Below are 56,650 nucleotides of genomic sequence, written 5' to 3'. Positions count from 1 at the left end.
CCCGGTTACGGCCCTTGGCCTTGGAGCGGTACATGGCGGCGTCGGCGTTGCGGATCAGGTTGGCGACATCGGTGCCGTCTTGTGGGTACAGGCTGATGCCGATGCTGGCACTGGTGAAGAACTCGTGCTCGCCGGCCTGGAACGGTGCGTGGAAGCCGGCCAGCAGCTTGTTGGCGATGGCACTGGCATCGCTGGGCTTGTGCAGGCCGGGCAAGAGGATTATGAACTCGTCACCACCCAGGCGGGCCACGGTGTCGACATCACGCACCTGCTCCTTGAGGCGCTGGGCGATGCCTTTGAGCAACAGGTCGCCCACCGGGTGGCCGAGACTGTCGTTGATGTGCTTGAAGCGGTCGAGGTCGAGGAACAGCACCGCGCCCTGGCGGTTGGAGACCTGGGCGCAACTGAGCGCGGCCTGCAGGCGGCTTTCGAACAGCGCCCGATTGGGCAGGCCGGTCAGCGGGTCGTGGTGCGCCTGGTAGTCGAGCTTGGCCTGGGCATGCTTGAGGCTGGAGATATCGGCGAACACGGCGACGAAGTGGGTGATCTCGCGTTCGTGGTTGCGCACGGCGCTGATGGTCAGCCAGCCGGGGTAGAGTTCGCCGTTCTTGCGTTTGTTGTAGATCTCGCCCTGCCAGTGGCCTTCGGCGGTCAACTGGTGCCACATGGCGACGTAGAAGGCGCTGTCGTGCTGGCCGGAGGCGAGCAGGCGCGGAGTCTGGCCGAGGGCTTCGATTTCGCTGTAGCCGGTGATTTCACTGAACGCGCGGTTGACCGCGCTGATGCGCTGGTCGGTGTCGGTGATCAGCACGCCCTCGGCGGTGTTCTCGAACACCGTGGCGGCCAGTTGCAGTTTCTCCTGCATCAGGTGGCGTTCGGTGATGTCGCGGGCGATGGTCAGCATGCAGTCGACGCCGCCGATCGGCAGTGGCCGGGCGGACAGTTCACACAGGCGGATCTGCCCGTCGCTGCGGCGGATATGGCAGCTGAAATCGCGCACGAAACCGTCACGCTGCAGCTGATCGACCAGGCGTTGGCGCTCGTTGAGGTCGACCCAGATACCCAGGTCCAGCGAGGTCTGGTCGAGCGTTGGGCTGATGTCGTAGCCGGTGAGGCGGCAGAAGCCTTCGTTGACCTCCAGCAGCAGGCCATCGCTCTGGCGTGACAGCAACAGGCCATCGGGTGAGGCATGGAAGGCCTTGGCGAACTTCTCCTCGGAGGTCTGCAGTTGCTGCTGGGTTTCCTTCAACTGGCTGATATCGCGGATCGCCACCACCAGCGCCGGCATACCGTCGAGGTCGAAGGTCTCGGCCGAGGTCAGCCCGGTGAACAACTCGCCGTTGCTGCGGCGGAAGGTCATTTCCAGGTTGCGGATGCCGCCGCGATGCAGGCGCTCGAGCAGGGCCGGGCCGGTACCGACCACGCCCCACAGGCCGAGCTCGGTGGCGGTGCGGCCGATCACTTGCGCAGGATTCAGGCCGATCAGTTCCTCGAAGGCTTCGTTGACCTCCAGCAGGCAGCCGTCGCTGTGCCGGGCGATGATCAAAATGTCCGGGCACTGCTGGAACACCGAGGCGAACTTCTGCTCCGACAGGCGCAGGGCATCTTCGGTGTGCTTGGTTTCGCTGATGTCGATCATCAACCCGCGCATCAGCGACTTGTGGCCGTGTTCGATCATGCTGACGATGTTGCGCACCCATAGCGTATGGCCGTCGGCGCGGATCACCCGATAGTCGAGACTGTGGTCGCGCCCGGCGGCAGTTTCGCTGTCGCAGTAGGCCTGCGCCCACAGGGCATCTTCCGGGTGCAGGATGCTGCGCCAGAAGCCCGGCTTGAGCCATTCTGCCGTCGGGTAGCCGAGCAGGTCCTCAGCGTGCGGCGACACATAGCTGTAGCTGAAGTCGTTGGCATCGGCCTCCCAGGCCACCGCTGACAGGCTCTCGATCAGGCCGCGGTAGTGGTACTCGCTGCTGCGCAGCTCCTGTTCCAGGGCGATGCGTCGGGAAATCTCCGAACTCAGCCGGCGGTTGATGCGGATCACCACTGCCAGGATGGCCATCAGCACCAGTACGGCCGGCAGGCCGTAGAGCAGCACGTCATGCCAGAAAGTCCGCTGGTCGACGACGTTGCCCACCCAGCGCTGCTGAATATGGCTGACTTCGCTGCTGCTCATGTCGGCCATGACCTTGTCGAGGATGCCGACGAGCATCTTCTGTTCCCGTGGCACGGCCATGGCCAACTGGTAGCGGTACGGCGTTTCACCGCTTACATACAAGCCGTCGAGCTTGAGCTGGCGCAGGCTCCAGATACTCGAAGCAAGGTCGCCGACCACGGCGTCCACCTCGTCGGTAGCCAGGGCCTGCAAGGCGGAGCTGACATTGGGCATGGCCACCAGGTTGAGGTCCGGGTGGTGGGTGCGCAGCAGCTCATGAGGTGCGTAGTTCTCGACCACGGCGATCTTCAGGCCGTAGAGGTCCTTGAGGTTGCGCGGTTGCGCGCCGCCGGAGTGGGCGAGGATGACGATCGGAAAATCCAGGTAAGGGCGGGTGAAGGCCAGGTAGCCTTGCCGTTCCGGGGTGGACATGATGCCGGGCAGCAGGTCGAGCCGGTTGCTGCGTGCCTGCGCGAGGACTTCGGTCCAGCTGCTGGGCTCGATCGGCTTGAGGGTGATCCCCAGGCGTTCCTGGATCAAGGCGATGTAATCGGCGGCCAATCCCTGGTAGCGACCTTCCTGGTCGCGGAATTCGAACGGCGGCCATGAAGCATCGACGCCCAGGCGCAGCTGCGGGTGGGCGCTGAGCCAGGCTTGTTCCTCGTCGGTCAGGGTCAGGGCGCCGGCCGTTGTGTTCCAGGCGAGCAGGATCAGCAACAGGAAGGCCGGCATCAGGGGCATAGCGGCCTCTCGATCAGGGGGTCTGATTCGAGTGTAGACGGGCTTCCCGCCCGCTGGGTAGACAGGGGCCACGACCTTCTGTCACATAAGAAAAACCCCGGCCTGGGCCGGGGTTCGTCTTTACTCGTCGAGGAAGGAGCGCAAGTGCTCGCTTCGCGTCGGGTGGCGCAGCTTGCGCAGCGCCTTGGCTTCGATCTGACGGATCCGCTCGCGGGTCACGTCGAACTGCTTGCCGACTTCTTCGAGGGTGTGGTCGGTGTTCATGTCGATGCCAAAACGCATGCGCAGCACCTTGGCTTCGCGTGCGGTCAGGCCCGAGAGCACGTCACGGGTCGCTTCCTTGAGGCTTTCGACCGTGGCCACGTCGATCGGGGACTGCATGGTGGAGTCCTCGATGAAGTCGCCCAGGTGCGAATCTTCGTCGTCACCGATCGGGGTTTCCATGGAGATCGGCTCTTTGGCGATCTTCAGTACCTTGCGGATCTTGTCCTCAGGCATTTCCATGCGCTCGCCCAGCTCTTCCGGGGTCGGTTCGCGGCCCATTTCCTGCAGCATCTGGCGGGAAATACGGTTGAGCTTGTTGATCGTCTCGATCATGTGCACCGGGATACGGATGGTGCGCGCTTGGTCGGCGATCGAGCGGGTGATCGCCTGGCGGATCCACCAGGTGGCGTAGGTCGAGAACTTGTAGCCGCGACGGTATTCGAACTTGTCCACCGCCTTCATCAGGCCGATGTTGCCTTCCTGGATCAGGTCGAGGAATTGCAGGCCGCGGTTGGTGTACTTCTTGGCGATCGAGATCACCAGACGCAGGTTGGCCTCGACCATTTCCTTCTTGGCGCGGCGAGCCTTGGCTTCACCGATGGACATGCGGCGGTTGACGTCCTTGATCTCGGCAACAGTCAGGCCGGTCTCGGTCTCGAGGTCGATCAGTTTTTGCTGGCAAGCGACGATGGCGGCGTTTTTCTCACCCAGGGCGGCGGCCCATTTGGTGTTGCGCTTGGCCAGGTCACCGGACCAGGTCTGGTCGGTCTCGTTGCTTGGGAACAGGCGCAGGAAGTCGGCACGCGGCATGCGCGCGTCACGCACGCACAGTTGCATGATGGCGCGTTCTTGCTGGCGCAGGCGATCCAGGGCACCGCGTACGCGCTCGACCAGAACGTCGAACTGCTTCGGCACCAGCTTGATCGGCATGAACAGGTCGGCCAGCGCCTGCATGGCGCTGATGCTGTCTTTATGGCCTCGACCGTGCTTCTTCAGCACTTTGAGGGTATCGACCAGCTGATCCTTGACTGCACCGAAACGCTGGGCGGCAACGACCGGATCCGGACCGCTTTCGGCCTCTTCTTCGTCGTCGCCATCGGCGTTCTCTTCGTCTTCGTCTTCGCTTTCTTCCTTCGCGGCAGCGGCCTTGGCACCTGGGATCGGTACTTCTTCGGTCGGTGCGGCGATGTTGTCGTCAGGGTCGATGTAACCGCTGAGGACGTCGGACAGACGGCCACCTTCGGAGGTGACACGGTCGTATTCGCCGAGGATGTAGTCGACAGTACCCGGGAAGTGAGAGATGGCGCCCATGACTTCACGGATGCCTTCCTCGATACGCTTGGCGATTTCGATCTCGCCTTCGCGGGTCAGCAGCTCGACGGTACCCATTTCGCGCATGTACATGCGCACCGGGTCGGTCGTGCGGCCGATATCGGTCTCGACAGCCGCCAATGCGGCGGCGGCCTCTTCGGCTGCGGCCTCGTCAGTGTCGGCTTCCGCCAACAACAGGGCATCCGCATCCGGAGCACTCTCGAATACGTTGATCCCCATGTCGTTGATCATGCGGATGATGTCTTCCACCTGCTCCGGATCTGAAATATCCTCTGGCAGGTGGTCGTTGACCTCCGCGTAAGTCAGGTAGCCCTGCTCACGACCGCGGGTGATCAACTCTTTGATACGAGATTGCTGTTGCGCTTTTCCGGACATAACACCCTATCCACTGAAGGTCTTGGCGGGCAAAAAACAAGCCGAGGATTATACCCGAGCATGGACCTCACGCGCCAGATGAGGTCGGGTTTTGTGCGGGAACATTACGGCTCAGCAAGGTAAGCAGCTGAGATTTTTCCTCTGTGCTCAGTTCACTTAGACGTGCTTTCCTGAGCAGATGTTCCAGGCTGCGCTCGCGCTGGCGAGCGGACAAACTAGTTATAGTGTCGAAAAACTGTTGTTCAAGGTTGTCGGCATCGATCAACCATTCCTTTTCTGCCAGGGCGCGCAGCAGGCGACCCTGTTCGGTCCCGTGCCAGCGTGCGATCAGCTGCATTGAGCTTAGCTTAGGATTCTTCTGCGCGGCCTCGATCAGGGCCACCAGCAGCTGGCTGTACAGTTGCTCTTCGTCGGCGAAGTGGCTGGCATCCTCGACCTTGCCGGCCAGTAGTGGGTGATGCAGCAGGGTGCGAAGGGCCGAGAGCGTCGGTGGTTCCACTGGCGCGGGTACCCGTGGCGGCGCTTCGCCGCGCTGGCTATCGCGCTGCCACGGCTTGCCACCTTTCTTGTCCCAGGGTTTGCCGTCCCACTGCTTCTTGCCGCCACCTTTGTTCGGCGTCCAGGGGCGTTGCTCCTGTTGTGGCGCGGCATAGTCGGGCTGGTAGTGCATGTCGCCATGGTCGGGCGCATAGCTTGCCATGGCGTCGTAGTCGTAGCCGGGGTCGTAATCCGGCGCGCTGGGTGCTGGCGCGCTCTGGGCCAGTTGCTCCATCTGCTGCGGGTCGAGGCCGGTGATGTCTCTCAGGCGGTTGCGCATCAGTTGGCGCAGGTTGGCGCCCGGGACCTTTTCGATCAGCGGTGCGGCCAGCGTCACCATGTGCGCCTTGCCTTCCAGCGAGCGCGGGTCGGCCTCGTTGCTCAACTGCTCGAAGAAATAGTCGGCCAGTGGCTGGGCGTGCTGGTTGATGCGGGCCTGGAAGGCATCGGTGCCTTCGGCACGCACCAGGCTGTCCGGGTCTTCGCCTTCGGGCAGGAACAGAAAGCGTGCGCGGCGACCGTCCTGCAGGCTCGACAGGGTCGCCTCCAGGGCGCGCCAGGCGGCCTTGCGGCCGGCCTGGTCGCCGTCGAAGCAGAACAGCACGCTCGGTACCACGCGGAACAGGCGCTTGAGGTGGTCCTCGCTAGTGGACGTGCCGAGGGTGGCCACTGCATTGCGCAGGCCTTGCTGGGCGAGGGCGATCACGTCCATGTAGCCCTCGACGACGATGATCTCGTCGAGGTTGCGGTTGTGCTTGCGCGCCTCGTACAGGCCGTACAGCTCCTGGCCCTTGTGGAACACTGGAGTTTCCGGGGAGTTCAGGTACTTGGGCTTGTCGTCGCCCAGTACCCGGCCGCCGAAGGCGATGACCCGGCCGCGGCTGTCGCGGATCGGGAACATCACCCGGTCGCGGAAGCGGTCATAGCGCTTGCCGCTTTCGGCGTTCTCGATCAAGAGGCCTGCGTCGATCATCACTTTCTGTTGCAGCGAGTCGGCACCCAGGTGCTTGAGCAGGTTGTCCCAGCCCGGCGGGGCGAAGCCCAGGCCGAAGTCGCGGGCGATCTCGCCGGACAGGCCGCGCCCCTTGAGGTACTCCACCGCCGCCTTGCGGGTGGCGTGGCTGCGCAGGGCCTGGCGATAGAACTCGCTGGCCGCCTCCAGCAAAGGGTACAGCGGCGAGTCGGTCGGCTGGCGTGGCTTCTGCCCGCGGCGGCCTTCCTCGCGAGGGACTTCCATGCCGGCCGCGCGGGCCAGTTCCTCGACTGCTTGGGGGAAGTCCAGGTTGTCGTGGTCCATGACAAAGCCGAGGGCGTTACCCCCTGCGCCGCAACCGAAGCAATAGTAGAACTGCTTGTCGGGGCTGACGGTGAAGGAGGGGCTCTTCTCCTTGTGGAACGGGCAGCAGGCGGAAAGATTCTTGCCGGTCTTTTTCAGCTGGATGCGCGAACTCACCACATCGACGATGTCGGTGCGGTTGAGAAGGTCATCGATAAAGCTCTGGGGAATCAGCCCGGCCATGGCAGCCTCGTCATCTGGCAACTGGCAAGTCTAAACGCTTGTGCGCGGGTTTGGCGTGGGGTGTCGCAGGAAGAGGTGTGTGCTCGTCGGTAGCCGGTGAAGGCTCGTCAGAAAAGACGTGCACGCCTGGCCAAAGACCAGTTCTGACGCGTTGAGGCAGGTTGCCCATGGCTTTTGCCGGGGCGCCCCAGGCGCATGGCCAAGGGTTTCAAGCAACCGCTACCATAAGCCCGGCACGAGGCCGGGCATGGCAGAAGCTTTGCGTAGAACGCCTGTACTTAGTACAGACGAACGGCGCGGCGCTGTTCGCGCTGAACTTTCTTCGCGTGACGCTTTACAGCGGCAGCGGCTTTGCGCTTACGCTCGGCGGTCGGCTTCTCGTAAAACTCGCGGCTACGAACTTCAGCCAGTACACCGGCTTTTTCGCAGGAGCGCTTGAAACGACGCAGAGCTACGTCGAAGGGTTCGTTCTCTTTAACTTTGACGGCTGGCATCCAGGGCTACCTTAATTCATTACCGGGGTAGACGTGCTCCTGGCAAAACATAAGGTGTGCTGGAGAACGTCGGTTTTCAAGGGTTGCGGATGTTAACCCTTAGCTGGCCGGAATGCAAAGCCTCTGATCGAAAACCGCTGGTCGGCACCGGACACGGGGACTATCATGCGCGCCTTCGAATTCAGCCTCAACAAGGCACGGACCCATGCTAGTACTGGGATTGGAAACATCCTGCGACGAAACTGGCGTCGCATTATACGACAGTGAGCGCGGCCTGCTGGCCGACGCGCTGTTCAGCCAGATCGACCTGCACCGCGTCTATGGCGGCGTGGTGCCCGAGCTCGCCTCGCGCGACCACGTCAAACGCATGCTACCGCTGATCCGCCAGGTGCTGCAGGAAGCCGACTGCGTCGCCACCGAGATCGACGCCATTGCCTACACCGCGGGCCCCGGCCTGGTCGGTGCGCTGTTGGTGGGCGCCTCCTGCGCCCAGGCACTGGCGTTCGCCTGGGATATTCCGGCGATCGGCGTGCACCATATGGAGGGCCATCTGCTGGCGCCGATGCTCGAAGAGCAGCCGCCGCAGTTTCCGTTCGTCGCTTTGTTGGTTTCAGGTGGCCATACCCAACTGGTGCGGGTCGATGGCATCGGCCAGTACGAATTGCTGGGCGAAAGCCTGGACGACGCGGCCGGCGAGGCGTTCGACAAGACCGCCAAGCTGATCGGTCTGAATTATCCGGGTGGCCCCGAGATCGCCCGCCTGGCCGAACAAGGCACGCCCGGGCGCTTCGTGTTCCCGCGGCCGATGTGCGACCGCCCCGGCCTGCAGTTCAGCTTCAGTGGCCTCAAGACCTTTGCCCTGAATACCTGGCAGCAATGCCGCGATGCCGGGGACGACAACGAGCAAACCCGTTGCGACGTGTCGCTGGCGTTCCAGCAGGCGGTGGTGGAGACTCTGACCATCAAATGCAAGCGCGCCCTCAAGCAGACGGGCCTGAAGCGCCTGGTCATCGCCGGCGGCGTGAGTGCCAACAAGGCTTTGCGCGTTTCGCTGGAAGAGATGCTGGCCAGCATCAAGGGCAACGTCTACTACGCCCGCCCACGCTTCTGCACCGACAACGGTGCGATGATCGCCTATGCCGGTTGCCAGCGCCTGTTGGCCGGGCAGCAGCAGGACCTGGCGATCAGCGTGCAGGCGCGCTGGCCAATGGAGCAGTTGCCGGCAGTATGAGATGAGCCGGGCTTGTGCGAACGCATCAGAAGTGGCGTTCGCGCCCGGCGAACAGGTCACGCAGGTTGCGGCGGTGGCGCCAGACGATCAGCACCGTCAGCACGGTCATCGGCAGCAGCGCTTCAGGCTCGCGCCAGGCCAGCAAGGGCAGCGTCAGCGGTGTGGCAATCAACGCCGCGAGCGAACTGGTGCGGGTCAGGTAGAAGGTCAGCAGCCAGGCGCCGATGGCCAGCAGGGCGGCTGGAAAGTACAGCGCCATGAGCATGCCGGCGGCGGTAGCCACGCCTTTGCCGCCCTTGAAGCGGAAGTACACCGGGAACAGGTGGCCGAGCACCGCGCAGATACCTACCCAGGCCTGCTCTTGCTGGTCGAGCCCGGCCAGACGTGCCAACAGCACGGGCAACATGCCCTTGCACAGGTCGCCGAGCAGCGTCAGGATCGCCAGTTTGCGGCCCGCCAGGCGTAGCATGTTGGTGGCGCCGGCATTGCCGGAACCGCTGGAGCGCGGGTCGGGGCTGCCACTGAGGCGGCTCAGGACAATGGCGAAGGACAGTGAGCCGAGCAGGTAGGCAAGCAGCGCCAGTGACCAAAACATGCTAACTATTCCGGGCGAGGACGCCCTGATTCTAACGGCGCCCGTCGCCCTTGTCGTGCTGTGGAGAGAAGTGCTTGGACAGAGTGTTCATCGAAGGCCTGGAAGTCGATACCGTGATCGGCGCCTATGACTGGGAGCGGGATATTCGCCAGTGCCTGCGCCTGGACCTGAGCTTCGCCTGGGACAACCGCCCGGCGGCCGCCGGTGACGACCTGTCGCTGGCACTGGACTATGCCAGTGTCTCGGCACGTATCCAGGCGTTCGCCGAACAGGCCCGTTTCGAGCTGGTCGAGACCTTCGCCGAGCGCTTGGTCGCGGTGTTGATGGCGGAATTCAACATTCCCTGGGTGCGCCTGAAACTCACCAAGCCGGGCGCGGTACCGGCGGCCCGTGGGGGTGTTGGCGTGGAGATCGAGCGCGGATGTCTCTGAGCACCGTATACCTTGGGCTGGGCAGCAACATCGAGCGTGAGCGGCACTTGTGCGCCGGGCTCGATGCCCTCGCGGGCATCCTCGAAGACATGCAGTGTTCCGCGGTGTTCGAGAGCCAGGCCGTGGGGATCAAGAGTGGCCCGTTCTACAACCTGGTGGTGCGCGGGCGCACCGAACTGCCGTTGCTGGAACTCGACCGCCGGCTCAAGTTCATCGAGGCCGACAATGGCCGCTACGCGCCGGACCGCAAGGGGCTGCCGCTGGATATCGACGTACTGATGTTCGATGACCTGTGCGGGACCTTCGATGGCCTGGTGCTGCCGCGCGCGGAGATCCTGAAGAACGCCTTCGTGCTCTTGCCGCTGTCGCTGCTGGCTGCGGAACTGGTGCATCCGGGCGAGGGCAAGTCCATGGGGCAGTTATGGCGGGAAGCGCGCATCGAGCAGGTACTGGCGCCGGTACCGTTCGAATGGCGCGGGTTGCAGTTGACCCCCGCGTAGCCTGCGCCGGCCTCTTCGCGGATCTACCTGCGAAGAGGCCGGGCAGATCAAGCCGCCTTGTAGGCTTCGAGCGCTTTCAGTCGCTCATCTTTGAGCGCCTCGCCCAGGCCCTGGCCGGAAAGCCCGGCTTCCAGCAACGGCTTCACATCCACGGCACGCGCCGCTTCAGCCGCCCCGCGCAAGTACTCGCCTTGTGGATAACCTGAACCCAGCGCCGCCATCTCGCAGGCGGCGATGAAGTCCTCGAAGCGCTGCGGCCGTCGGTACACATCGAACCTCTGCAGCATCTCCAGCAGGCTTGCAGGTTCCAGCTGCGCAGCCTGGTCCGCCCGCTCGGCAAACTCCCCCACCAGCATCGCCAGTTCCTGGCATTCACGCGGCGCCTTGAAGCGCTGGTTCAGCGCCTTCAACGCGGCAGGCTGCAGCCCGCGTAGCAGGCACGCCCAGCGCACCGCCAGCGGCTGCTGGTGCCTTGCCGCCTGGTGCAGCGCTGCCAGCGTAGTGGCGCCCTCAAGCTCGGGCATCAGCTCGCTCAAACCGCCGCAGCTGCGCAGCACCTCAATGAACACCTGCGGCTCGCTTTCCATCAATGCACGCTCGATCTCCTTCCAGCTGCGCTCGGCGGTCAACGCCTGCAGTTCTCCCGATTCGGCGATCTGGCGCATCAGCGCCAAAGTCTCATCGGCCACACGAAAGCCCAGCGGTGCGTAGCGAGCGGCAAAGCGGGCAACGCGCAGGACACGCAGGGGATCTTCGGCGAATGCCGGGGAAACATGGCGCAGGAGGCGTTGCTCCAGATCAGCCTTGCCATCGTAGGGATCGTGCAGGTTGCCGTGCTCGTCCTCGGCCATGGCGTTGATCGTCAGGTCGCGACGAACCAGATCCTCCTCGAGGGTGACTTCGGGGCTCGCGTGGAAGGTGAAACCGCCATAGCCGCGCCCGCTCTTGCGTTCGGTGCGGGCCAGCGCATATTCCTCGCCCGTCCTGGGATGAAGGAATACCGGGAAATCGGCACCGACCGGGCGAAAGCCCTCGGCCTGCATCTGTTCGACCGTGGCGCCGACCACCAGCCAGTCGATGTCGCTGACCGGGCGGCCGAGCAGGCGGTCGCGCACTGCGCCGCCAACCTTGTAGATCTGCATGTGGAACCTCCATTACTGGCGACAGGATACCTTGTCGGCAGCAATGGAGGTGATGGCGGCTAGAGGTGGTGCACCACGGCCAGGTCCATGCGCCCGTAGTCGCCGGCCTCGCTGTGCTCGCCACGCGGCGGCATGTGGTGGGTCTTCATCACCTGGTCGCCCTGAACGGTTTCCAGGTGGATATCGAAGCCCCACAGCCGATGCAGGTGCTTGAGTACCTCTTCGGTGGAATCACCCAGGGGTTTGCGGTTGTGCTGCTGGTGGCGCAGGGTCAGCGAGCGGTCGCCGCGGCGATCGATGCTCCAGATCTGCACGTTGGGTTCGCGGTTGCCCAGGTTGTACTGGGCGGCCAGTTGCTCGCGGATGGTGCGGTAGCCGGCCTCGTCATGGATCGCCGGGACCAGCAGGTCGTCACGCTGGTCATCGTCGAGGATGCTGAACAGCTTGAGGTCGCGCATCACCTTGGGCGACAGGTACTGCAGGATGAAGCTTTCGTCCTTGAAGCTGCTCATGGCGAACTTGATCGTCGAAAGCCAGTCACTCCCGGCGATATCCGGGAACCAGCGGCGATCTTCCTCGGTGGGGTGCTCGCACATGCGACGGATGTCGGTGTACATCGCAAAGCCAAGGGCATAGGGGTTGATGCCACTGTAGTAGGGGCTGTCGAAGCCAGGCTGGAACACCACGCTGGTGTGCGACTGGAGAAACTCCATCATGAAGCCCTCGGTAATCAGGCCCTCGTCGTAGAGGTCGTTCATCAGCGTGTAGTGCCAGAAGGTCGCCCAACCTTCGTTCATCACCTGGGTCTGGCGTTGTGGATAGAAGTACTGGGCGATCTTGCGCACGATGCGCACCACCTCGCGCTGCCAGGGTTCGAGCAGTGGCGCGTGTTTCTCGATGAAATAGAGAATGTTCTCCTGGGGCTCGGCCGGGAAACGCGCATCGTCCTTGTCGCCGCCTTTTTCGGCGCCTTTGGGAATGGTCCGCCAGAGGTCGTTGATCTGCCGTTGCAGATGCTCTTCACGCTCCTTCTGCCGGCGGCGTTCTTCTTCGGCGGAGATGGGGTAGGGGCGTTTGTAGCGGTCCACGCCATAGTTCATCAGCGCATGACAGGAGTCGATCAAGTCCTCGACGGCGTCGATGCCATGGCGCTCCTCGCACTGCGCAATGTACTGCTTGGCGAACACCAGGTAGTCGATGATCGAACTGGCGTCGGTCCAGGTGCGGAACAGGTAGTTGCCCTTGAAGAAACTGTTGTGGCCATAACAGGCGTGGGCGATCACCAGCGCCTGCATGCACATGGTGTTTTCTTCCATCAGGTAGGCGATGCACGGGTCGGAATTGATCACGATCTCGTACGCCAGGCCCATCTGGCCCCGGCTGTAGGATTTCTCGGTGCTGAGGAACTGTTTGCCATAGGACCAATGGTGATAGCCCAGCGGCATACCCACCGAGGCGTAGGCGTCCATCATCTGTTCGGCGGTGATGACTTCGATCTGGTTGGGGTAGGTATCCAGGGCGTAGCGGGCGGCCAGGCGATTGATCTCGCGGTCGTACGTCTGGATCAGCTCGAACGTCCATTCGGAGCCGGTGGAAATGGGTTGGCGTCTCTGCTCTCTGGCGGTCATGTGGCTAACCTGCGCTGGAAGAGTTCACGGAAGACCGGGTAGATATCGCCGGCCGATACCAACTGCTGCTGGGCGAAGGTGTCGGGAAACGCTTCGCCAATGCGCTCGTACTCGTACCACAGCGCCTGATGTTCGCGTGGGGTGATCTCGACGTAAGTGTAGTACTGCACATGCGGCATGATCTGGTTGGCGAGGATGTCGCGGCAGATCGGTGAATCGTCGTTCCAGTTGTCGCCGTCCGAGGCCTGGGCGGCATAAATGTTCCAGTCGCTGGCCGGGTAGCGCTCGGCCATGACTTCCTGCATCAGCTTGAGCGCGCTGGAGACGATGGTGCCGCCGGTCTCGCGGGAGTAGAAGAACTCTTCCTCGTCCACTTCGCGGGCGCTTGTGTGGTGGCGGATGAATACCACCTCGATGCGGTCGTAGTTACGCTTGAGGAACAGGTACAGCAGGATGAAGAAGCGCTTGGCGATGTCCTTGGTAGCCTGGGTCATCGAGCCTGAGACATCCATCAGGCAGAACATCACCGCCTTGGAACTGGGGTTGGGCTGCTTGATCAGCAGGTTGTACTTGAGGTCGAAGGTGTCGAGGAAGGGCAGGCGATTGATGCGCGCCTTGAGGCGCTCGATCTCGGCCTCGGTATCCTGGATGTCGGTGAAGTTGTCGGGCTCTTCGACCTTGAGCCGGTCCAGTTCCTTTTGCGCCTCGCGCAGCAGCGCGCGGCTGCTGCCGGTCAGGGCGATACGACGGGCGTGGGCCGAACGCAGGGTGCGGACGATGTTGATGCGCGACGGGTTGCCCTCGTTGGCAATGCCTGCGCGCACGGTCTTGAAGGTGTCGGCGCCGGTGAGGTGGCGTTTGACCAGGTTGGGCAGCTCCAGGTCTTCGAACATGAATTCGAGGAACTCTTCCTGGGTGATCTGGAACACGAAATCGTCCATGCCCTCGCCGGAGTTGCCAGCCTTGCCGCGCCCGCCGCCACCGCCGCCACCTTGTGGCCGGGCGATGTGTTCGCCGGCGGTGAACTCCTTGTTACCCGGGTGAACGATGGTCTGCTTGCCACCGCGACCGTGGTGTAGCACCGGCTCGTCGATGTCGCGCCCGGGGATGCTGATCTGTTCACCGTGTTCCATGTCCATGATGGAGCGGCGGCTCACGGCCTCTTCGACAGCTTTCTTGATGTGCTCACGGTAACGCCGCAAGAAGCGCTGGCGGTTGACCGTGCTCTTGTTCTTGCCGTTCAGGCGTCGGTCGATAACGTAGCTCATGGGCCCTCCGGTAGCTGGGTACAGCTGCAAGCTTCAAGCTACGAGCTGCAAGCAAAAGCAGTCGCTGCCGCCACGGGCCAGCGGTGTGCCGGGGCACACCGCCAGGCGCCCGGGGCGTGCCGCTTTTACTGCGATTTCCTGACCCGCAGGTACCATTCCGACAGCAGGCGCACCTGTTTGTCGGTGTAGCCACGCTCCACCATCCGGGTGACGAAATCGTTGTGCTTCTGCTGGTCTTCCTTGCTGGCCTTGGCGTTGAAGCTGATGACCGGCAGCAGGTCTTCGGTGTTGGAGAACATTTTCTTCTCGATCACCACCCGCAGCTTCTCGTAGCTGAGCCAGCTGGGGTTCTTGCCATTGTTGTTGGCACGGGCGCGCAGCACGAAGTTGACGATCTCGTTGCGGAAGTCCTTCGGATTGCTGATGCCGGCCGGCTTCTCGATCTTCTCCAGCTCCTCGTTGAGGGCGATGCGGTTGAGGATCTCGCCGGTCTCCGGATCGCGGTACTCCTGGTCCTGGATCCAGAAGTCGGCATACAGCACGTAGCGGTCGAAGATGTTCTGCCCGTACTCGCTGTAGGACTCCAGGTAAGCGGTCTGGATTTCCTTGCCGATGAACTCGATGTAGCGCGGCGCCAGGTACTCCTTGAGGTAGCGCAGGTAGCGCTCGCGCACTTCGGCAGGGAACTGCTCCTGCTCAATTTGCTGTTCCAGCACGTACAGCAGGTGCACCGGGTTGGCGGCAATCTCATGCGGATCGAAGTTGAATACCTTGGACAGAATCTTGAAGGCGAAGCGGGTCGACAGGCCGTTCATGCCCTCGTCGACGCCCGCGGAGTCGCGGTACTCCTGGATCGACTTGGCCTTGGGGTCGGTGTCCTTGAGGTTCTCGCCGTCGTAGACGCGCATCTTCGAGTAGATGTTGGAGTTCTCCGGCTCCTTGAGGCGTGAAAGCACGGTGAACTGGGCGAGCATCTTCAGTGTATCGGGGGCGCAATGAGCCTTGGCCAGCGAGCTGTTGATCAGCAGCTTGTCGTAGATCTTGATCTCGTCGCTGACGCGCAGGCAATACGGCACCTTGACGATATAGATACGGTCGATGAACGCTTCGTTGTTCTTGTTGTTGCGGAAGGTGTGCCATTCCGATTCGTTGGAGTGCGCCAGCAGGATACCGGTATAGGGGATCGCCCCCAGGCCTTCGGTACTGTTGTAGTTGCCTTCCTGGGTAGCGGTGAGCAGCGGGTGCAGCACCTTGATCGGCGCCTTGAACATCTCGACGAATTCCATCAGGCCCTGGTTAGCCCGGCACAGCGCGCCCGAGTAGCTGTAGGCATCGGCGTCGTTCTGCGGAAACTCCTCGAGCTTGCGGATATCCACCTTGCCGACCAGGGCCGAGATATCCTGGTTGTTCTCGTCACCTGGTTCGGTCTTGGCGATGGCGATCTGGTTGAGGATCGACGGGTAGAGCTTGACCACCCGGAACTTGCTGATGTCGCCGCCGAACTCCTGCAGGCGCTTGGTGGCCCAGGGCGACATGATGGTATTGAGATAGCGGCGCGAAATGCCGAATTCTTCCTCGAGGATCGCACCGTCCTCGGTGGCGTTGAACAGCCCGAGTGGCGACTCGAAGACCGGCGAGCCCTTGATGGCGTAGAACGGCACCTTTTCCATCAATTGCTTGAGTTTTTCGGCCAGCGACGACTTGCCGCCGCCCACCGGGCCCAGCAGGTAGAGGATCTGCTTCTTCTCTTCCAGGCCCTGGGCGGCGTGGCGGAAGTAGGAGACGATCTGGTCGATGCACTCTTCCATACCATGGAAATCGGCAAAGGCCGGATAGCGGCGGATCACCTTGTTGGAGAAGATCCGCGACAGCCGGGAGTTGCTTGAGGTGTCGATCAGCTCTGGTTCACCGATGGCCAGCAACAGCCGCTCGGCCGCCGAGGCATAGGCGCTGCGATCCTCTTTGCACAGCTCGAGGTACTCCTGCAGCGAAAGTTCTTCCTGGCGGGTGGACTCGAAACGTTGTTGGAAGTGGCTAAAAATGCTCATGACGTCACCTCGCTCGATACGTGGAGACGACGCCGGATCAGTCAGCCGATGCTGGCATGCAACCGGTTTTGCCGGTTGCTGTATACCCCCCAGAACACCCTGTAACGCTACCGATGACCCGCACGCCGGTGTACCGGCTCTCCCCTTTTTTGGATGGCCTGGGCTTAAGGATAGTTGGTTATACGAGAGGTCAAGGGCGGGGAGCGGAGAAGACGCCTACGACCGTTCGTCAGGTCGGGCGCTAGCCCGCGCCAAGCGCGGGCTGCAGGAAAAATGAAAAAATTATTCGGCGCTGCCCTGGGCGGTTTCCGCCGGGTAGGTGTTACGCCACAGTTCGAAGCCACCATCGATGCTGTAGACGTCGGAGAAGCCCTGGCCGACCAGGTAGGCGGCGGCACTCTGGCTGGAATTGCCGTGGTAGCAGACTACCAGTGTAGGCGCGTCCAGGTCGGCGGCGCGGATGAAGTCGGCGACTGAATGATTATCCAGATGAATGGCGCCGGCAATGTGGCCGGCGGCGAATACCTGTGCTTCGCGGATATCTACCACGACCGCACCTTTGGCGAGCAGCTCTTGGGCTTGTTCGGGGGTAATACGCTTGAATTCGCTCATGGGTGCGGTTCCTTCAGGGCTGATCGTTGAGTGATGCCGGCGGGCGAGGGGTGCCCTCGCGGGTGCAGTCGCAGCGGTGGAATTCGCCGCTGTCGACATTGTACAGGGTCATCGCGCCCCCCCAGACACAGCCGGTATCCAGGGCAATCACGCCGGGGACGTCGACCCGGCCTTCGAGGGCGGCCCAGTGACCGAAGATGATCTTCACATGGCGCGAGCGGCGGTCCGGGTGATCGAACCATGGCTTATAGCCTTTGGGCGCGCTGTCGGCGCCTTCCTTGCTCTTGAGGTCGAGCTTGCCGGTGGCCGTGCAGAAACGCATGCGGGTGAAGTAGTTGGTGATCACTCGCAGGCGTTCGACGCCGGTCAGATCCTTGCTCCACTTGTTCGGTTCGTTGCCGTACATCCCGTCCAGATACAGCTTCAGGCGACTGTCGTCGCGCAGCACCTCTTCGACTTCTGCGGCCAGCTCCAGCGCTCTGCCCAGGGTCCACTGTGGTGGGATACCGGCATGGGCCATGGCGATGCCGCGGGCTTCGTCGTAGTGCAGCAGTTTCTGCTGGCGGAGCCAGTCGAACAGCTGGTCGGCGTCCGGGGCTTCGATGACTTCGCGCAGGGTGTCGCTCTTCTTCAGGCGCTCGACGTTGTGCCAGGCGGCCAGCAGGTGTAGGTCATGGTTACCCAGCACACAGACCAGCGCATGGCGGATCGAGTAGAGATAACGCAAGGTCTCGAGGGACTCGGGGCCGCGGTTGACCAGGTCGCCTACCAGCCACAGGCGATCGACGGCCGGGTCGAAGCGCACGCGTTCGAGCAGGCACGTGAGTGGTTGCAGGCAGCCTTGCAGGTCCCCGACGGCGTAGGTGGCCATCAGTGCAGCGCCCCGGGCACGGCGAGGCGGAACGGGGCAATCGGGGCGTCGAAGCGTTTGCCGTCTTCGGCGAACATCTGATAGCTGCCCTGCATGGTGCCGACGCGGGTGCTGATCACGGCGCCGCTGCTGTAGGTGTGGCTCTGGCCTGGTTCGATCAGCGGCTGTTGGCCGATCACACCGGCACCGCGCACTTCCTCGACTTCGCCGTCACCGTTGGTGATCAGCCAGTGGCGGGACATCAGCTTGGCCTTGACCGTACCGTTGTTGTGCACGGTGATGGTGTAGGCGAAGGCGAAACGGCTGTTATCGGGGTCGGATTGTTCTTTGAGGTAGCGGGTCACGACGCTGACGTCGATCTGGTAGCGGGGGTCGGACATGCAAGGGCCTTGGGCGAACTGACGCAATAACGCAGTCTAGGCCATTGGCGGGGGTAGAGGCCAGTTATCCCTGATCGCGGGGCAAGCCCGCTCCCACGATGGAAGCGGGCGCTTGCTCAGCTCTGTTGTTCGGCCAGCTTGTCGGCCAGGCGCACGAAGGCGGCTAGGTCGAGCTGCTCGGGTCGCAGGCTGCCATCCACGCCAGCAGCCTCGATGGCCTGGCTGTCGAGGACGCCTTTGAGCGTGTTGCGCAGGGTCTTGCGGCGCTGGTTGAAGGCTTCGCGTACCACGTGCTCCAGCAGCTTGGGGTTCTTGGCCGGGTAGGGCAGCACTTCGTGCGGCACCAGGCGCACGATCGCCGAGTCCACCTTTGGTGGCGGGTTGAAGGCACCCGGACCGACGTTGAACAGGTGCTCCACGCGGCAGTGGTACTGCACCATGATCGACAGGCGGCCCCAGTCGCCGCCGCCAGGGCCTGCGGCCATGCGTTCGACCACTTCCTTCTGCAGCATGAAATGCATGTCGCGGATCAGGTTGGCATGGGCCAGGAGGTGGAAGATCAGTGGGGTGGAGATGTTGTAGGGCAGGTTGCCGACCACCTTGAGGCTGCGCTCGGGCACACCCAGCTGATTGAAGTCGAACTTCAGGGCATCACCCTGGTGCAGGCGGAAATTGTCGCGCCCGGCGAACTTGTGTTGCAGGATCGGCACCAGGTCCTTGTCCAGCTCGACCACGTCCAGCTGCGCGCCGCTGCCCAGCAGGCCTTCGGTCAGGGCGCCCTGGCCTGGGCCGATCTCCAGCAGGTGTTCGCCGGCCTTGGCGTTGATCGCCCGCAGGATGCGGTCGATGATTCCGGCGTCATGCAGGAAGTTCTGGCCGAAGCGCTTGCGCGCCCGGTGTTGGTATTGCTCGGTCATGGTCGGTTCTCGGCCATCTGGTAGGCGGTTTGCAGGGCGACGCGCAGGCTGCCGGTGTCGATCCGGCCGGTACCGGCCAGGTCCAGGGCGGTGCCGTGGTCGACCGATGTGCGGATGATCGGCAGGCCCAGCGTCACGTTGACCGCAGCGCCGAAGCCCTTGTACTTGAGCACGGGCAGGCCTTGGTCGTGGTACATCGCCAGCACCGCGTCGCAGTGCTCCAGATATTTGGGGGTAAACAGGGTATCGGCCGGCAGCGGGCCGCGCAGGTCCATGCCTTCGGCACGCAGGCGCTGCAGCGCCGGCTCGATGATGTCGATTTCTTCGCGGCCCAGGTGGCCGCCTTCTCCGGCATGCGGGTTGAGCCCGCAGACCAGGATGCGTGGGTTGGCAATGCCGAACTTGTCGCGCATGTCCGCATGCAGGATGCGGGTGACGCGCTCCAGGCGCTCGCTGGTGATGGCCTCGGCGATATCGCGCAGGGGCAGGTGGGTGGTCACCAGTGCCACGCGCAGCCCGTGGGTGGCCAGCATCATCACCACTTGCGTGGTGTGGGTGAGGTCGGCAAGGAACTCGGTATGCCCGGAGAAGGCGATACCGCTTTCGTTGATCACACCCTTGTGCACCGGCGCGGTGATCATCCCGGCGAAGTGCCCGTCCAGGCAGCCTTGCCCGGCACGGGTCAGGGTTTCCAGGACGAATGCGGCGTTGGCTTTGTCCAGCTGCCCGGCTGTCACCGGGCGGGCCAGGGGGGTATCCCAGACATACAGGCTGCCGGCGGGAGCCGCTTGCTCCGGCCAGGCGGTCGGCACAACCGTGATCAGCTTGACGGCCAGGCCCAGCTGCGTGGCCCGCTCGGCGAGCAGGTCACGGCTGGTGATGGCGATCAGAGGGTGGGGCTGGACATCGGCGGCGAGCAGCAGGCACAGGTCGGGACCGATGCCGGCTGGCTCGCCGGGGGTGACGGCGAAGCGCAGGGGTTTCACTGGGCGACCTGGTCGGCGCCAGGCAGCTTGATTTCAACGTAGGCTTCGTCGCGGATCTGGCGCAGCCAGTTCTGCAGCTCTTCGTCGTACTTGCGGTTGCGCAGGACGTTCATGGCCTGCTGCTCGCGAGCCTGTTCAGTGCTGTCGGTGGCGCGGCGGCCCAGCACTTCCAGCACATGCCAGCCGTACTGGGTCTTGAACGGCTTGGTCACCACGCCTTGCTCGGCGCTGGCCATCTGCTCGCGGAACTCGGGTACCAGGCTGTTCGGATCGACCCAGTTGAGATCGCCGCCGTTGAGCGCCGAACCCGGGTCTTCCGAGAAGCTTTTCGCCAAATCGGCGAAATTTTCACCGTTCTGGATGCGGTCGTACAGGCGCTCGGCCAGTTGCTCGGTGGCGGCTTCGCTGCGGATTTCGCTCGGTTTGATCAGGATGTGGCGGACATGCACTTCGTCGCGCAGCACGCTCTGGCTCCCGCCGCGCTTCTCTTCCAGCTTGAGGATGATGAAGCCGGTGGGGATGCGGATCGGCTGGGTGATATCGCCGACCGCCATGCTGCTGAGCATCTTGGCGAAGTCTGGTGGCAGCTGGCCGGCCTGGCGCCAGCCCATCTCGCCGCCTTCCAGGGCGTTTTCACTGCGCGAGCGAGCGATTGCCATCTGGCCGAAGTCCGCGCCTTGCTTGAGCTGCTGGTAGACATCGCCTACCTGGCGCGCGGCGGCCTGGATGGCCTCCGAGTTGGCGCCTTCCGGGGTCGGGATGAGGATGTTGGCCAGGCGGTACTCTTCGGACATCTGCATCTTGCCCAGGTCCGAGTTGAGGAAGTTCTTCACTTCCTGCTCGGAGACCTGAATGCGCTCGGCCACGCGGCGCTGGCGCACACGGCTGATGATCATCTCGCGCTTGATCTGCTCGCGGGCGTCATCGTACGACAGGCCATCATGGGCCAGGGCGGCACGGAACTGCTCCAGTGACATGCCATTGCGCTGGGCAATGGTGCCGACGGCCTGGTTGAGCTCTTCATCGGTGATGCGGATGCCCGAGCGCTCGCCGATCTGCAGCTGCAGGTTTTCGACGATCAGGCGTTCCAGCACTTGCTGTTCCAGCGCGCTGGTGGGTGGCACACCGCCGCCACGCTTGGCGATGGTCTGCTGCACTTCGCGAACGCGCTGGTCCAGTTGGCTCTGCATGACCACGTCGTTGTCGACGGTGGCCACGATACGGTCGATGGGTTGTACCGCGGCATGCACCGCGCCACTCAGCATTGCGGCGCCCAGCATCAGCGGGCGCAGACGATCAATAAGCTTGCTCTTCACGGGTACGGTAACCTTGAATGCCTTGGTCCAGGAACGATTCGACCTTGTTGCCGACTACACCACCGAGCCCTTTGAGCACGATCTGCAGGAAGATGCCGTGGTCGCCTTTTTCGTTGCTCGGGACGGCCTGGCTGAAGTCGTCGTAGTCCATCCAGTAACGGTTGATCAGGCGCAGCTTCCAGCAGCAGTTGTCGTACTCGAAGCCACCCATCGCTTCCAGCGTGCGATTACGGTTGTAATCATGCTGCCAGCGCGCAATGACGCTCCATTGCGGCACGATCGGCCAGATGACCGAGAAGTCGTGCTGCTGGATCTTGTAGTAATCCTTGATATAGCCGGGCGCGCCCGGTGTGCCGTAGTCACCGCCACCCACTTTCCAGGTTCCGGTCAACTGATCATAAGTGATCATGTCGTTACGGTAGCGATATCCAAGATTGACAACTTTGTTCGGGTTGTCCTCAGGCTGGTAATGGAACATTGCACTGCCAGAGCGGGTGCTACGGCTGTCCGGATCCCAGTTAAAGTCCGAGTTGAAGCGCCAGTCGCGGTTGAAGGCGTATTCGTATTCCAAGGCGTATGGCGAGACATCGGATTTGCTGTCCTCGCGAGTACGATAATCGATACCTGGAAGTTGTACCTTGCGATCCTTGAAGTAGAAGGCCTGGCCAATACTGAAGCGTTGGCGCTGGAATCCATTGTCTTCGATCCAGCGGTTGGTCACGCCCAGCGACAGCTTATTCTCATCGCCGATGCGGTCAGGACCGGCAAAGCGGTTGTCGCGGAACAATGAGCCATAGCTGAACAGCGTCTCACCGGAATCGAAGATCGGAATATCCGTCTGGTCCTTATACGGGACATAGAGGTAGAACAGCCGTGGTTCGAGGGTCTGGCGGTAGTGGGTGCCGAACAGTTGAGTATCGCGATCGAAGTACAGGCCGCTGTCGACACTGAAAACGGGAATGTCGCGATTCTGATTACTCTTGAAGTCGCCGTAGGTCGCGAGCCGCTCAGGAAAATCGATTAGATCCTGCTTGCCCTTGCTGTCCAAGTCTAGATCGTAGTGGGTGTAGACGTACTTCAACTTGGGCGTGATGTACCCATAGCTGGCTTCCATCGGAAGGCTGACAGAAGGAGCCAGATTCAGTCGTGTGCCGTTGGCGCGGGCGACCCCGAAGATGTTTTCGTCGAGACGGCGACCTGGAAGGCCGGCGCTCACATCCGGGTTGCCGTCCTTGTCCAGGACGAAGTCATTCTTCAGATCGCGATCAAACCGCACGGCTTCTGTCTCATAGGCGAAATCCAGACCGCCCGGCTTGTATGGCAGGATCCCGTTAAGACTAATCCGAGGCAGTGTATCGTAAGGCGTGATCTGCGAAATGGTCGCCAGTTCGTAGGCATGCAGATCCAGTTTGGCGTTGTATGTGTCGCCGCGATAGGTGAGAGCACCCTGCTGGTTGATGTAGTCACGGCTTTGCACACCGATCTGATCGGTCTCAAGATCTTGGAAGTAGAACGGATCGCTGATGTCGGTGTAGTCCACCTCGGCCATCAGGCGCTCGTCCAGGCCGCCCTTGTGCTGCCAGTTGACCATCCAGCGGTCTTTCTTGTAGTCCGTCTGCTTCTCGCGGTCGTCGTCCTGATCGTTCAGGAAACCACCACCGAACTGACCTTCGCTGGACTTGGTCAGATAGCGGAACTCACCTTCCATCAGCATGCCGCGCTTGGCCATGTAGCGCGGGTACAACGTGGCGTCGTAGTTAGGCGCCAGGTTGAAGTAATACGGCGTGACCAGCATGAAGCCGGTGTCGCTGCTGGAGCTGAACGACGGCGGCAGGAAGCCGGACTGGCGACGGTCGTCGATCGGGAAGTAGATGTACGGTGTGTAGAACACCGGGAAATCCTTGACCCGCAGCGTGACGTTGGTGCCCGTGCCGAAGCCGGTCGCCGGGTTCAAGGTGATGTTGTTGCCCTTGAGCTGCCACGCGTTGCTGCCCGGCTCACAGGTGGTATAGGTACCGTCCTTGAGGCGGATGATGGCGTTTTCCGCCCGCTTGGCATACAGGGCACTGCCGCGGATATGCGACTTGTGCATCACGTATTCGGCGTTGTCGACCCGGGCTTCGCCGGTGTCGAGCTGGATCTGCGCCTCGTCGCCGACCACCAGCGAGCCATTGTCGCGAATCTTGACATTGCCCTTGAGCTCGCCACGGTTCTCGGTCTGGTACAGGTTGGCTTCGTCGGCTTCGGCCTGCATGCTGCCCTGGCGCATGACCACGTCACCGGCGAGGGTGGCGATCTGCTGTTCCTGTTGGTACTTGGAGACCTTGGCATTGATGTAGGTCGGCGACTCGTCCTTGGGCGTGGAGTCGTTCATGCCCGGACGGTTCGGCTCGATATAGGCGCCGCCGCAGTACGGGCCGGTCTCGGCCAGTTGCGCAGCGGTGAGCTTCTCGCGCGGCACCCAGTCCAGGTGGCTGTAGTCTTCGCTGCGCGACTTCAGGCCGCGGCCCTTGGCCTCGGTGACCAGCATCGGCTTGTCGGCTTCGACCGCGACGGTTTCGCCCGTCGCGTCGGTGCCCGAGCTGGCAGCGGCAGCGCCCGGGTGTACCGGGCGCGGAGGCAGGTTGGCAGCGGTCTTGGGCTTGCAGTCCCAGCCACCGGAAGCGGACACTTGGCAGTCGAACTGCTCGGCCGCCACCACGTACGACGTGGCCAGGGGTTGCAGGGCCAGCAAACCGCCAGTCACGAGCAACGGAAACTTTCTACGAAACGCGGGGGATTTCAATGCCATCTTATTAGTCCGGGCTTCCTGCGTGCCATCTGCCCGCGTGTGGGGGCCGCACGCCTCTCGATGGTCTGAAAAAGATGCTGGATAATAAAGCATGACCCGCTTGACGGCTAGGGCCGTCGGAGAACCCTTGTAATGCCCGATCACGATGTACGCCTGCAACAACTGACCGCCTGGCTTGCCGGGCAGCTGGAAAACCTGTTCCGCACCAATGCCTGGGGCGAAGTGCCCGCCGGCAGCCTGACCGCCGCCAGCAGCGATGCGAGTTTCCGCCGCTACTTCCGCTGGGAGGGGGCCGGGCACAGCTTCGTGATCATGGATGCGCCGCCGCCCCAGGAGAACTGCCGCCCGTTCGTCGACATCGACCATCTGCTGGCCACGGCGGGCGTGAACGTGCCGGTCATCCATGCCCAGGACCTGGAGCGCGGTTTCCTGCTGCTGGGAGATCTCGGTCGCCAGACATACCTGGACATCATTGATCAGGGCAATGCCGATGCCCTGTTCACCGACGCCATCGATGCGTTGCTGGCGTTCCAGCGCTTGCCGCTGGACGCGCCACTGCCCAGTTACGATGTCGCCCTGCTGCGCCGTGAGGTCGAGTTGTTCCCCGAGTGGTATGTGGGTCGCGAACTTGGCCTGAGCCTCAGCGAAGCGCAGCAGGCCACTTGGCAACGGGTCAGTCAGCTGCTGATCGACAGTGCCCTGGCCCAGCCCAAGGTACTGGTGCACCGCGACTACATGCCGCGCAACCTGATGCACAGTGCGCCAAACCCAGGCGTGCTGGATTTCCAGGATGCGGTCTATGGCCCGGTCACCTACGACATCACCTGCCTGTTCAAGGACGCTTTCCTCAGCTGGCCCCAGGCTCGCGTCGAGGACTGGTTGCGTGATTACTGGCACAAGGCGCAGGCCGCCGGTATTCCGGTACAGGCAGACTTCGATGCTTTCCAGCGTGCCAGCGACCTGATGGGGGTGCAGCGCCACCTCAAGGTGATCGGTATCTTCGCGCGCATCTGCCATCGCGACGGCAAGCCTCGCTACCTGGCCGACGTGCCGCGTTTCTTTGCTTATATAGATGAAGTGATCAGTCGCCGGCCTGAGCTGGCCGAGCTGGGTCAGTTGATTGCCGAACTCCAGGCCGAGGCGCGTTCATGAAGGCGATGATCCTGGCGGCAGGCAAGGGCGAGCGCATGCGCCCGCTGACCCTGCATACGCCCAAGCCGCTGGTGCCCGTCGCCGGCAAGCCGTTGATCGAGTACCACCTCGAGGCGCTGGCCCGTGCAGGTATTCGCGAGGTGGTCATCAACCACGCCTGGCTCGGTCAGCAGATCGAAGATCACCTGGGCGATGGCAGTCGCTTTGGCCTGACGATCAGCTATTCGCCGGAGGGCGAGCCGCTGGAGACCGGTGGTGGGATCTTCAAGGCGCTGCCGCTGCTGGGTGATGCGCCGTTCATCCTGGTCAACGGCGATGTCTGGACCGACTACGATTTCACCGGCCTTGATGCGCCGTCGTACGGCCTGGCGCATCTGGTGCTGGTGGACAACCCCGGCCACCACGGCCGTGGCGACTTCCGCCTGGCGGACGGGCAGGTGAGCGATGGCGATGACGCCCCGGGAACGCTGACTTTCAGCGGTATCTCGGTACTGGCCCCGGCGCTGTTCGCAGGTTGCCAGCCCGGCGCATTCAAACTGGCCCCCCTGTTGCGCAGCGCCATGGCCGAAGGGCGGGTGAGCGGCGAGCACTATGGTGGGCACTGGATCGATGTCGGCACCCTCGAGCGCCTGGCCGAAGTCGAGCGCCTGATCGGGGAGCGTGCCTGATATGTGGTGGCCGAGCACAGTGATTGGTGCCGGTGCCGGTTTCGCCGTGGCCAGCATCCCCGGTGCGTTGCTGGGGGCGCTGCTGGGCCAGGCCATGGATCGGCGCCTGCGGCTGCAGGGTTGGGAGGACGTGCGCGAGCGCCTGGGCGGGCGCCCGGCGCTGCGTGACGAGGAGTTGTTGTTCGTATTGCTCGGCCGCTTGGCCAAGAGTGATGGCCGGGTTGTCGAGGGTCACATCCAGCAGGCGCGACAAGAGATGTCCCGTCTGGACCTGGCGGAACCTGCTCGGATGCGAGCGATTGCCGCGTTCAACCGCGGAAAGTCGGGCAAGGAGCGCCTGGGGCACTACCTGCGCCGCATCAGGGTGCAGCCCCACGGCGCCGAAGGTACCTTGCGCGCCTGTTGGCGCATGGTCTGGGCCGACGGCAAGGCCGGGCGGCAGGAACGCGACCTGTTGCTGGGCTGGGGCCAGCAGTTGGGGCTCAGTCGCAACCAGGTGCAGGCCTTGTCGCTGGAGTATGAGCCGCGACGTTCATCGCTCGAAGGCGGTGTCATGACCTATGCGGCGGCGCTGAGATTGCTGGGGGTGGAGCCGGACACCGAGGCCGACAAGGTCAAACAGGCCTATCGGCGCCTGCTCAGTCGGCATCATCCGGACAAGCTGGTGGGCAGTGGCGCCAGCGAAGCGAAGGTGCGCGAGGCGACCGAGCTTACCCGCGAGCTGCATCAGGCTTATGCCATGATCCGCAAGCGGCGGGGCTTGTAGCGCCATTGCGGGCAAGACCGCGCCTGCCGGGGTAGGCAGGCGCGGTCATTCTTACTTACTCTGCCTTCGGCGTCAGCCAGCCGCGCACCCGACGCAACAGTTGTTCCTGCTCCGCCGCCTTGTTGCCAGGCACGGCCATCAGCGAAAGCTGTCGGTACAGGCTGCTCTTCTGCCGCTTGCTGGCCTGCAGACGCTGTTGGGCAGCGAGCCGATCGGCTGTGCGGGTGGCGTAGTAGAGATCGGCGGTCGGCACCTTCAGGGTCGGCGTCAGGCTCAGCAGGTCATGCTCGACCCGCGCCGGTGTCTGCGCGGCGACCATCACCAGTTTCTGCACCTGGGGCGGCTGCTTCTCGCTGAGATAACGTGCGGCCCAGTATGCGCCGCTGCCGCTGCCCAGCAGCACAATGCTGCGCGCCTTCTGCTGCTGGGCATAGGCCACGGCGGCGTCGAGGCGGGCGAAGATTCGCTCGGCGTCCTCCTCGCTGGTGTGTTCATCGGCTTCGACCGCGTCGGTGCTTTCGGCGGTATCCGCTTCTGGTGCGGTCGCCTGGGCAACGTTGGCGTTGGCATCGGCGGGCGTGTCCTTGGCCGGAGCCGACTCGCCGTCCTGTTTTTTCGGTTCGACTGCAGGCTTGGCCTCGACCCGCGCCTGTGGGCGCTCGGCCAGCAGGTCGGGCATGCTCAGGCTCAAGGTGCTCCAGCCGACATCGGGGAAGCCGCGACGCAGCGGGCCAACGGTGGTGGGCCAGTCGGCGCTTTCGCCCGCGCCCGGGACAATGATCACCGCGCCTTGCGGATCGCTGTCGTTGGCCGGTTTCCACAGCGCCAGGAAGCTTTCACCATTGGCCTGCAAAGTCTGCTGTTCGGCCTTGGGTACCTGGCGCTCGAGGGCCAGGGCATCGTCCTGGCTACGCTCGAGCAGCGGTGGGCGCGGAGCGGGGGCGGACGCGGCCGCCTCGGCGGGCGCTTCGGGTTTCTCGGCGTCGTCGGCCTGAGCCGCGAACGGCAGGGCCGAAGCCAGGCAGAACATTGCCAGCGTCGTGCGATAAAGTGTGAACATCGATCAATCCAAGGCCAGAATCATACCGGCAGCCTAATGGTATTTGCCCGCGACGGCCACGCCAGGTGGCCGTCATTGCCAAGACGAGCGTAGAGATGAAGCGAGTGCGTTGCCTGTGGGTTATCGGCTGGTTGTGTCTACCCTTGATCGTCCTGGCCAAGCCGCAGGCGCCGCCCGCCGTGGTGCTGGATCCAGCCCAGCAGCAATGGCTGGACGAACACCGCAGCTTGCGCGTCGGCCTGGTATTGCAGGCCCCTTATGCCCAGTTCGACCGGCGCCTGCAGCAGTTCTACGGGGCGAACGTGGAACTGGTCGGCGCCTTGTCCCAGGCGTTGGGTCTGGATTTGACCTGGCGCGGCTTTGCCGACCAGGCCGCCCTTGAGCATGCCTTGCAGGCGGGCGAGATCGATTTCGCCCCAGGCCTGATGCAAACGCCAACCAGCCTGCGGCTGTGGTTGTTCAGTGACCCTTACATGCGTGTGCCGCAATTGGTGGTAGGCATGCGCAGCGGCGCGGTAGCCGTGGAACTGGAAAAGCTGAACGGCAATGAACGCGTGGCGGTACGCATGCCCGGTACCTTGGCGGATTACCTGCGCGGCAACTACGGCAATCTGAACCTGCAGGGTGTACCCGACGAGCGCGAGGCCCTGCAGTTGGTGTTGGGCGGGCAGGCCGGCTTCGCCGTGCTGGACGAGGCGCAGCTCAGCCGGCTGTCGCGCGAAGGCGAGTTCGCCGACCTCGCGGTGGTAGGTGATATCGGTCTGCCGCAGTTGCTGCGGGTCGGCTCACGGCGCGATTGGCCAGTGCTGGCCGATGTTCTCGAGCGAGCCTTGCAGGCCCTGCCGGCCAAGACCCTGGAGCAGATGCACCAGCGCTGGTTGCAGCCCAGGTATCCACGGTTCTCCGAATCCGCCGGGTTCTGGCAGAACCTGGCCTTGCTGTTCGGCCTGCTGCTGCTGTGCGCCTTGGCGACCCTGGCCTGGCAGCGTCGTCAGCAGCGCGGCCTGGAGCGCGGGTTGCTCGCGGCTCGGGAAAGCCTGGTCGAGCGCCAGGTGCGTGAGGAGGCTTTGCGCCTGAGTCAGTTTTCCATCGACCAGAGCACGGTGGGCATCCTCTGGGTCAACTGGGACAGCCATGTGCGCTACGCCAACCATGCCGCCGAGCGCATGCTGGGCTTTGCCGAGGGGGCGCTGCTGGAGCTGCCGCTGGTCGTTATCGAGCCGAATCTGAAGATGGACCGCTGGCTGGAACTGTGGAAGCGTGCCCGTACCGGAGATGGCGGCGAGCAGCAGTTCGAAAGCCAATGTCGGCGCGCCGACGGCAGCCTGTTCCCGGTCGAGTTGTCGCTGTCGTTCCTGCGCTTTCGCGACGCCGAGTACCTGGTGGTGTTCCTCGCCGATGTCACCGAGCGCCGGCGCGACCTGGCCGCGCTGCGCGAAAGCGAGGCGCGGCTCAAGGGTATCGCTGGCAACGTGCCGGGGCTGGTGTTTCGCCTGGAGCGCGATCCGGCCGAAGGCGACCCGGAATTTCCCTATATCAGCGAAGGCAGCGAGGCGCTGGTCGGCTACACCCCGGCGGCGATCCAGCACCCGCAGATGGGGCTGCGCAACCTGGTCCACCCGGAGGATCGCGCCGACTACCATCGGGTCCAGGACCTGGCCTTGGCCAGCGATCAGGACTGGTCCTGGCAGGGCCGTATCCTCACCCGCCAGGGCGAGCAGCGCTGGGCCGACATCAAGGCGACCACTCGCCGCCTGGCCGATGGGCGCATGGTGTGGGACGGCGTGGTCTGGGACATCACCCAAGGCAAGCAGGCCGAGCTGGCACTGGCCGGTTCCCAGGAGCAATTGCGCGAATTGTCGGCGCACCTGGAAAGCGTGCGCGAAGAGGAGAAAGCGCGGATTGCCCGCGAGGTCCACGACGAACTGGGGCAGATGCTCACGGTGCTCAAACTTGAAGTGTCGATGTGCGAGCTGGCGTTCGCCGAACTGGACCCCGCCCTCAACGAGCGCCTGGCCAGCATGAAGCGCCTGATCGCCCAGTTGTTCCAGCTGGTGCGCGACGTGGCTACGGCCCTGCGCCCGCCGATCCTCGACGCCGGCATCGCCTCGGCCATCGAGTGGCAGGCGCGGCGTTTCGAGGCACGCACGCAGATCCCCTGTCTGGTGCAGGTGCCGGACAATCTGCCACCCTTGAGCGATGCCAAGGCCATTGGCCTGTTCCGTATCTTGCAGGAGGCGCTGACCAACGTCATGCGCCATGCCCAGGCGCACACGGTGCAGATCGAGCTGGTTCACGAGGCCGGGCAGTTGCGCATGACCGTGATCGACGACGGTGTGGGGTTTGCCATGGAGGCGGCGCGGCCGACTTCGTTCGGCCTGGTGGGTGTGCGTGAGCGGGTGCTGATGCACGGTGGCAGCATGAGCCTGGACAGCGAGCCGGGCGAGGGCACCAGCCTGAGCGTGGCGATTCCTTTGAAGCAGGAGAGACAATCGTGATTCGAGTGCTGGTGGCGGAAGACCACACCATCGTCCGGGAAGGCATCAAGCAATTGATCGGCCTGGCCAAGGACATGCAGGTGGCGGGCGAGGCGGGCAATGGCGAGCAGTTGCTGGAGACCCTGCGCCACACGCCCTGCGAGGTGGTACTGCTGGATATCTCCATGCCTGGGGTGAATGGCCTGGAGGCGATCCCGCGGATCCGCGCGCTGAACAACCCGCCGGCGATCCTGATGCTGTCGATGCATGACGAGGCGCAGATGGCGGCGCGGGCGCTCAAGGCCGGTGCGGCGGGCTATGCGACCAAGGACAGCGACCCGGCGCTGTTGCTCACGGCCATCCGCCGGGTGGCGGGGGGAGGTCGCTACATCGACCCGGCCCTGGCCGACCGCATGGTGTTCGAGGTGGGCCTGACCGAAACCCGGCCGCTGCACACGCTGCTGTCGGAGCGCGAATTCTCGGTGTTCGAGCGCCTGGCCCAGGGAGCCAACGTCAACGACATCGCCCTGCAACTGGCGCTGTCGAGCAAGACCATCAGCACCCACAAGGCGCGGCTGATGCAGAAGCTAAAGGTCAACTCGCTGGCGGAGCTGGTGAAGTACGCCATGGAGCACAAGTTGGTGTGAGTGTCCTGGTTACGACAATGGCTTTTATGCGATCTCACCGTAGGAGCGGCTTTAGCCGCGATGCAAGCGCCGCTGTCTCTGACACCCGCTTTGCGGGTGATCGCGGCTAAAGCCGCTCCTACAAAGCTCGAGTTGCCTGAAAACGCCATCCTTGTAGGGCGATCCCTACAGCAATTCTTCCATCCGGATGAGGACATTCTCTCAGCCCCCCCGATTTCCGGGCGCCTGCACCTCTTCTACGCTTGGCCTACGCAGTCATTCCAACAAGAAGGTGCAGGGCATGAGCGAGGCGAATTCGAACGAGACGCTGGTCAGCTTCCGAGGTGTGCAGAAGAGCTACGACGGCGAATCGCTGATCGTCAAGGACCTCAACCTGGACATCCGCAAGGGCGAGTTCCTGACCCTGCTCGGCCCTTCCGGTTCGGGCAAGACCACCAGCCTGATGATGCTGGCAGGTTTCGAGACCCCCACCGCCGGTGAGATCCAACTGGCCGGGCGCTCGATCAACAATGTGCCGCCGCACAAGCGCGATATCGGCATGGTGTTCCAGAACTACGCCCTGTTCCCGCACATGACCGTGGCCGAGAACCTGGCCTTCCCGCTGACCGTGCGCAACCTCAGCAAGACCGACGTCAGCGAGCGGGTCAAGCGCGTGCTCGGCATGGTCCAGCTCGATGCCTTCGCCAAGCGCTATCCCGGCCAGCTTTCCGGTGGCCAGCAGCAGCGCGTGGCGCTGGCCCGCGCCCTGGTGTTCGAGCCACAGCTGGTGCTGATGGACGAACCGCTTGGCGCCCTCGATAAACAATTGCGTGAACACATGCAGATGGAGATCAAGCATATCCACCAGCGCCTGGGCGTGACCGTGGTCTACGTGACCCACGACCAGGGCGAAGCACTGACCATGTCCGACCGGGTGGCGGTGTTCCACCAGGGCGAGATCCAGCAGATCGCCGACCCGCGCACTCTCTACGAAGAGCCTTGCAACACCTTCGTCGCCAACTTCATCGGTGAGAACAACCGTATCAACGGGACGCTGCTGGCCAGTGACGGTAATCGTTGCCAGGTGCAACTGGCCCGTGGCGAGCGGGTCGATGCGCTGGCGGTGAATGTCGGCCAGGCCGGTGACCCGGTGACGCTGTCGATCCGCCCCGAGCGGGTACGCCTGAACGGCCACAGCGAGAACTGCGTCAACCGCTTCTCCGGTCGTGTCGCCGAGTTCATCTACCTGGGCGACCACGTGCGGGTGCGCCTGGAGGTCTGTGGCAAGGCTGATTTCTTCGTCAAGCAGCCGATCGCCGAGCTCGACCCGGCCCTGGCTGTGGGCGACGTGGTACCGCTGGGCTGGGAAGTGGAGCACGCCCGCGCGCTCGATCCGATTGCCGAAGCCCATTGATGGTTTGCTTCACCAACCCTGAACTGTGGAGAGAATAATAATGCGCAAGCAGTTGAAACTGACCGTCCTGGCCCTTGGCCTGTGCGCCGCCGGCCAGGCCATGGCGGCCGACCTGACCGTGATTTCCTTCGGTGGCGCCAACAAGGCGGCCCAGACCAAGGCGTTCTACGAGCCATGGGAAAAGGCGCGTAAGGGTAAGATCGTCGCCGGGGAGTACAACGGCGAGATGGCCAAGGTGAAGGCCATGGTCGACACCAAGAGCGTGTCCTGGAACCTTGTGGAAGTCGAATCGCCAGAGCTGGCCCGTGGGTGCGACGAAGGCATGTTCGAGGAACTCGACCCGGCCCTGTTCGGTAACGAGGGCGACTACGTGCCGGGCGCGATTCAACCATGCGGCGTCGGTTTCTTCGTGTGGTCGACGGTGCTGGCCTACAACGCCGACAAGCTCAAGACCGCGCCCACCAGCTGGGCCGATTTCTGGGACACGAAGCAATTCCCGGGCAAGCGCGGCCTGCGCAAGGGCGCCAAGTACACCCTCGAGTTCGCCCTGATGGCCGACGGCGTCGCGCCGAAAGAAGTGTACAAGGTGCTCGGCACCAAGGAAGGCCAGGACCGCGCCTTCAAGAAACTCGACGAACTCAAGCCGAGCATCCAGTGGTGGGAAGCCGGCGCCCAGCCGCCGCAGTACCTGGCCTCGGGTGACGTGGTCATGAGCTCGGCCTACAACGGCCGTATCGCCGCGGTGCAAAAGGAAAGCAACCTCAAGGTGGTGTGGAACGGCGGCATCTACGACTTCGACGCCTGGGCCATCCCGAAAGGCGCCAAGGATGTGGAAGAGGCGAAGAAATTCATCGCCTACACCGTCCAGCCCGAACAGCAGAAGACCTACTCCGAGAACATCGCCTACGGCCCGGCCAATTCCAAGGCCGTCCCGCTGCTGGCCGATGCGGTGAAAAAGGACATGCCGACCACGCCTGAGAACATCGCCAACCAGGTGCAGATCGACGTGGCCTTCTGGGCCGACAACAGCGAACAGCTGGAGCAACGCTTCAACGCCTGGGCGGCGAAGAAGTAAGCCACCTGGAGCCTTCATCGCCGGCAAGCCGGCTCCCATGAAACCAGTGCCGTACTTGTGGGAGCCGGCTTGCCGGCGATGGGCTGCGCAGCAGCCCTTATTTCAGCCTGTATCGCGGAGTTCGCCATGGCCATTGCAGTGCCCCTCAACGAAGGCGCGGGTAAAAGCCTCAAGCAGCGCCTCAAGCATGCCGAGCGGGTCAACCGCTGGAAGGCCCAGGCGTTGATCGCGCCGCTGGCGCTGTTTCTCCTGCTGGTGTTCCTGGTGCCGATCGCGGCGCTGTTGTACAAGAGCGTCGGCAACCCCGAGGTGGTTGCCGGCCTGCCGCGCACCGTCGAGGCAGTGGCGCAGTGGGATGGCAAGAGCCTGCCGGGCGAGGAGGTCTACAAGGCCCTGAGCCAGGACCTGGCCGAGTCTCGCAAGAACCAGACCCTGGGTGACCTTTCCAAGCGCCTGAACATGGAGCTGGCCGGCTACCGCAGCCTGTTGGCCAAGACTGCGCGGGCGCTGCCGTTCAAGGCCGAACCGGCCTCCTATAAAGAAGCCTTGCAGACGCTCGACGAGCGTTGGGGCGATCCTGCCTACTGGCAGGCGATCCGTCGCAACACCAGCACGGTTACCTCTTTCTATCTGCTGGCCTCTGTCGATCACCGTATCGACGACCTTGGCGAACTGGCCAAGGCCACGCCGGACCAAGCTATCTACCTCGATATCTTTGCCCGCACCTTGTGGATGGGCGTGGTGATCACCGCCATCTGCCTGGTGCTGGCTTACCCGTTGGCCTACCTGCTGGCCAACCTGCCGACCCGGCAGAGCAACCTGCTGATGATCCTGGTGCTGCTGCCGTTCTGGACCTCCATCCTGGTGCGGGTGGCGGCCTGGATCGTGCTGCTGCAGTCAGGCGGATTGATCAACAGTGCGCTGATGGCCATGGGCATCATCGACCAGCCGCTGGAGCTGGTGTTCAACCGTACCGGCGTGTACATCTCCATGGTGCACATCCTGTTGCCGTTCATGATCCTGCCGCTGTACAGCGTGATGAAAGGTATCTCGCCCAGCTACATGCGGGCGGCGATCTCCCTCGGTTGCCACCCGTTCGCCAGTTTCTGGCGGGTGTACTTCCCACAGACCTATGCCGGTGTCGGCGCCGGTTGCCTGCTGGTGTTCATCCTGGCCATCGGCTACTACATCACCCCGGCGCTGCTGGGCAGCCCGAACGACCAGATGGTCAGCTACTTCGTCGCCTTCTACACCAACACCAGCATCAACTGGGGCATGGCCACCGCCCTGGGCGGGCTGTTGCTGCTGGCTACCGTGCTGCTGTACCTGATCTATAGCTGGCTGGTCGGCGCCAGCCGCCTGCGCCTGAGCTGAGGAGCCTTGTCATGCTGAGCCCTTACATGTCGCCCGTGGAGCGGGTGTGGTTCTACAGCCTGCGCATCTTGTGCGGCTTGATCCTGCTGTTTCTGGTGTTGCCGGTGCTGGTGATCATCCCGCTGTCGTTCAACAGCGGGAGCTTCCTGGTCTATCCGCTGCAAGGCTTCTCGTTGCACTGGTACCAGGACTTCTTCGCCTCCGCCGAATGGATGCGCGCCCTGAAGAACAGCATCATCGTCGCCCCGGCGGCCACGCTGCTGGCCATGGTGTTCGGCACCCTGGCGGCCATCGGCCTGACCCGTGGCGACTTCCCCGGCAAGTCGCTGGTGATGGCGCTGGTGATCTCGCCGATGGTGGTGCCGGTGGTGATCATCGGCGTGGCCAGCTACCTGTTCTTCGCGCCGTTGGGCATGGGTAACAGCTTCACCTCGCTGATCCTGGTGCATGCGGTGCTGGGTGTGCCGTTCGTGATCATCACTGTGTCGGCGACGCTGCAGGGTTTCAACTACAACCTGGTACGCGCGGCGGCGAGCCTCGGGGCCTCGCCATTGCTGGCCTTCCGTCGGGTGACCTTGCCGTTGATCGCCCCCGGGGTGATCTCCGGGGCGCTGTTCGCCTTCGCCACGTCGTTCGATGAGGTGGTGGTGACGCTGTTCCTCGCCGGGCCCGAGCAGGCGACCCTGCCACGGCAGATGTTCAGCGGCATCCGCGAAAACCTCAGTCCGACCATCGCTGCTGCGGCCACCTTGTTGATCGCCTTCTCGGTGATCCTGCTGCTGACCCTGGAGTGGCTGCGTGGGCGCAGTGAGAAACTGAGGACCCAGCAGCCAGGTTGAATCTTCGACGCGGGTGACGTGGGAGCGGGCTTGCCCCGCGATGGCATGCCGAATTCATGATCGCAATCGCGGGGCAAGCCCGCTCCCACGCCATCCGTTCGACCATCTGCTGCGCCGGCGTTGATACCAATCAGCCCCGATCCGTTTCCCTGAGTTACAATGCGCGCCACCGTGATTCTGCCCAACAGGTGCGCCATGCAGCCCTACGCTATTGCCCCCTCCATTCTGTCCGCCGATTTCGCCCGCCTGGGCGAGGACGTCGACAAGGTCCTGGCCGCCGGGGCCGACATCGTCCACTTCGATGTCATGGACAACCACTACGTGCCCAACCTGACCATCGGCCCGATGGTCTGCAGCGCCCTGCGCAAGTACGGCGTGACCGCGCCCATCGACGTGCACCTGATGGTCAGCCCGGTCGACCGCATCATCGGCGACTTCATCGAAGCCGGCGCCACCTACATCACCTTCCACCCGGAAGCCACGCAGCACATCGACCGTTCGCTGCAACTGATCAAGGACGGCGGCTGCAAGGCCGGCCTGGTGTTCAACCCGGCTACTAGCCTGGATGCGCTGAAGTATGTGATGGACAAGATCGACATGGTCCTGCTGATGAGTGTCAACCCAGGCTTCGGCGGGCAGAAGTTCATCCCCGGCACCCTCGACAAGCTGCGCGAGGCCCGCGCCCTGATCGACGCCAGCGGCCGCGATATTCGCCTGGAGATCGATGGTGGCGTAAACGTCAACAACATCCGCGAGATCACCGCCGCCGGCGCTGACACCTTCGTCGCCGGCTCGGCGATCTTCAATGCCCCGGACTACAAGGAAGTCATCGACAAGATGCGTGCTGAAATGGCGCTGGCACGCGCATGAGCGGCTTCGAGCAGCTGTTCCCGGGGACACTGCCCAGGCTGGTGATGTTCGATCTGGATGGCACCCTGATCGATTCAGTACCCGACCTGGCCGCAGCCGTCGACCGCACGCTGCTCGAACTCGGGCGACCGCCTGCAGGCCTGGAGGCCGTGCGCCACTGGGTCGGCAACGGCGCCCAGGTGCTGGTGCGCCGGGCCCTGGCCGGCGGTATCGATCACGCCGCGGTGGATGACGAGCTGGCCGAGCGCGCGCTGGCGCTGTTCATGGAGGCCTATGCCGACAACCATGAACTCACCGTGGTCTACCCCGGCGTGCGCGACACCCTGCGCTGGTTGCGCAAGCAGGGTGTGGAAATGGCGCTGATCACCAACAAGCCCGAGCGCTTCGTTGCCCCTTTGCTCGACCAGATGAAGATCGGGCGCTACTTCCGCTGGATCATCGGCGGCGACACCCTGCCACAGAAGAAACCCGATCCGGCAGCACTGCTGTTTGTCATGAAAATGGCCGGCGTCAGCGCCGAGCAGGCGCTGTTCGTCGGCGACTCGCGCAGCGATGTGCTGGCCGCCAAGGCCGCGGGGGTGCAGTGCGTCGGCCTGAGCTATGGCTACAACCATGGCCGCCCCATCGACGAGGAGTCGCCCAGCCTGGTGCTCAGCGACCTGCGCCTGCTGCTGCCCGGTTGCTTAGTCACCGACACTGGGATAACGTTGGCGGACCTTCAAGCCCCGCAAAGCAGAGACAACGACGTGGTGGTTACTGGCAAATTCTGGATGAAAGTCATCAAGGCCCTGGCCCGCTGGCGCTGGCGCGCCTGACTCCCGCCCGCCGGCGCCTGCCGGTACATCCGTTTGCCCGACCCCATTGCTGCTTGCCCCGAGGCTACACATGACCCGCGAAGAATTCCTGCGCCTGGCTGCTGCCGGCTACAACCGCATCCCCCTGGCCTGCGAAACCCTGGCTGACTTCGACACGCCGCTGTCGATCTACCTGAAACTGGCTGACCAGCCCAACTCCTACCTGCTCGAGTCCGTGCAAGGTGGCGAGAAATGGGGCCGCTACTCGATGATCGGCTTGCCGTCGCGCACCGTCATGCGTGTGCATGGCTACCATGTAATCATCCTGCAGGATGGGGTCGAGGTGGAAAGCCACGACGTCGAAGACCCGTTGGCTTTCGTAGAGGCGTTCAAGGACCGTTACAAGGTCGCTGATATCCCAGGCTTGCCGCGCTTCAACGGTGGCCTGGTCGGTTACTTCGGCTACGACTGCGTGCGCTATGTGGAAAAACGCCTGGGCGCCAGCCCGAACCCCGATCCGCTGGGTGTGCCGGATATCCTGCTGATGGTCTCCGACGCGGTGGTGGTGTTCGACAACCTGGCCGGCAAGATGCATGCGATCGTGCTGGTCGATCCGGCCGAAGAACAAGCGTTCGAGCAGGGCCAGGCCCGCTTGCAAGGTTTGCTGGACACCCTCCGTCAGCCGATCACCCCGCGCCGCGGCCTGGACTTGAGCGGGCCGCAGGCGGCCGAGCCCGAGTTCCGCTCCAGCTACACCCGTGACGACTACGAAAGCGCGGTGGGCCGGATCAAGGAATACATCCTGGCCGGCGACTGCATGCAGGTGGTGCCATCCCAGCGCATGTCCATCGACTTCAAGGCCGCGCCCATCGACCTTTACCGGGCGCTGCGTTGCTTCAACCCCACGCCGTACATGTACTTCTTCAATTTCGGCGACTTCCATGTGGTCGGCAGCTCGCCGGAAGTGCTGGTGCGGGTCGAAGACAACCTGGTGACCGTGCGCCCGATCGCCGGTACCCGCCCGCGTGGCGCCACCGAAGAAGCCGACCGGGCCCTGGAAGACGACCTGCTGTCGGATGACAAGGAAATCGCCGAGCACCTGATGCTGATCGACCTGGGTCGCAACGACGTGGGCCGTGTATCGTCCACCGGCAGTGTGCGCCTGACCGAGAAGATGGTGATCGAGCGTTACTCGAACGTCATGCACATCGTGTCCAACGTCACTGGTCAGCTGCGGGAAGGCCTGACCGCCATGGACGCACTACGGGCGATCCTGCCGGCCGGCACCCTGTCGGGTGCGCCGAAGATCCGCGCGATGGAAATCATTGACGAGCTCGAACCGGTCAAGCGCGGTGTCTACGGTGGTGCGGTGGGCTATTTTGCCTGGAACGGCAACATGGATACCGCCATCGCCATCCGCACCGCGGTGATCAAGGACGGCGAACTGCATGTGCAGGCCGGTGGCGGCATTGTCGCCGACTCGGTGCCGGCGCTGGAATGGGAAGAGACCATCAACAAGCGTCGGGCGATGTTCCGCGCGGTGGCGTTGGCCGAGCAAACCTCCAAGTAAATTGATCGGGGCCGCAACGCGGCCCCCGACAACTCAGAAGTTCAGGCTCAGCGCCACGCTCACTCCCTGCTGGCGCAACTCATCGCTCTTGCGCCAGTTGTAGTTCCCCCGCAGGTTCAGCCCCGGCACCAGTTCATGGCTCACCCCCAGGCTGGCCCGCGTCAGGTTGCTGTGCGGTGTGTAGCCGGTGAGGGTGAAGTCGTTTGCTGGCAGGCTGGTCAGGTGCATGCGCAAGTCCTGCTGGTCATCCTCGAACTCATGCTCGCGGGCCACCTCGGCAAATAGCTTCGTCGTCGGCAGCACCTGCACGCTCCCCAGCAGGCCGGCTCCGAGCCGGCGTGATGTACGTTCCTGGTCGTCGAAACCGAGTGCCGTGGAACGGCCGCTCTTCTCGTCGTAGCCATCGACCTTGACCCGCGCATAGTCGGCACTGATGAACGGCGCCAGTTGCCAGTGGCTGCTCTCGGGCGCCAGGTTGTAGCCCACCCGGCCGGTGACGGCCCAGGCCTCGCCATCGCTGTCGCCTTTCTCGCTGCGGTCGTTCACGCCCAGGGCGAAGGTGCGCTTGAGGTCGCGGTAGTCCAGGTGCCCAGCGGTCAATGCCGCGTCGGCCCACCAGCGATCCTGGCGGAACTGGGCGAAGGCGCTGGCCAGGTAGCTGTCGAGCTTGTAGTCCGAGTCATCCTGGCCCGCCTCGAGCTTTTGCCGGTACACACCGGCCGCCAGCCCCACGCGCCAGGCGTCGTCGAGCCGGTAGCTGCCGCCGAGGGTCAGGTTGTAGCCGCGCCCGTCACCACTGGCGGCGCTGCGCTGGCTGCCGAAGTCCAGGTCCTGTGCGCCGGTGGCGACGAAGGCCTGCCATTGACCGACGGCCTGCCAGGGTGTCTGCCACTGATTGCGCAGTTCATCCTGGTGGGCGCGGATACTGGCGTGGGCGATTTCCGGGAGCAGGGTCAGCTCCCACGGCGCGGCCAGGATCGAATAGGCATAGTCGGCGATCAACTGCTGGCCGGCGATGGTCGGGTGCACCGAGTCGTTGAACAGCAGCCGGGTCGGGTCCGGGGTAGTGCCGTTCTCCCCGTAGACCGGGTTGCCCACGCAGCCGTCGCCGCTGTAGCAGGTACCGACCAGGTTCTGGTCGGCGGCCAGGCCGAACTGGGCAGGGCTGGCGAGGGCCTCCTGCAGCAAGGTGGGGATGTTGAGCGGGATGATCTCGGCGTCGATCTGCCCGAGCTGGCTGACCAGCGACTGGTTGAACACGCTGGACAGTTGCGACAGCGGCCCTTGCTGGGGCGTGCCGCTGAAGTTCGGTGTCTGTCCCAGGTCTGGCAGCAGCCAGACCATGATGTAGCGCGCTCCGCCCTGTTGCAGCGCCTGAGCGCTGGCCGCCAGGCGGGCGCCAGCTGCGGCCGCGGTGGCGGGGCTGTTGACCAGGCCCTGGAGGAAGTCGTTGCCGCCACCGGTCAGGTAGTACAGGGCATTGGGGTCGGCGCGCAGGCCGTTGGCCAGGTAACCGTCACGCTCGCGCAGGACCACCCCCGCGCCTGGCCGCCCGGGCGGGATGACGGCTTTCGAAGTGTCGCTGATCGAGTCGAGGATCTGCTGGGTGGTGTAGCCGCCGACGGCCCAGTTGTTGCCGTCGGGCGTGCCTTGCAGCTGGTTGGTGAGTGATGTCGAGGGTCCCAGGGCCGTTCCCGAAAAGCCCAGCCTGCCCCCCAGGATCATCGGCGAGACGGGCGCGTAGTTGCCATCGGCATCGCGGTTGGTGAAGCGCATGCCTGGCGTGCCGCCGGTCAGGTCGGGAAACTGCCCGGCATCGCTGAGGCTGTCGCCAAAGACGATGAGCGATGAATAAGGGGAGGGGCCGGCCATCGCCTGGCTGCAAGCCAGGGCGAGGATGCCGAGGGCGGAGTACAGGAAGGGAGTCTTGCGCATGCATGGATATCCTTTTCGTTGTTTTTATCGAAGCAAGCCGCATGACCTTAGCAAATCGCCGGTCTTCGCCCACCATTGCATTGGTTTCCCCGTGTTTACGGGCGTATTGCGCCCGTCGCCCCGGTAGGCTACTGTGCCCTGACGTATGAACGAGACCTACCCCGTGTTGATCGTCAGCAAACTCTTGATGCGCGTTATCAAGGCCGTCGCCCGTTGGCGTTGGCGCGCCTGACTTTATCTCTTGCCGGCATGCCCGGCCCGCTCCTGTTTGCCTTCCCTTCGCTTTAACCGCCGCTCACCGCGGAATTTTCCCGCGCCCATGGCAGCAGGGAAGGCTCGAATCAAAAGTCAGTATTCAAGAGGTTCGCTCCAGATGTTACTGATGATCGACAATTACGACTCCTTCACCTACAACGTCGTGCAGTACCTCGGCGAGCTGGGTGCCGAGGTCAAGGTCATTCGCAATGACGAATTGACAATCGCCCAGATCGAAGCCCTGAACCCCGAGCGCATCGTCGTATCCCCGGGCCCCTGCACGCCGAGCGAGGCCGGTGTGTCCATCGAGGCCATCCTGCATTTTGCCGGCAAGCTGCCAATCCTCGGCGTGTGCCTCGGCCACCAGTCCATCGGCCAGGCCTATGGCGGTGACGTGGTGCGTGCCCGTCAGGTGATGCATGGCAAGACCAGCCCGGTGTTTCATCGTGACCTGGGAGTGTTCGCTGGCTTGAACAACCCGCTCACCGTGACCCGCTACCACTCGCTGGTGGTCAAGCGCGACACGTTGCCCGACTGCCTGGAAGTGACCGCCTGGACCGCGCATGAAGACGGCTCCGTCGACGAGATCATGGGCCTGCGTCATAAAACCCTGAACGTGGAGGGGGTACAGTTCCACCCTGAATCCATCCTCACCGAGCAGGGACACGAGCTGTTCGCCAACTTCCTCAAGCAGACCGGCGGACGCCGTTAAGGACCGATCATGGAAATCAAGACCGCTTTGAGCCGCATTGTCGGCCACCTGGACCTGTCTACCGAGGAAATGCGCGACGTCATGCGCCAGATCATGACCGGCCAGTGCAGCGAGGCGCAGATCGGCGCCTTCCTCATGGGCATGCGCATGAAGAGCGAGAGCATCGACGAGATCGTCGGCGCGGTGTCGGTGATGCGTGAGCTGGCCGACAAGGTCGAGCTCAAGACCCTCGACGGCGTGGTCGACATCGTCGGCACCGGGGGCGATGGTGCCAACATCTTCAACGTGTCCACCGCCTCGGCCTTCGTGCTGGCGGCTGCGGGCTGCACGGTGGCCAAGCACGGCAACCGCGCCGTTTCCGGCAAGAGCGGCAGCGCCGACCTGCTGGAAGCCGCCGGTATCTACCTGAACCTGACGCCGGTCCAGGTTGCCCGCTGCATCGACAGCCTCGGCATCGGCTTCATGTTCGCCCAGACCCACCACAGTGCCATGAAGCACGCGGCTGGCCCGCGTCGTGACCTGGGCCTGCGCACCCTGTTCAACATGCTCGGCCCGCTTACGAATCCGGCCGGTGTGAAGCACCAGGTGGTCGGCGTGTTCACCCAGGCCCTGTGCCGCCCATTGGCCGAAGTGCTGCACCGCATGGGCAGCAAGCATGTGCTGGTGGTGCACTCGAAGGACGGCCTGGACGAGTTCAGCCTGGCCGCGCCGACCTTCGTCGCCGAATTGAAAAATGACCAGATCACCGAGTACTGGGTCGAGCCGGAAGACCTCGGCATGAAGAGCCAGAGCCTCCATGGCCTGGCGGTCGAGGGCCCGCAGGCCTCGCTGGAACTGATCCGCGATGCCCTGGGCCGGCGCAAGACCGAGAACGGCCAGAAGGCCGCCGAGATGATCGTGCTCAACGCTGGCGCGGCGCTGTATGCCGCTGATCACGCGATGACCCTGGCCCAGGGTGTCGAGCTGGCCCACGATGTGCTGCACACCGGGCTGGCCTGGGAGAAACTGCAGGAGCTGGGCGCCTTTACCGCGGTATTCAAGGTGGAGAACGAAGCATGAGCGTACCGACGGTGCTGGAAAGGATCATCGCCCGCAAGTTCCAGGAAGTGGCCGAGCGCAGTGCGCGGGTCAGCCTGGGTGAACTGGAGCGCCTGGCCAAGGCGGCCGATGCCCCGCGTGGCTTTGCCAATGCCCTGATCGAGCAAGCCAAGCGCAAGCAGCCGGCGGTCATCGCCGAAATCAAGAAGGCTTCGCCGAGCAAGGGCGTGATCCGCGAAAACTTCGTGCCGGCTGAAATTGCCGTCAGCTACGAGAAGGGTGGCGCGACCTGCCTGTCGGTGCTGACCGACGTGGACTACTTCCAGGGCGCCGACGTCTACCTGCAGCAGGCGCGTGCCGCCGTTTCGCTGCCGGTGATCCGCAAGGACTTCATGGTCGATCCTTATCAGATCGTCGAGGCCCGCGCCCTGGGTGCCGACTGCGTGCTGTTGATCGTGTCAGCGCTGGACGACGTGAAAATGGCCGAGCTGGCGGCCACGGCCAAGGACGTCGGCCTCGACGTGCTGGTCGAAGTGCATGACGGCGATGAGCTGGAGCGTGCGTTGAAGACCCTCGACACACCGTTGGTCGGGGTCAACAACCGCAACCTGCATACCTTCGAAGTCAGCCTGGAGACTACCCTCGACCTGCTGCCGCGCATCCCCCGCGATCGCCTGGCCATCACCGAGAGCGGCATCCTCAACCGTGTCGATGTCGAGCTGATGGAAATCAACGAGGTGTACTCGTTCCTGGTTGGCGAGGCATTCATGCGCGCCGAGCAGCCGGGGCTGGAGCTGCAGCGGCTGTTCTTCCCCGAACAGGTGAAGAAGACCGTTCAGCAACTGGACTGATCGAACCGAAAGCCGGCGTTTTTGCCGGCTTTTTCGTATTCGAGGGCCTCATTGCGGCACCGTCCCAGCATGGGAGCGGGCTTGCCCCGCGATGAGGCCGGTAGACCTCACATCAAAGGTGGATCAATGACCGATCAACCCCTGGCCCTCACCGTCGAACAGGGCCTGCACGCCGAACAAGATCTGCTGGCCGCCGTTTGCCGCGGCGAGCGCGAATCCGGCGTGCTGTTCTGGCGCCCGACCGACCATGCCCTGGTAATGCCTCGGCGGATGAGCCGCCTGGACAACTTCGAGGCCGCCTGCGCCGAACTGGCGATTGCTGGTTGGCCGGTGTTGCTGCGTGAAACCGGTGGCGAGCCGGTGCCGCAATCCCACGCAACCGTGAACGTGGCACTGGTCTATGCCGCGCCGCGCAGCGAGGGTGACCACGGCCGCATCGAGAACGCCTACGAGCGTCTGTGCCTGCCGCTGTGCGATGTCCTGCGCGAATGGGGCGGTGTAGCCTCGGTAGGGGAGATCGACGGCGCCTTCTGCGATGGCCGCTACAACGTCAACCTCAATGGCCGCAAGCTGGTCGGCACGGCCCAGCGCTGGCGCCAGGGGCTGGGTGGCAAGCGCCCGGTGGTGCTGGTGCATGGCGCGCTGTTGCTGGACAACGAACGCGAATCGATGGTCGCGGCAGTCAACCGCTTCAATGAATGCTGCGCGCTGGACCAGCGTTGCCGCGCCGACAGCCATATCGCCCTGCACGAGGTGGCGCCTGCCGCTCCCTGGTTCGAGCGCCTGAGCCAGGCTTACGGGCAAGTGCTGGCAGCACTGCCGCAGGATTAGGGTCTGTATGAAATGTGTCTGCGCGAAGGCCAGACAAGGCGAAACGGGGGGAGGAACGGCCGGGGTCGCGCCCGACTGTACTGGAGTACATGAGCATTCCGAGCCCCGTTTCAACGTAGTATGGGCGAGTGCAGTTACATTTCGTACAGAGCCTAACGGGTGCCGTAGACCACCATGGTCTTGCCCTTGACCTGCACCAGGCTGCGCTCCTCGAGGTCCTTGAGGACGCGGCCGACCATCTCCCGCGAACAACCGACGATACGACCGATCTCCTGGCGGGTGATCTTGATCTGCATGCCATCGGGGTGGGTCATGGCGTCGGGTTGCTTGCACAGGTCGAGCAGGCAGCGGGCCACCCGTCCGGTGACATCGAAAAACGCCAGGTCGCCGACCTTGCGCGTGGTGTTGCGCAGGCGCTGGGCCATCTGGCTGCCCAGGGCGTAGAGGATGTCCGGCTCCAGGCGTACCAGTTCACGGAACTTGTCGTAACCGATCTCGGCCACTTCGCATTCGGTCTTGGCGCGCACCCAGGCGCTGCGCTGATGTTCCTGGCCAGCGGGTTCGAACAGCCCCAGCTCGCCGAAGAAATCGCCGCTGTTGAGGTAGGCGATGATCATCTCGTGGCCGTCGTCGTCCTCGATCAGGATGGTCACTGAACCCTTGATGATGAACGACAGGGTTTCAGCCCGGTCGCCGGCACAGATGATATTGCTCTTGGCGGCGTAGCGACGGCGTTGGCAATGGGCCAGCAGCTTGTCGATGTTCTTGATCTTGGGTGGCAGGGCTGAGGAGACCATCACGAAATCCTGTTCGATGCGACGCATTGGCTTTTTATAGAGGCGCCTGGCAGCATGCGCCAGTCATTTGGCGCCAGCTTATCAGACACTTCAACTTGAATCGGCACAAAAGCGACACGGCTTGAGCTTTTCCGACAGCCTCGCAAGGTCTAAGCTGACACCCTTTTACGAGATCGGGAGTCCGGATAGATGAAGGCACGCATCCAGTGGGCCGGTGAAGCGATGTTCCTCGGCGAATCGGGAAGTGGCCATGTGGTGGTCATGGACGGCCCACCTGAAGCCGGAGGCCGCAACCTGGGCGTGCGCCCGATGGAAATGCTCCTGCTGGGCCTCGGCGGCTGCAGCAGCTTCGACGTGGTCAGCATCCTCAAGAAATCCCGCCAGGCCGTGGAAAGCTGCGAAGCCTTCCTCGAAGCCGAGCGTGCCGGTGAAGACCCGAAGGTGTTCACCAAGATCCACATGAACTTTGTGGTCAAAGGGCGAGGGCTGAAAGAGGCACAGGTCAAGCGCGCAGTGGAACTGTCGGCCGAGAAGTACTGCTCGGCGTCGATCATGCTCGAGCGTGCCGGTGTGGAGATCACCCACGGTTACGAAATCGTCGAGCTCGGTTGAAAGCCCCTGGCGCCTGACTATCAGGCGCTTTGCTGGCGCAGGCGTTCCGCGACCAGCAGCAACACCAGCCCGGGGACCAGCGCGAGCAACAGCCACGGCGTATTCAAGCCGAGCAACATGAGGATTTCAAGGTTGCTCCAGGTGGTGCCGAAGTGCTCGGCAAACAGCGCGCACTGCAGCCACGCCGTGATTATGCCGGCCAATACGAACATGCCGACCAGCAACCGGCGGCTGACAACAAAGCCACCGAGCAGCAGGAACAGCAATTGCCCGGGTAATGTACCCAGCAACAGTTCGACGGTGCTGTTGCTTTCGGGGTCGGTGAGCGTTGGCAGTTCCAGGCTGAAAGGACCTTGCCCGACGCTGGCGAGCATCAGGCAGACGAACAGGTAGGCGACCAGGGCCAGCGCCAGGCTCTGCAGCAATCGGGTCATTGCCAATCGCACGATCAACGACGCAGCGCTGGCAGCCACTGCAACAGGCCGGCGGGCAATCTTGCTCGAAGCTGCTCGCTCATTGCCTCGCGGCGTTTCTGGTAGAGCACGCCCAAGGCGATCACACCCAGGCCGATCAAGCTGAGTACCACCGGGAACAACAGCGAATCGGCGAACACCTCGTAGGACAGATACCCCAGATAGGCCGCCACCCCCATCGCCCCGAACACCATGAACACGGGGCGACGCAGCAGGATGGCCAGGCCCATCAGCCCCAGGTTGATCAGGCAGCACAGCGCCTTGCCCCACTCGCTGCCGCTGTCCATCAGCGTCAGCCCGCCCCAGAACGCCGAAAGGCCGGCGAGATAGCCCCAGAAGGCGTAGTCTCGGCGGGTGCGTCCGTCGATCACCAGGAATACCAGCAGCAGGCCCAGGCCGAACCACAGCGAGACCGTGCGCCGTTGCTCCCAGCTGAACAGGTCGCCATGGAACCACTCGCTCAGGTCCATGGACATGAACCACAGGGCCACCGCGATCGGCATGACGATGAAAGGGAAGGGAATCAGGCGAAGCATCAGCAGCCCGGCCAGTACCGTCGCCGCCTCCATTGCCAACCAGCCACCCTGCACGTAGGTGTAGTACTGGTGGTAGTTGCCCTGGGCGTCGTCCAGCGGCCACCAGCCTGCCAGGCGCTCGATGGCGAACACCGCCAGCGGCACGATGCTGACCGCCACGGCGGCCAGCACGCCGGCGGCGACAGGCTGGTTGCGTCGTTGCAGCGACAGGGCGAACAAGGTGATCCCGGCGATGTAGAGCAGGGCGATGGCCAACAGTGCGCCGTCGCCGATGCGCATCCAGGCCTCGGTGAGCAGCCAGCCCATGGCCCCCATGATCAGGAGTGCGCCAAAGTAGAACGCCGCATGGGCTAGCTGGAAGCTGGCGCGGCTTTCCGGCTGCTGGCGCAGGAAGGCCAGCAAGGCCTGGTCCTGCCCCGGCTGCAGCACACCGGCGCTCACTGCGCGTGCCAGGTCCCTGGCGTCGAAACGTTCCATGCTGCGTGCCTCAGATCCGGTAGGTGCTCTTGGTCATGACCTTGGCCAGCAGGCTCATGCCAAAGCGCACGGGGGCCGGGAAACGGTAGCCGCCGGCTTCCAGCGCGGACTCGGCGTGGTGTTCCTCGTCGACGCGCATCTGTTCGAGGATGGCGCGGGACTTGCCGTCGTTCTCGGGGATCTGCTCCAGGTGTTCGTCCAGGTGCTTGCACACCTGATGCTCGGTGGCGGCGACGAAGCCCAGGCTGACCTTGTCGCTGACCAGCCCGGCGAGGGCGCCGATGCCGAACGACAGGCCGTAGAACACCGGATTGAGCACGCTGGGGTGGCTGTTCAGCTGACGAATGCGCTGCTCGCACCACGCCAGGTGGTCGATTTCTTCTTCCGCCGCATGCTCCATGGCCTTGCGCACCTGGGGCAGCTTGGCGGTCAGGGCCTGACCCTGGTACAGCGCCTGGGCGCAGACTTCGCCGGTGTGGTTGATGCGCATGAGGCCGGCGATATGGCGGGTCTGCTGCTCGTCGAGCTCAGCGTCCGGCTGGACGATGGCCGGCGAGGGGCGGGCGGGTTGGCCGCTGAAGGGCAGCAAGGTGCGCATGGCGGTATCGGCCTGCAGCAACAAGCGGTCGAGCGGCGAGTAGTGACGTTCGGTAGCCATCGGGCACCTCCGCTGAAGTGATGCCCGACAGTCTACCTCAATACCCTTGGACGGGCTTGCCTTGGATCAGCCCGGCGGCCAGTGCATCTGGCGCTGGCCAAGCACGTGCATGTGGATGTGGTAGACGGTCTGGCCGCCTTTCGGGTTGCAGTTCATGACCACGCGGAAGCCTTCCTCGCAACCCTGCTCGACGGCCAGGCGCTGGGCGGTGAACAGGATATGGCCGGCCAGGGCCTTGTCCTCTTCGGTCAGGTCGTTGAGGGTGCGGATGTGTTTTTTCGGAATGACCAGAAAATGCACAGGTGCCGCTGGGGCAATGTCCTTGAAGGCCAGGATCTGGTCATCTTCGTAGATGATATCCGCCGGGATTTCCCGGTTGATGATTTTGAGGAATAGATCGTCCACAGCACGTGCTCCATGGTGAGTGTCGGGGCTGAGTGTACTGAGCCCGACGCTGCTCGCCCAGTGGCTATTCCATGCCGACCGGGCAGTAGCGCCGATGGATAACGCCGGCCAGCTTGCGCGTCAGCCAGCGTGGCAGCAGGCGCGGCGCGAAGGCCAGCCAGCGGTTGCGCCTGCCGGGCAGGATCAGGGCGCGGTTCTTGTCCAGGGCGCGCACCGCATACAGGGCGATTTCCTCGGGGCTCAGGCAGCGGGTGTTGCCTTCCAGCCGGGGAATGCGACGTCTGGCTGAGCGCACCGGCCCAGGGCACAGCACCGAGACCTTGATCCCGGTGCGCTTCAGTTCTTCGCGCAATGCCTCGGAAAAACTCAGCACATAGGCCTTGCTGGCCGCGTAGGCAGCCATCCAGGGTCCGGGCGCGACGCCGGCAAGGCCCGCGACATTGAGGATCTGCCCGCCACCCTGGATCGCCATCAGGTTGCCGATGGCATGGCACAGGCGACTGAGCGCGAGGATGTTGACCTCGAGCAGGTCCTGCTCATCGGCCCATTCATGGGCCAGGAACGGTCCATAGGTGCGCTGCCCCGCGCAGTTCACCAACAGGTCGATGCGTCGCTCGCCTTCCTCCAGCTCGAGGACGAAGCCCGACAGGCGCAAGGGTTGGCTGAGGTCGCAGGCACGGAACAGTACTTCCACGCCAAAGCGTTGGGTGAGTTCGATGGCTACCGGCTCCAGCGTTTCGCGCTGGCGTGCCACCAGGATCAGGTTGCGCCCGCGCCGCGCCAGAGCCTCCGCCAGGGCCAGGCCCAGGCCGCTGGAAGCGCCGGTGATCATGGCGTAACGGGTCATGCAAGGCTCCTGGGGCGAAAGGGGCGCCTAGTGTACAGCGTGGCCGTTTTGCTACAAGGCGTTGCTGCGCAGCTGCTGGCTGCGTTCGAGGGCCGCCCGGTATTCCCCTTGCAAGCGCCCGATCAGGTCAGCGGTAGTGGGCAGGTCATGGATTTCGCCGACACCCTGGCCGGCCGACCAGACGGTCTTCCAGGCCTTGGCTTCCTCGTCCAGCGGCTTGAGCTTGCCGGTCTCGTGGCTGCTCTTGAGCGCGGCCAGGTCGTACCCGGCCTGCTCGAGGCTCTGGCGCAGGAAGCTGGCGGGGATACCGGACACCGCCGGGGTATGCACGATATCGGCCGCACCTGCGCCCAGGATCATCTGTTTGTAGGCGTCCTGGGCCTGGCTCTCGCGGGTGGCGATGAAGCGTGTGCCCATATAGCCCAGGTCCGCCCCCAGCAATCGCGCGGCCAGCAGTTCATGGCCATGGTTGAGGCAGCCGGCCAGTAGCAGGGTCTTGTCGAAGAACTGGCGGATCTCCGCAACCAGGGCGAACGGGCTCCAGGTGCCGGCATGGCCCCCGGCGCCGGCCGCCACGGCGATCAGCCCGTCGACACCTGCCTCTGCGGCCTTCTCGGCGTGGCGGCGGGTGGTCACGTCGTGGAACACCAGGCCGCCATAGCCGTGCACCGCATCGACCACCTCCTTCACTGCGCCAAGGCTGGTGATGACGATGGGGACCCGATGCTCGACGCACAGTGCAAGGTCGGCCTGCAGGCGCGGGTTGCTCGGGTGCACGATGAGATTGACCGCATAAGGAGCGGGCGCCTGCAGTTCGGCCAGCCCGGCCTCGATCTCCTCCAGCCAGGCCTTGAACCCCGCGCTGTCACGCTGGTTCAGCGCCGGGAAGCTGCCCACCACGCCATTGGCACAGCAGGCCAGTACCAGCCGGGGGTTGGAGATCAGGAACATCGGCGCCGCCACCAGGGGCAAGCGCAGGCGTTGTTCGAGCGAGGCGGGCAGGGACATGGCGAAACTCCTGTAGGCGGGTGGATATCGTCAGAACGGTTTGACCACCACGAGAATTACGACGCCCAGCAGCATCAGCACCGGAGCCTCGTTGAACCAGCGGTAGTACACATGGCTGCGGGTGTTGGTGCCGGCGGCGAAGCGTTTGCGCTGGGCGCCGCACATGTGATGGTAGACGGTGAGCAGTGCCACCAGGGTGAGCTTGGCGTGCAGCCAGCCCTGGCTCAGCCAGCCGGGGTTCAGGTACAGCATCCAGCCACCGAATACGTAGGTGGCGATCATCGCCGGGTTCATGATGCCCCGGTACAGTTTGCGCTCCATGGTGATGAAGCGTTCCAGGCTGATGCTGTCCTGGCTCTGGGCGTGATAGACGAACAGCCGTGGCAGGTAGAACAGGCCGGCGAACCAGCAGACCACGCTGACGATATGCAGCGCCTTGATCCATAGATAGAGCATGGGGAGTTCCTTCAGGTTTTCACGGTCGTCAGATAGTAGAGGCCAAGGGGCCGAAGGGTCATCCCAAGAGTTGTTACAGGCGCCCCGGCCCCCTATTATCGTGCGCTTTCCAGTGGTCTCGTTGATAAGGGGCAAGCGTCATGATCAAGGTCGGTATCGTCGGCGGCACGGGTTACACCGGTGTCGAACTGCTGCGTCTGCTGGCGCAGCACCCACAGGCCGAAGTGGCGGTCATTACTTCGCGATCCGAAGCGGGCGTGGCGGTTGCCGACATGTATCCGAACCTGCGCGGCCACTACGACGGCCTGGCATTCAGCGTGCCGGACAGCAAGGCCCTGGCGGCCTGCGACGTGGTGTTCTTCGCCACGCCCCACGGCGTCGCCCACGCCCTGGCGGGTGAGCTGCTGGCGGCAGGCACCAAGGTCATCGACCTGTCCGCCGACTTCCGCCTGCAGGACGCCGCTGAGTGGGGCAAGTGGTACGGCCAGCCCCATGGCGCGCCTGAGCTGCTCAAGGACGCCGTCTACGGTCTGCCCGAGGTGAACCGCGAGAAGATCCGCCAAGCCCGCCTGATTGCGGTGCCGGGTTGCTACCCGACCGCAACCCAGCTGGGTTTGCTGCCATTGCTGGAAGCCGGCCTGGCCGATCCATCGCGCCTGATCGCCGACTGCAAGTCGGGCGTCAGCGGTGCCGGGCGTGGCGCTGCTGTGGGCTCGCTGTTCTGCGAGGCTGGTGAAAGCATGAAGGCTTACGCGGTCAAGGGGCACCGTCACCTGCCGGAGATCAGCCAGGGCCTGCGCCAGGCAGCCGGCAAGGACATCGGCCTGACCTTCGTGCCGCACCTGACGCCGATGATCCGTGGCATTCATGCCACCCTGTACGCGACGGTCGCCGATACCTCGGTCGACCTGCAGGCGCTGTTCGAGAAGCGCTATGCCAATGAACCGTTCGTCGACGTGATGCCCGCTGGCAGCCACCCGGAAACCCGCAGCGTGCGCGGTGCCAACGTCTGCCGCATCGCCGTGCACCGGCCGCAGGGCGGTGACCTGGTGGTGGTGCTGTCGGTGATCGACAACCTGGTCAAGGGCGCGTCGGGCCAGGCGGTGCAGAACCTCAACATCCTGTTCGGCCTGGATGAACGCATGGGCCTGTCCCACGCGGGCCTGCTGCCGTAAGCCAGTGCATGTCGCCAAGGCCCGCCTCGCGCGGGCCTTTTTCATGGGGGCGACTAAAGCCGCACAATTCTTGACCGATTTTCTCGGACAAGCGGATAATACCCGCCATCGAGTTTTATGGCGGCACTGCGCCGGGAGAATCAACATGAGCGTCGAAACTTTCACCCCCACGGCTTTGGAGTTCACTCCCGGGGCTGCGCACAAGGTGAAAACCCTGGTCAGCGAAGAGGGCAACGAGCGGCTGAAGCTGCGTGTGTTCGTGACCGGTGGCGGCTGCTCGGGCTTCCAGTATGGTTTCACCTTTGATGAAGACGTGGCCGATGACGACACCATCGTCGAGCGCGAAGGCGTCGCGCTGGTCGTCGACCCGATGAGCTACCAGTACCTGGCCGGCGCTGAAGTCGATTACCAGGAAGGTCTGGAAGGTTCGCGCTTCGTGATCAAGAACCCGAACGCCACCACCACCTGCGGTTGCGGTTCGTCGTTCTCGATCTGATCGGGGCAGGTATGAAAACGCCGCGCATTTGCGCGGCGTTTTGCATTCAGGCGGGGTAGATCGCGCCGAGGATACGCAGGCCTCTGGCGGCGGTCACACTGGGCCGATTGGCGGGAATGCCTTCCAGGCAGCAATGGGCCAGCCAGGCGAAGGCCATGGCCTCCACCCAGTCGGGGTCCATGCCATGCGCGGCGGTGCTGGCAACCTTCGCCCCAGGCAGCAGGGCGGCCAGGCGAGCCATCAGGGCGCCGTTGCGGGCGCCACCACCGCAGACCAGCAGGGTTTCAGTCCCTGACTGAGCCTGGCGTAGCGAGTCGATGATGGTGTGGGCCGTCAGCTCCAGCAGCGTGGCTTGGACGTCTTCGTCGCGATAAGCGGGTAGCCGGGCAAGGTGGGCATCCAGCCACGGCAGGTTGAACACCTCGCGCCCGGTGCTCTTCGGGCCGCTGCCGGCGAAGAACGGATCGCTCAGCAGCGCGTTCAACAGGTCGTGCTGTACGCAGCCGCTGGCCGCCCAGGCGCCATTGGCATCAAAGGCCTGGCCTTGCTTGCGCTCGATCCAGGCATCCAGCAGCACATTGCCCGGCCCGCAGTCGAAGCCATGCACCGGTTGGTCCCGCTCGATCAGGCTGAGGTTGCTGAAACCGCCTACGTTGAGGATCGCCAGGCTGTGGCCAAGATGGCCGAACAAAGCTTCGTGAAATGCCGGTACCAGGGGGGCACCCTGGCCGCCTGCCGCCACGTCGCGGCGGCGGAAGTCGCCCACCACGCAAATGCCGGTGAGTTCGGCCAGCAGGGCCGGGTTGCCGATCTGCACGGTGAAGCCACGGGCCGGCTCATGGCGCACTGTCTGGCCATGGCTGCCGATGGCGCGGATGGCGCCGGGTGCCAGGCCCTGGGTGGCCAGCAGGTGATTGATGCCCTGGGCCGCCAGCGTGGCCCAGCGGTTCTCTGCCAGAGCGGCACGCGCGATCTCGTCGGGGCCGCTGGCGCAGAGGCCGAGCAGGTCCTGGCGCAGGTCGACGGGCATGGGGATGTAGTGGGTGGCGAGCAGCCGCAGCTGCTCGTCTTGCTCGATCAGGGCGATGTCCAGGCCATCGAGGCTGGTCCCGGACATCACCCCCAGGTAGAGCGCCATGGGCTCAGCGCTTGTTGGCTGCGAGCAGAGTGGCCTTTTCCTGATCCATACGGGCAATCAGGGGCTGGCTCTGCTGGTTGAAGCGCTGGCGCTCGGCCTTGGCAATCGGATCGGCCATCGGCACCTTCTGGCTCAGCGGGTCGACGTGCACGCCATTGACCTGGAACTCGTAGTGCAGGTGCGGGCCGGTCGACAGGCCGGTGGTGCCGATGTACCCGATTATCTGCCCCTGCTTGACGCTGGAGCCGGTCTTGACGCCCTTGGCGAAGCCCTGCATATGGCCATAGAGCGTCTTGTACGAGTTACCGTGGGCGATGATCACGGTGTTGCCGTAGCCGCCACGACGGCCGGCGAGCTCGATGCGACCGTCGCCTGCAGCCTTGATCGGCGTGCCGCGTGGCGCGGCGTAGTCCACGCCCTTGTGCGCACGGATCTTGTTGAGGATCGGGTGCTTGCGGCCGGCGGAGAAGCGCGAACTGATGCGGGCGAAGTCCACCGGGGTGCGGATGAACGCCTTGCGCAGGCTGTTGCCGTCAGCGGTGTAGTAGTTGGTGTTGCCCTGCTTGTTGGTATAGCGCACGGCGGTGTAGGTCTTGCCGCGGTTGGTGAAACGGGCGGAGAGGATGTTGCCGGTGCCGACCACCTTGCCGTCCATCATCTTCTGCTCGTAGACCACGTCGAATTCGTCGCCAGGGCGGATGTCCTGGGCGAAATCGATGTCGTAGCCGAGGATGCGCGCCATGTCCATGGTCATGCTGTGGGACAGGCCGGCGCGCTGGGCCGAGGCGGACAGCGAGCTCTTGATCACGCCATGGGCGTAGGCGGTGCGCACCACCGGCTTGCTGACCTCGCGCTCGAAGGCGAAGCCCTTGTCGGTGCGGTTCAGGCGGATGGTCTCGAGGTTGCTGACCTTGCTGTGCAGGCTTGCCAGCTGGCCGTCCTTGTCCAGTTCGAATTGCAGCACCTGGCCATGCTTGAGCTGGCTGAACTGCTTGGCCTGCTTGTTGCTGGCCAGCACGTCGTGAACGACGTTGGCAGGCAGGCCGACCTTGTTGAACAAGGTCGAGAGCGTATCACCGCGGCTGACGACTACTTCGCGGTGACCCGGGGCCTTGTCCTCCGGTTTGGCCGCAGGGGCTGGCGCGGGTTCCGCCTTGGCGGTTTCGGGTTCTGCACCTTCGATCTGGGCGAAGGGCGAGTCGCTGTTCTGCTCGGCCTGTACCAGCGGGGCGCCGCGGGACTCGTCCTTGAGCTGTTCGGCCGGGCTTTCCAGCTCCAGGCTGAGGGTGGTTTTCTTGGCTTCCACTTCGCTGGAGGGGAACACCAGCAAAGCCAGACTGAGAAGGGCGGCGATGCCGCTGGCGGCCAACAGATGGCTTTTCGGATAAAGCGGGGGCGCTTTAGGCGTTTCGTTGGTCATAGATAAGGTGACTTTGAAAAAGGTGAAATGGAAAAGATGAATGACATGATGAAGATGAAATAACTGTATAAAATATAACCAAATCCATTCTCGCGCAAGGGCGCGTAGACGTTGCGGTGCGCCGTTCGGGTCACAATCCGTTGCGAAACTTGTATTTGATGGCCGATCTTGTATGGTTGGCTCCCCTTGAATCCTAGCGTTGCGGGTCTGTCTATGAAGTCGGTTGAAGAGCAGCTGGCGCTTATCAAGCGCGGTGCGGAAGAGGTATTGGTCGAGTCGGAACTGGTGGAGAAGCTCAAGCGCGGCCAACCGCTGCGCATCAAGGCGGGCTTCGATCCAACCGCGCCTGACCTGCACCTGGGGCACACGGTGCTGATCAACAAGCTGCGCCAGTTCCAGGAACTGGGGCATCAAGTCATCTTCCTGATCGGCGACTTCACCGGCATGATCGGCGACCCGAGCGGCAAGAGCGCCACCCGTCCACCGCTGACCCGCGAGCAGGTGCTGGACAACGCCGAGACCTATAAGCAGCAGGTCTTCAAGATCCTCGACCCGGCGAAGACCGAGGTGGCGTTCAACTCCACCTGGATGGACACGCTCACGCCTGCCGACTTCATTCGCCTGGCCTCGCAGTACACCGTGGCGCGCATGCTCGAGCGCGACGACTTCGACAAGCGCTACACCACCAACCAGCCGATCGCCATCCATGAGTTCCTCTATCCGCTGGTGCAGGGTTACGACTCCGTCGCCTTGAAGGCCGATGTCGAGCTGGGTGGCACCGACCAGAAGTTCAACCTGCTGATGGGGCGTGAGCTGCAGCGCGCCTATGGTCAGGAGGCGCAGAACATCGTCACCATGCCGCTGCTTGAAGGGCTGGATGGCGTGAAGAAGATGTCCAAGTCGCTGGGCAATTATGTCGGCATCCAGGAAGCACCTGGGGTGATGTACAGCAAGCTTGTGTCGATTCCCGACACCTTGATGTGGCGCTACTTCGAGCTGCTGAGCTTCCGTTCAATGGAAGAGATCGATCAGTTCCGCGCGGATGTCGAGAGCGGTGCCAATCCGCGCGATATCAAGATCAAGCTGGCCGAGGAAATCGTGGCGCGCTTCCATGGTGAAGAGGCTGCGGCCAATGCGCACCGTGCTGCGGGTAACCGCATGAAGGAAGGCGAGCTGCCGGAAGACCTGCCGGAGATCGAAGTGGCCGCTGCTGAAGATCTGCCGATCGCCGCCGTGCTGAACCGGGCTGGCCTGGTGAAGAACTCGGCGCAGGCGCGGGATCTGCTCGGCGCAGGCGCGGTCAAGGTGGATGGTGAGGTGGTCGATCGTGACTTCATGTTTGTGATTGGCGCGACCCACGTATGCCAGGCGGGCAAGAAGGCGTTCGCCCGGGTTAGTCTCAAGGCTGAGTAATTGGCTTGTGGTGTAGCTATATAGAAGCGGGGAGGCCGGTAGGCCTCCCCGCTTTTGTTTTAGCGCTGCTTATATAGGTGGCGGGGTTAGGTGTCGGGGTGGCGGGGTATCGGCAAGCACCTGACGCGATCTTTTTGATTTTTATGAAATTAGCGGTTGACGCCCTCTCAGATCCCCTTATAATGCGCCCCACTTCCAGCGACATCGGAACGAAAAACTCCTTGAATATCAATGAGTTGATTGTTTAAGAGGGTTGCGGAGGTGCTTCGGTCTTACGATCGGCAGCGGTGAAAAAGGCAGTT

The 56,650-nt window shown here is 63.7% G+C and carries 51 protein-coding genes (1 of these 51 cut by a window edge); 23 read left to right on the top strand and 28 right to left on the bottom strand.

Annotated features, from left to right (window positions below; all coding sequences use genetic code 11):
- The 4 genes from ABZO33_RS13140 to rpsU all read right to left on the bottom strand — a co-directional run.
- On the bottom strand, positions 1–2,893 hold the 5' portion of the coding sequence (locus ABZO33_RS13140; RefSeq protein ID WP_414536384.1) for an EAL domain-containing protein. Its footprint begins 851 nt before the window's first position; 2,893 of the gene's 3,744 nt are visible here — the first part of the coding sequence; its start codon is at positions 2,891–2,893; its stop codon lies beyond the left edge, outside the window.
- Between the two features lie 120 nt (positions 2,894–3,013).
- Complete coding sequence (gene rpoD, locus ABZO33_RS13135) at positions 3,014–4,864, bottom strand: RNA polymerase sigma factor RpoD (protein WP_414536383.1); 1,851 nt, start codon at positions 4,862–4,864, stop codon at positions 3,014–3,016.
- 67 nt (positions 4,865–4,931) lie between these two features.
- Positions 4,932–6,920 (bottom strand): DNA primase, encoded by a 1,989-nt coding sequence (gene dnaG / locus ABZO33_RS13130; RefSeq protein WP_414536382.1) that lies wholly within the window; start codon positions 6,918–6,920, stop codon positions 4,932–4,934.
- Between the two features lie 278 nt (positions 6,921–7,198).
- Entirely contained in the window at positions 7,199–7,414 is a 216-nt protein-coding gene (gene rpsU / locus ABZO33_RS13125; RefSeq protein WP_003255575.1) for a 30S ribosomal protein S21, read from the bottom strand.
- 205 nt (positions 7,415–7,619) lie between these two features.
- Here rpsU and tsaD point away from each other — a divergent pair, with 205 nt between their 5' ends.
- A complete protein-coding gene (gene tsaD / locus ABZO33_RS13120; RefSeq protein WP_046857388.1) occupies positions 7,620–8,645 on the top strand; it encodes a tRNA (adenosine(37)-N6)-threonylcarbamoyltransferase complex transferase subunit TsaD in 1,026 nt (341 codons plus the stop codon).
- 25 nt (positions 8,646–8,670) lie between these two features.
- Here the strand turns inward: tsaD and plsY are convergent, their stop codons facing one another.
- Positions 8,671–9,240: a glycerol-3-phosphate 1-O-acyltransferase PlsY gene (gene plsY / locus ABZO33_RS13115; protein WP_046857387.1), complete on the bottom strand. Its 570-nt coding sequence runs from the start codon at positions 9,238–9,240 to the stop codon at positions 8,671–8,673.
- 74 nt (positions 9,241–9,314) lie between these two features.
- On the opposite strand from plsY, the gene folB reads away from it, so the two are divergent.
- Positions 9,315–9,671 carry a dihydroneopterin aldolase gene (folB, locus tag ABZO33_RS13110; protein WP_046857386.1) on the top strand — a complete coding sequence of 119 codons (357 nt, stop codon included), beginning with the start codon at positions 9,315–9,317 and terminating at the stop codon, positions 9,669–9,671.
- A complete protein-coding gene (gene folK / locus ABZO33_RS13105) occupies positions 9,662–10,171 on the top strand; it encodes a 2-amino-4-hydroxy-6-hydroxymethyldihydropteridine diphosphokinase (protein WP_414536381.1) in 510 nt (169 codons plus the stop codon). The genes folB and folK overlap by 10 nt, the downstream gene beginning before the upstream one ends.
- Positions 10,172–10,218: 47 nt before the next feature.
- Here the strand turns inward: folK and ABZO33_RS13100 are convergent, their stop codons facing one another.
- The 11 genes from ABZO33_RS13100 to ABZO33_RS13050 form a co-directional block, all read right to left on the bottom strand.
- Positions 10,219–11,313, bottom strand: coding sequence for a multifunctional CCA addition/repair protein (locus ABZO33_RS13100; RefSeq protein ID WP_414536380.1), 1,095 nt, complete (start codon positions 11,311–11,313; stop codon positions 10,219–10,221).
- Between the two features lie 59 nt (positions 11,314–11,372).
- Positions 11,373–12,941, bottom strand: a complete 1,569-nt coding sequence (locus tag ABZO33_RS13095) for a SpoVR family protein (protein WP_414536379.1) — start codon at positions 12,939–12,941, stop codon at positions 11,373–11,375.
- The gene (locus tag ABZO33_RS13090; protein ID WP_046857382.1) at positions 12,938–14,209 is read right to left on the bottom strand and encodes a YeaH/YhbH family protein; all 1,272 of its coding nucleotides are present in this window, start codon (positions 14,207–14,209) and stop codon (positions 12,938–12,940) included. The genes ABZO33_RS13095 and ABZO33_RS13090 overlap by 4 nt, the downstream gene beginning before the upstream one ends.
- Positions 14,210–14,334: 125 nt before the next feature.
- Positions 14,335–16,257, bottom strand: coding sequence for a PrkA family serine protein kinase (locus tag ABZO33_RS13085; RefSeq protein WP_023629260.1), 1,923 nt, complete (start codon positions 16,255–16,257; stop codon positions 14,335–14,337).
- A gap of 282 nt (positions 16,258–16,539) precedes the next feature.
- On the bottom strand, positions 16,540–16,869 hold the full coding sequence (glpE, locus tag ABZO33_RS13080; RefSeq protein ID WP_414536377.1) for a thiosulfate sulfurtransferase GlpE: 330 nt from the start codon (positions 16,867–16,869) through the stop codon (positions 16,540–16,542).
- 13 nt (positions 16,870–16,882) lie between these two features.
- Complete coding sequence (locus ABZO33_RS13075) at positions 16,883–17,740, bottom strand: symmetrical bis(5'-nucleosyl)-tetraphosphatase (protein ID WP_414536376.1); 858 nt, start codon at positions 17,738–17,740, stop codon at positions 16,883–16,885.
- Positions 17,740–18,120 (bottom strand): Co2+/Mg2+ efflux protein ApaG, encoded by a 381-nt coding sequence (gene apaG / locus ABZO33_RS13070; RefSeq protein ID WP_414536375.1) that lies wholly within the window; start codon positions 18,118–18,120, stop codon positions 17,740–17,742. The genes ABZO33_RS13075 and apaG overlap by 1 nt, the downstream gene beginning before the upstream one ends.
- A 116-nt stretch (positions 18,121–18,236) precedes the next feature.
- On the bottom strand, positions 18,237–19,037 hold the full coding sequence (gene rsmA, locus ABZO33_RS13065; RefSeq protein WP_414536374.1) for a 16S rRNA (adenine(1518)-N(6)/adenine(1519)-N(6))-dimethyltransferase RsmA: 801 nt from the start codon (positions 19,035–19,037) through the stop codon (positions 18,237–18,239).
- Entirely contained in the window at positions 19,034–20,023 is a 990-nt protein-coding gene (gene pdxA, locus ABZO33_RS13060; protein WP_414536373.1) for a 4-hydroxythreonine-4-phosphate dehydrogenase PdxA, read from the bottom strand. The genes rsmA and pdxA overlap by 4 nt, the downstream gene beginning before the upstream one ends.
- On the bottom strand, positions 20,020–21,339 hold the full coding sequence (locus ABZO33_RS13055; RefSeq protein ID WP_414536372.1) for a peptidylprolyl isomerase: 1,320 nt from the start codon (positions 21,337–21,339) through the stop codon (positions 20,020–20,022). The genes pdxA and ABZO33_RS13055 overlap by 4 nt, the downstream gene beginning before the upstream one ends.
- Positions 21,320–24,130, bottom strand: a complete 2,811-nt coding sequence (locus tag ABZO33_RS13050; RefSeq protein WP_414536552.1) for an LPS-assembly protein LptD — start codon at positions 24,128–24,130, stop codon at positions 21,320–21,322. Before ABZO33_RS13050 ends, ABZO33_RS13055 begins: the two co-directional genes overlap by 20 nt.
- A 132-nt stretch (positions 24,131–24,262) precedes the next feature.
- On the opposite strand from ABZO33_RS13050, the gene ABZO33_RS13045 reads away from it, so the two are divergent.
- The 3 genes from ABZO33_RS13045 to ABZO33_RS13035 are packed head-to-tail and all read left to right on the top strand — an operon-like array spanning position 24,263 to position 26,716.
- Positions 24,263–25,282, top strand: a complete 1,020-nt coding sequence (locus ABZO33_RS13045) for an aminoglycoside phosphotransferase family protein (RefSeq protein WP_414536371.1) — start codon at positions 24,263–24,265, stop codon at positions 25,280–25,282.
- The gene (gene murU / locus ABZO33_RS13040) at positions 25,279–25,950 is read left to right on the top strand and encodes an N-acetylmuramate alpha-1-phosphate uridylyltransferase MurU (RefSeq protein WP_414536370.1); all 672 of its coding nucleotides are present in this window, start codon (positions 25,279–25,281) and stop codon (positions 25,948–25,950) included. The genes ABZO33_RS13045 and murU overlap by 4 nt, the downstream gene beginning before the upstream one ends.
- 1 nt (position 25,951) lies before the next feature.
- Positions 25,952–26,716, top strand: a complete 765-nt coding sequence (locus tag ABZO33_RS13035) for a TerB family tellurite resistance protein (RefSeq protein ID WP_414536369.1) — start codon at positions 25,952–25,954, stop codon at positions 26,714–26,716.
- A gap of 55 nt (positions 26,717–26,771) precedes the next feature.
- On the opposite strand, the gene ABZO33_RS13030 is transcribed toward ABZO33_RS13035, so the two are convergent.
- Positions 26,772–27,776 carry an alpha/beta hydrolase family protein gene (locus ABZO33_RS13030; protein WP_414536368.1) on the bottom strand — a complete coding sequence of 335 codons (1,005 nt, stop codon included), beginning with the start codon at positions 27,774–27,776 and terminating at the stop codon, positions 26,772–26,774.
- 95 nt (positions 27,777–27,871) lie between these two features.
- Between ABZO33_RS13030 and ABZO33_RS13025 the strand changes: the two genes are divergently transcribed.
- From ABZO33_RS13025 to trpE, 9 genes are all read left to right on the top strand, one after another.
- Positions 27,872–30,274, top strand: coding sequence for a PAS domain S-box protein (locus ABZO33_RS13025; RefSeq protein WP_414536367.1), 2,403 nt, complete (start codon positions 27,872–27,874; stop codon positions 30,272–30,274).
- Positions 30,268–30,900 carry a response regulator transcription factor gene (locus tag ABZO33_RS13020; protein ID WP_172670942.1) on the top strand — a complete coding sequence of 211 codons (633 nt, stop codon included), beginning with the start codon at positions 30,268–30,270 and terminating at the stop codon, positions 30,898–30,900. Before ABZO33_RS13025 ends, ABZO33_RS13020 begins: the two co-directional genes overlap by 7 nt.
- Before the next feature lie 280 nt (positions 30,901–31,180).
- Complete coding sequence (locus ABZO33_RS13015) at positions 31,181–32,293, top strand: ABC transporter ATP-binding protein (RefSeq protein WP_046857370.1); 1,113 nt, start codon at positions 31,181–31,183, stop codon at positions 32,291–32,293.
- 40 nt (positions 32,294–32,333) lie between these two features.
- Positions 32,334–33,368: an ABC transporter substrate-binding protein gene (locus ABZO33_RS13010; protein ID WP_414536366.1), complete on the top strand. Its 1,035-nt coding sequence runs from the start codon at positions 32,334–32,336 to the stop codon at positions 33,366–33,368.
- A 126-nt stretch (positions 33,369–33,494) separates the two neighbouring features.
- Positions 33,495–34,742: an ABC transporter permease gene (locus ABZO33_RS13005; protein WP_414536365.1), complete on the top strand. Its 1,248-nt coding sequence runs from the start codon at positions 33,495–33,497 to the stop codon at positions 34,740–34,742.
- 11 nt (positions 34,743–34,753) lie between these two features.
- The gene (locus ABZO33_RS13000) at positions 34,754–35,581 is read left to right on the top strand and encodes an ABC transporter permease (RefSeq protein ID WP_023630658.1); all 828 of its coding nucleotides are present in this window, start codon (positions 34,754–34,756) and stop codon (positions 35,579–35,581) included.
- 195 nt (positions 35,582–35,776) lie between these two features.
- Positions 35,777–36,451, top strand: coding sequence for a ribulose-phosphate 3-epimerase (gene rpe, locus ABZO33_RS12995; protein WP_102685224.1), 675 nt, complete (start codon positions 35,777–35,779; stop codon positions 36,449–36,451).
- Positions 36,448–37,266: a phosphoglycolate phosphatase gene (locus tag ABZO33_RS12990; protein ID WP_023630656.1), complete on the top strand. Its 819-nt coding sequence runs from the start codon at positions 36,448–36,450 to the stop codon at positions 37,264–37,266. Before rpe ends, ABZO33_RS12990 begins: the two co-directional genes overlap by 4 nt.
- A 70-nt stretch (positions 37,267–37,336) precedes the next feature.
- The gene (gene trpE, locus ABZO33_RS12985; protein WP_414536364.1) at positions 37,337–38,815 is read left to right on the top strand and encodes an anthranilate synthase component I; all 1,479 of its coding nucleotides are present in this window, start codon (positions 37,337–37,339) and stop codon (positions 38,813–38,815) included.
- 33 nt (positions 38,816–38,848) lie between these two features.
- On the opposite strand, the gene estP is transcribed toward trpE, so the two are convergent.
- The gene (estP, locus tag ABZO33_RS12980) at positions 38,849–40,750 is read right to left on the bottom strand and encodes an esterase EstP (protein WP_414536363.1); all 1,902 of its coding nucleotides are present in this window, start codon (positions 40,748–40,750) and stop codon (positions 38,849–38,851) included.
- 373 nt (positions 40,751–41,123) lie between these two features.
- Between estP and ABZO33_RS12975 the strand changes: the two genes are divergently transcribed.
- From ABZO33_RS12975 to ABZO33_RS12960, 4 genes are all read left to right on the top strand, one after another.
- Entirely contained in the window at positions 41,124–41,717 is a 594-nt protein-coding gene (locus ABZO33_RS12975; protein WP_414536362.1) for an aminodeoxychorismate/anthranilate synthase component II, read from the top strand.
- A 9-nt stretch (positions 41,718–41,726) separates the two neighbouring features.
- Positions 41,727–42,776, top strand: a complete 1,050-nt coding sequence (trpD, locus tag ABZO33_RS12970) for an anthranilate phosphoribosyltransferase (protein ID WP_414536361.1) — start codon at positions 41,727–41,729, stop codon at positions 42,774–42,776.
- Positions 42,773–43,606 (top strand): indole-3-glycerol phosphate synthase TrpC, encoded by an 834-nt coding sequence (trpC, locus tag ABZO33_RS12965; RefSeq protein WP_414536360.1) that lies wholly within the window; start codon positions 42,773–42,775, stop codon positions 43,604–43,606. Before trpD ends, trpC begins: the two co-directional genes overlap by 4 nt.
- Positions 43,607–43,732: 126 nt before the next feature.
- Complete coding sequence (locus tag ABZO33_RS12960; RefSeq protein ID WP_414536359.1) at positions 43,733–44,437, top strand: biotin/lipoate A/B protein ligase family protein; 705 nt, start codon at positions 43,733–43,735, stop codon at positions 44,435–44,437.
- Between the two features lie 152 nt (positions 44,438–44,589).
- Here ABZO33_RS12960 and crp read toward each other — a convergent pair whose 3' ends face one another.
- Positions 44,590–45,234: a cAMP-activated global transcriptional regulator CRP gene (crp, locus tag ABZO33_RS12955; RefSeq protein ID WP_414536358.1), complete on the bottom strand. Its 645-nt coding sequence runs from the start codon at positions 45,232–45,234 to the stop codon at positions 44,590–44,592.
- Between the two features lie 189 nt (positions 45,235–45,423).
- On the opposite strand from crp, the gene ABZO33_RS12950 reads away from it, so the two are divergent.
- Positions 45,424–45,846, top strand: a complete 423-nt coding sequence (locus tag ABZO33_RS12950; RefSeq protein ID WP_023532673.1) for an OsmC family protein — start codon at positions 45,424–45,426, stop codon at positions 45,844–45,846.
- Positions 45,847–45,866: 20 nt separating this feature from the next.
- Here ABZO33_RS12950 and ABZO33_RS12945 read toward each other — a convergent pair whose 3' ends face one another.
- The 7 genes from ABZO33_RS12945 to hemJ all read right to left on the bottom strand — a co-directional run bounded on the left by ABZO33_RS12945 (position 45,867) and on the right by hemJ (position 50,706).
- Positions 45,867–46,280 carry a hypothetical protein gene (locus tag ABZO33_RS12945; protein ID WP_414536357.1) on the bottom strand — a complete coding sequence of 138 codons (414 nt, stop codon included), beginning with the start codon at positions 46,278–46,280 and terminating at the stop codon, positions 45,867–45,869.
- A gap of 14 nt (positions 46,281–46,294) precedes the next feature.
- Entirely contained in the window at positions 46,295–47,332 is a 1,038-nt protein-coding gene (locus ABZO33_RS12940) for a DUF2157 domain-containing protein (protein ID WP_414536356.1), read from the bottom strand.
- A gap of 10 nt (positions 47,333–47,342) precedes the next feature.
- Positions 47,343–47,990 carry a 2-polyprenyl-3-methyl-6-methoxy-1,4-benzoquinone monooxygenase gene (coq7, locus tag ABZO33_RS12935; RefSeq protein WP_330104992.1) on the bottom strand — a complete coding sequence of 216 codons (648 nt, stop codon included), beginning with the start codon at positions 47,988–47,990 and terminating at the stop codon, positions 47,343–47,345.
- A gap of 66 nt (positions 47,991–48,056) precedes the next feature.
- Positions 48,057–48,395: a histidine triad nucleotide-binding protein gene (locus tag ABZO33_RS12930; RefSeq protein WP_011531867.1), complete on the bottom strand. Its 339-nt coding sequence runs from the start codon at positions 48,393–48,395 to the stop codon at positions 48,057–48,059.
- Between the two features lie 64 nt (positions 48,396–48,459).
- The gene (locus tag ABZO33_RS12925) at positions 48,460–49,242 is read right to left on the bottom strand and encodes an SDR family NAD(P)-dependent oxidoreductase (RefSeq protein WP_414536355.1); all 783 of its coding nucleotides are present in this window, start codon (positions 49,240–49,242) and stop codon (positions 48,460–48,462) included.
- Between the two features lie 51 nt (positions 49,243–49,293).
- Positions 49,294–50,250, bottom strand: a complete 957-nt coding sequence (locus ABZO33_RS12920; protein ID WP_414536354.1) for an NAD(P)H-dependent flavin oxidoreductase — start codon at positions 50,248–50,250, stop codon at positions 49,294–49,296.
- Positions 50,251–50,280: 30 nt separating this feature from the next.
- Complete coding sequence (gene hemJ, locus ABZO33_RS12915; protein ID WP_028689002.1) at positions 50,281–50,706, bottom strand: protoporphyrinogen oxidase HemJ; 426 nt, start codon at positions 50,704–50,706, stop codon at positions 50,281–50,283.
- A 140-nt stretch (positions 50,707–50,846) separates the two neighbouring features.
- On the opposite strand from hemJ, the gene argC reads away from it, so the two are divergent.
- Positions 50,847–51,881, top strand: coding sequence for an N-acetyl-gamma-glutamyl-phosphate reductase (argC, locus tag ABZO33_RS12910; protein WP_028689001.1), 1,035 nt, complete (start codon positions 50,847–50,849; stop codon positions 51,879–51,881).
- A gap of 145 nt (positions 51,882–52,026) precedes the next feature.
- Positions 52,027–52,377 (top strand): iron-sulfur cluster insertion protein ErpA, encoded by a 351-nt coding sequence (erpA, locus tag ABZO33_RS12905; RefSeq protein ID WP_050703544.1) that lies wholly within the window; start codon positions 52,027–52,029, stop codon positions 52,375–52,377.
- Positions 52,378–52,423: 46 nt separating this feature from the next.
- On the opposite strand, the gene ABZO33_RS12900 is transcribed toward erpA, so the two are convergent.
- Together ABZO33_RS12900 and ABZO33_RS12895 are read right to left on the bottom strand one after the other, a co-directional pair.
- The gene (locus tag ABZO33_RS12900) at positions 52,424–53,515 is read right to left on the bottom strand and encodes an anhydro-N-acetylmuramic acid kinase (protein ID WP_414536353.1); all 1,092 of its coding nucleotides are present in this window, start codon (positions 53,513–53,515) and stop codon (positions 52,424–52,426) included.
- A gap of 4 nt (positions 53,516–53,519) precedes the next feature.
- On the bottom strand, positions 53,520–54,935 hold the full coding sequence (locus ABZO33_RS12895; RefSeq protein WP_414536352.1) for a peptidoglycan DD-metalloendopeptidase family protein: 1,416 nt from the start codon (positions 54,933–54,935) through the stop codon (positions 53,520–53,522).
- 213 nt (positions 54,936–55,148) lie between these two features.
- Here ABZO33_RS12895 and tyrS point away from each other — a divergent pair, with 213 nt between their 5' ends.
- Positions 55,149–56,348, top strand: coding sequence for a tyrosine--tRNA ligase (tyrS, locus tag ABZO33_RS12890; RefSeq protein ID WP_414536351.1), 1,200 nt, complete (start codon positions 55,149–55,151; stop codon positions 56,346–56,348).
- Positions 56,349–56,650: the final 302 nt, after the last annotated feature.

Source organism: Pseudomonas sp. CAM1A, assembly GCF_047501685.1.
Taxonomy (GTDB): Bacteria; Pseudomonadota; Gammaproteobacteria; order Pseudomonadales; family Pseudomonadaceae; genus Aquipseudomonas.
Note: the sequence above shows the minus strand (reverse complement) of the source record. Positions and strands in the feature narration are given on the sequence as shown.

Coding starts and splice junctions, on each gene's coding strand:
- rpoD (WP_414536383.1), bottom strand. CDS start 4,864: ATGTCCGGAAAAGCGCAACAGCAATCTCGTATCAAAGAGTTGATCACC.
- dnaG (WP_414536382.1), bottom strand. CDS start 6,920: ATGGCCGGGCTGATTCCCCAGAGCTTTATCGATGACCTTCTCAACCGC.
- rpsU (WP_003255575.1), bottom strand. CDS start 7,414: ATGCCAGCCGTCAAAGTTAAAGAGAACGAACCCTTCGACGTAGCTCTG.
- tsaD (WP_046857388.1), top strand. CDS start 7,620: ATGCTAGTACTGGGATTGGAAACATCCTGCGACGAAACTGGCGTCGCA.
- plsY (WP_046857387.1), bottom strand. CDS start 9,240: ATGTTTTGGTCACTGGCGCTGCTTGCCTACCTGCTCGGCTCACTGTCC.
- folK (WP_414536381.1), top strand. CDS start 9,662: ATGTCTCTGAGCACCGTATACCTTGGGCTGGGCAGCAACATCGAGCGT.
- ABZO33_RS13100 (WP_414536380.1), bottom strand. CDS start 11,313: ATGCAGATCTACAAGGTTGGCGGCGCAGTGCGCGACCGCCTGCTCGGC.
- ABZO33_RS13095 (WP_414536379.1), bottom strand. CDS start 12,941: ATGACCGCCAGAGAGCAGAGACGCCAACCCATTTCCACCGGCTCCGAA.
- ABZO33_RS13090 (WP_046857382.1), bottom strand. CDS start 14,209: ATGAGCTACGTTATCGACCGACGCCTGAACGGCAAGAACAAGAGCACG.
- ABZO33_RS13085 (WP_023629260.1), bottom strand. CDS start 16,257: ATGAGCATTTTTAGCCACTTCCAACAACGTTTCGAGTCCACCCGCCAG.
- glpE (WP_414536377.1), bottom strand. CDS start 16,869: ATGAGCGAATTCAAGCGTATTACCCCCGAACAAGCCCAAGAGCTGCTC.
- ABZO33_RS13075 (WP_414536376.1), bottom strand. CDS start 17,740: ATGGCCACCTACGCCGTCGGGGACCTGCAAGGCTGCCTGCAACCACTC.
- apaG (WP_414536375.1), bottom strand. CDS start 18,120: ATGTCCGACCCCCGCTACCAGATCGACGTCAGCGTCGTGACCCGCTAC.
- rsmA (WP_414536374.1), bottom strand. CDS start 19,037: ATGACCGAGCAATACCAACACCGGGCGCGCAAGCGCTTCGGCCAGAAC.
- ABZO33_RS13050 (WP_414536552.1), bottom strand. CDS start 24,130: ATGGCATTGAAATCCCCCGCGTTTCGTAGAAAGTTTCCGTTGCTCGTG.
- ABZO33_RS13045 (WP_414536371.1), top strand. CDS start 24,263: ATGCCCGATCACGATGTACGCCTGCAACAACTGACCGCCTGGCTTGCC.
- murU (WP_414536370.1), top strand. CDS start 25,279: ATGAAGGCGATGATCCTGGCGGCAGGCAAGGGCGAGCGCATGCGCCCG.
- ABZO33_RS13035 (WP_414536369.1), top strand. CDS start 25,952: ATGTGGTGGCCGAGCACAGTGATTGGTGCCGGTGCCGGTTTCGCCGTG.
- ABZO33_RS13030 (WP_414536368.1), bottom strand. CDS start 27,776: ATGTTCACACTTTATCGCACGACGCTGGCAATGTTCTGCCTGGCTTCG.
- ABZO33_RS13025 (WP_414536367.1), top strand. CDS start 27,872: ATGAAGCGAGTGCGTTGCCTGTGGGTTATCGGCTGGTTGTGTCTACCC.
- ABZO33_RS13015 (WP_046857370.1), top strand. CDS start 31,181: ATGAGCGAGGCGAATTCGAACGAGACGCTGGTCAGCTTCCGAGGTGTG.
- ABZO33_RS13010 (WP_414536366.1), top strand. CDS start 32,334: ATGCGCAAGCAGTTGAAACTGACCGTCCTGGCCCTTGGCCTGTGCGCC.
- ABZO33_RS13005 (WP_414536365.1), top strand. CDS start 33,495: ATGGCCATTGCAGTGCCCCTCAACGAAGGCGCGGGTAAAAGCCTCAAG.
- ABZO33_RS13000 (WP_023630658.1), top strand. CDS start 34,754: ATGCTGAGCCCTTACATGTCGCCCGTGGAGCGGGTGTGGTTCTACAGC.
- rpe (WP_102685224.1), top strand. CDS start 35,777: ATGCAGCCCTACGCTATTGCCCCCTCCATTCTGTCCGCCGATTTCGCC.
- ABZO33_RS12990 (WP_023630656.1), top strand. CDS start 36,448: ATGAGCGGCTTCGAGCAGCTGTTCCCGGGGACACTGCCCAGGCTGGTG.
- trpE (WP_414536364.1), top strand. CDS start 37,337: ATGACCCGCGAAGAATTCCTGCGCCTGGCTGCTGCCGGCTACAACCGC.
- estP (WP_414536363.1), bottom strand. CDS start 40,750: ATGCGCAAGACTCCCTTCCTGTACTCCGCCCTCGGCATCCTCGCCCTG.
- ABZO33_RS12975 (WP_414536362.1), top strand. CDS start 41,124: ATGTTACTGATGATCGACAATTACGACTCCTTCACCTACAACGTCGTG.
- trpD (WP_414536361.1), top strand. CDS start 41,727: ATGGAAATCAAGACCGCTTTGAGCCGCATTGTCGGCCACCTGGACCTG.
- trpC (WP_414536360.1), top strand. CDS start 42,773: ATGAGCGTACCGACGGTGCTGGAAAGGATCATCGCCCGCAAGTTCCAG.
- ABZO33_RS12960 (WP_414536359.1), top strand. CDS start 43,733: ATGACCGATCAACCCCTGGCCCTCACCGTCGAACAGGGCCTGCACGCC.
- crp (WP_414536358.1), bottom strand. CDS start 45,234: ATGGTCTCCTCAGCCCTGCCACCCAAGATCAAGAACATCGACAAGCTG.
- ABZO33_RS12950 (WP_023532673.1), top strand. CDS start 45,424: ATGAAGGCACGCATCCAGTGGGCCGGTGAAGCGATGTTCCTCGGCGAA.
- ABZO33_RS12945 (WP_414536357.1), bottom strand. CDS start 46,280: ATGACCCGATTGCTGCAGAGCCTGGCGCTGGCCCTGGTCGCCTACCTG.
- ABZO33_RS12940 (WP_414536356.1), bottom strand. CDS start 47,332: ATGGAACGTTTCGACGCCAGGGACCTGGCACGCGCAGTGAGCGCCGGT.
- coq7 (WP_330104992.1), bottom strand. CDS start 47,990: ATGGCTACCGAACGTCACTACTCGCCGCTCGACCGCTTGTTGCTGCAG.
- ABZO33_RS12925 (WP_414536355.1), bottom strand. CDS start 49,242: ATGACCCGTTACGCCATGATCACCGGCGCTTCCAGCGGCCTGGGCCTG.
- ABZO33_RS12920 (WP_414536354.1), bottom strand. CDS start 50,250: ATGTCCCTGCCCGCCTCGCTCGAACAACGCCTGCGCTTGCCCCTGGTG.
- hemJ (WP_028689002.1), bottom strand. CDS start 50,706: ATGCTCTATCTATGGATCAAGGCGCTGCATATCGTCAGCGTGGTCTGC.
- argC (WP_028689001.1), top strand. CDS start 50,847: ATGATCAAGGTCGGTATCGTCGGCGGCACGGGTTACACCGGTGTCGAA.
- erpA (WP_050703544.1), top strand. CDS start 52,027: ATGAGCGTCGAAACTTTCACCCCCACGGCTTTGGAGTTCACTCCCGGG.
- ABZO33_RS12900 (WP_414536353.1), bottom strand. CDS start 53,515: ATGGCGCTCTACCTGGGGGTGATGTCCGGGACCAGCCTCGATGGCCTG.
- ABZO33_RS12895 (WP_414536352.1), bottom strand. CDS start 54,935: ATGACCAACGAAACGCCTAAAGCGCCCCCGCTTTATCCGAAAAGCCAT.
- tyrS (WP_414536351.1), top strand. CDS start 55,149: ATGAAGTCGGTTGAAGAGCAGCTGGCGCTTATCAAGCGCGGTGCGGAA.